Source organism: Burkholderia mycopellens, assembly GCF_964265025.1.
In the GTDB taxonomy this organism is placed as follows: Bacteria; Pseudomonadota; Gammaproteobacteria; order Burkholderiales; family Burkholderiaceae; genus Burkholderia.
Genome location: NZ_OZ183804.1, coordinates 1,022,852 through 1,080,522, shown reverse-complemented (window position 1 = coordinate 1,080,522; position 57,671 = coordinate 1,022,852). Strand labels below are relative to the sequence as shown.

General features: G+C 66.5%; 44 protein-coding genes and 2 pseudogenes (2 of these 46 running past the window's edge). 25 read left to right on the top strand and 21 right to left on the bottom strand.

Translation table 11 applies throughout. From position 1 onward, the window contains the following. The 5 genes from ACPTTC_RS38840 to ACPTTC_RS38820 form a co-directional block, all read left to right on the top strand. A protein-coding gene (locus tag ACPTTC_RS38840; RefSeq protein WP_423396517.1) for a nucleoside-specific channel-forming protein Tsx crosses the window boundary here: on the top strand, window positions 1–323 show its final stretch. 637 nt of this gene lie to the left of the window's left edge; the window shows 323 of its 960 coding nt (coding positions 638–960); its start codon lies beyond the left edge, outside the window; the stop codon is at window positions 321–323. A 45-nt stretch (window positions 324–368) separates the two neighbouring features. Further along, a complete protein-coding gene (locus ACPTTC_RS38835; RefSeq protein ID WP_423396516.1) occupies window positions 369–1,415 on the top strand; it encodes a purine-nucleoside phosphorylase in 1,047 nt (348 codons plus the stop codon). Window positions 1,416–1,493: 78 nt separating this feature from the next. Beyond that, window positions 1,494–2,768, top strand: a complete 1,275-nt coding sequence (locus ACPTTC_RS38830; protein ID WP_423396515.1) for a NupC/NupG family nucleoside CNT transporter — start codon at window positions 1,494–1,496, stop codon at window positions 2,766–2,768. Between the two features lie 39 nt (window positions 2,769–2,807). Then, window positions 2,808–4,124 (top strand): thymidine phosphorylase, encoded by a 1,317-nt coding sequence (deoA, locus tag ACPTTC_RS38825; RefSeq protein ID WP_423396514.1) that lies wholly within the window; start codon window positions 2,808–2,810, stop codon window positions 4,122–4,124. 110 nt (window positions 4,125–4,234) lie between these two features. After that, window positions 4,235–4,624 (top strand): cytidine deaminase, encoded by a 390-nt coding sequence (locus tag ACPTTC_RS38820; RefSeq protein WP_175958346.1) that lies wholly within the window; start codon window positions 4,235–4,237, stop codon window positions 4,622–4,624. Window positions 4,625–4,658: 34 nt separating this feature from the next. On the opposite strand, the gene ACPTTC_RS38815 is transcribed toward ACPTTC_RS38820, so the two are convergent. The 4 genes from ACPTTC_RS38815 to msrB form a co-directional block, all read right to left on the bottom strand. After that, window positions 4,659–5,774: an aromatic ring-hydroxylating oxygenase subunit alpha gene (locus tag ACPTTC_RS38815; RefSeq protein ID WP_226199592.1), complete on the bottom strand. Its 1,116-nt coding sequence runs from the start codon at window positions 5,772–5,774 to the stop codon at window positions 4,659–4,661. A 237-nt stretch (window positions 5,775–6,011) separates the two neighbouring features. Continuing rightward, window positions 6,012–6,707, bottom strand: coding sequence for a peptide-methionine (S)-S-oxide reductase MsrA (gene msrA, locus ACPTTC_RS38810; RefSeq protein ID WP_423396589.1), 696 nt, complete (start codon window positions 6,705–6,707; stop codon window positions 6,012–6,014). 133 nt (window positions 6,708–6,840) lie between these two features. Further along, window positions 6,841–8,703, bottom strand: a complete 1,863-nt coding sequence (locus tag ACPTTC_RS38805) for a cytochrome c biogenesis protein DipZ (RefSeq protein ID WP_423396513.1) — start codon at window positions 8,701–8,703, stop codon at window positions 6,841–6,843. Window positions 8,704–8,740: 37 nt separating this feature from the next. Next, the gene (msrB, locus tag ACPTTC_RS38800; protein WP_175958349.1) at window positions 8,741–9,271 is read right to left on the bottom strand and encodes a peptide-methionine (R)-S-oxide reductase MsrB; all 531 of its coding nucleotides are present in this window, start codon (window positions 9,269–9,271) and stop codon (window positions 8,741–8,743) included. 601 nt (window positions 9,272–9,872) lie between these two features. Here msrB and ACPTTC_RS38795 point away from each other — a divergent pair. The 4 genes from ACPTTC_RS38795 to ACPTTC_RS38780 all read left to right on the top strand — a co-directional run bounded on the left by ACPTTC_RS38795 (window position 9,873) and on the right by ACPTTC_RS38780 (window position 12,571). Beyond that, window positions 9,873–10,754, top strand: a complete 882-nt coding sequence (locus ACPTTC_RS38795) for an NmrA family NAD(P)-binding protein (RefSeq protein ID WP_423396512.1) — start codon at window positions 9,873–9,875, stop codon at window positions 10,752–10,754. 33 nt (window positions 10,755–10,787) lie between these two features. Next, the gene (locus ACPTTC_RS38790) at window positions 10,788–11,162 is read left to right on the top strand and encodes a hypothetical protein (protein ID WP_423396511.1); all 375 of its coding nucleotides are present in this window, start codon (window positions 10,788–10,790) and stop codon (window positions 11,160–11,162) included. Between the two features lie 73 nt (window positions 11,163–11,235). After that, on the top strand, window positions 11,236–11,949 hold the full coding sequence (locus tag ACPTTC_RS38785; RefSeq protein WP_423396510.1) for an SDR family oxidoreductase: 714 nt from the start codon (window positions 11,236–11,238) through the stop codon (window positions 11,947–11,949). A 160-nt stretch (window positions 11,950–12,109) separates the two neighbouring features. After that, window positions 12,110–12,571 carry a MarR family winged helix-turn-helix transcriptional regulator gene (locus ACPTTC_RS38780; RefSeq protein WP_175958353.1) on the top strand — a complete coding sequence of 154 codons (462 nt, stop codon included), beginning with the start codon at window positions 12,110–12,112 and terminating at the stop codon, window positions 12,569–12,571. A gap of 448 nt (window positions 12,572–13,019) precedes the next feature. Here the strand turns inward: ACPTTC_RS38780 and ACPTTC_RS38775 are convergent, their stop codons facing one another. After that, the gene (locus ACPTTC_RS38775) at window positions 13,020–13,652 is read right to left on the bottom strand and encodes a TetR/AcrR family transcriptional regulator (RefSeq protein ID WP_423396509.1); all 633 of its coding nucleotides are present in this window, start codon (window positions 13,650–13,652) and stop codon (window positions 13,020–13,022) included. A gap of 127 nt (window positions 13,653–13,779) precedes the next feature. Here ACPTTC_RS38775 and ACPTTC_RS38770 point away from each other — a divergent pair, with 127 nt between their 5' ends. Further along, the gene (locus ACPTTC_RS38770) at window positions 13,780–14,754 is read left to right on the top strand and encodes an SDR family NAD(P)-dependent oxidoreductase (protein ID WP_423396508.1); all 975 of its coding nucleotides are present in this window, start codon (window positions 13,780–13,782) and stop codon (window positions 14,752–14,754) included. Between the two features lie 38 nt (window positions 14,755–14,792). Continuing rightward, window positions 14,793–14,993, top strand: coding sequence for a hypothetical protein (locus ACPTTC_RS38765; protein ID WP_423396507.1), 201 nt, complete (start codon window positions 14,793–14,795; stop codon window positions 14,991–14,993). 175 nt (window positions 14,994–15,168) lie between these two features. On the opposite strand, the gene pstS is transcribed toward ACPTTC_RS38765, so the two are convergent. The 3 genes from pstS to ACPTTC_RS38750 form a co-directional block, all read right to left on the bottom strand. Continuing rightward, window positions 15,169–16,194, bottom strand: a complete 1,026-nt coding sequence (gene pstS / locus ACPTTC_RS38760) for a phosphate ABC transporter substrate-binding protein PstS (protein ID WP_423396506.1) — start codon at window positions 16,192–16,194, stop codon at window positions 15,169–15,171. Between the two features lie 837 nt (window positions 16,195–17,031). Then, window positions 17,032–17,655 carry an ABC transporter ATP-binding protein gene (locus tag ACPTTC_RS38755; RefSeq protein WP_423396505.1) on the bottom strand — a complete coding sequence of 208 codons (624 nt, stop codon included), beginning with the start codon at window positions 17,653–17,655 and terminating at the stop codon, window positions 17,032–17,034. Between the two features lie 11 nt (window positions 17,656–17,666). Beyond that, a complete protein-coding gene (locus ACPTTC_RS38750) occupies window positions 17,667–18,869 on the bottom strand; it encodes a hypothetical protein (RefSeq protein WP_423396504.1) in 1,203 nt (400 codons plus the stop codon). A 57-nt stretch (window positions 18,870–18,926) separates the two neighbouring features. Between ACPTTC_RS38750 and ACPTTC_RS38745 the strand changes: the two genes are divergently transcribed. Together ACPTTC_RS38745 and ACPTTC_RS38740 are read left to right on the top strand one after the other, a co-directional pair. Further along, window positions 18,927–19,211, top strand: coding sequence for a hypothetical protein (locus ACPTTC_RS38745; RefSeq protein WP_423396503.1), 285 nt, complete (start codon window positions 18,927–18,929; stop codon window positions 19,209–19,211). A 103-nt stretch (window positions 19,212–19,314) separates the two neighbouring features. After that, window positions 19,315–19,554, top strand: a pseudogene (locus tag ACPTTC_RS38740) (transposase); the annotation flags it as partial. A gap of 235 nt (window positions 19,555–19,789) precedes the next feature. Here ACPTTC_RS38740 and ACPTTC_RS38735 read toward each other — a convergent pair. Then, a complete protein-coding gene (locus ACPTTC_RS38735; protein ID WP_423396502.1) occupies window positions 19,790–21,241 on the bottom strand; it encodes an IS1182 family transposase in 1,452 nt (483 codons plus the stop codon). 409 nt (window positions 21,242–21,650) lie between these two features. Between ACPTTC_RS38735 and ACPTTC_RS38730 the strand changes: the two genes are divergently transcribed. After that, window positions 21,651–22,127, top strand: coding sequence for a GNAT family N-acetyltransferase (locus ACPTTC_RS38730; RefSeq protein WP_423396501.1), 477 nt, complete (start codon window positions 21,651–21,653; stop codon window positions 22,125–22,127). 390 nt (window positions 22,128–22,517) lie between these two features. On the opposite strand, the gene ACPTTC_RS38725 is transcribed toward ACPTTC_RS38730, so the two are convergent. Together ACPTTC_RS38725 and ACPTTC_RS38720 are read right to left on the bottom strand one after the other, a co-directional pair. Then, window positions 22,518–25,010 (bottom strand): molybdopterin cofactor-binding domain-containing protein, encoded by a 2,493-nt coding sequence (locus tag ACPTTC_RS38725; protein WP_423396500.1) that lies wholly within the window; start codon window positions 25,008–25,010, stop codon window positions 22,518–22,520. A gap of 21 nt (window positions 25,011–25,031) precedes the next feature. Next, window positions 25,032–25,490 (bottom strand): (2Fe-2S)-binding protein, encoded by a 459-nt coding sequence (locus tag ACPTTC_RS38720; protein WP_423396499.1) that lies wholly within the window; start codon window positions 25,488–25,490, stop codon window positions 25,032–25,034. A gap of 724 nt (window positions 25,491–26,214) precedes the next feature. Here ACPTTC_RS38720 and ACPTTC_RS38715 point away from each other — a divergent pair. Next, the gene (locus tag ACPTTC_RS38715; protein WP_423396498.1) at window positions 26,215–38,928 is read left to right on the top strand and encodes an autotransporter-associated beta strand repeat-containing protein; all 12,714 of its coding nucleotides are present in this window, start codon (window positions 26,215–26,217) and stop codon (window positions 38,926–38,928) included. Between the two features lie 372 nt (window positions 38,929–39,300). On the opposite strand, the gene ACPTTC_RS38710 is transcribed toward ACPTTC_RS38715, so the two are convergent. The 6 genes from ACPTTC_RS38710 to ACPTTC_RS38685 form a co-directional block, all read right to left on the bottom strand. Further along, window positions 39,301–39,960, bottom strand: coding sequence for a carbonic anhydrase (locus ACPTTC_RS38710; RefSeq protein WP_226199722.1), 660 nt, complete (start codon window positions 39,958–39,960; stop codon window positions 39,301–39,303). Continuing rightward, complete coding sequence (locus tag ACPTTC_RS38705) at window positions 39,902–40,168, bottom strand: hypothetical protein (RefSeq protein ID WP_423396497.1); 267 nt, start codon at window positions 40,166–40,168, stop codon at window positions 39,902–39,904. The genes ACPTTC_RS38710 and ACPTTC_RS38705 overlap by 59 nt, the downstream gene beginning before the upstream one ends. Before the next feature lie 119 nt (window positions 40,169–40,287). After that, complete coding sequence (locus tag ACPTTC_RS38700; RefSeq protein WP_423396496.1) at window positions 40,288–40,713, bottom strand: hypothetical protein; 426 nt, start codon at window positions 40,711–40,713, stop codon at window positions 40,288–40,290. A 12-nt stretch (window positions 40,714–40,725) separates the two neighbouring features. After that, window positions 40,726–40,980, bottom strand: coding sequence for a hypothetical protein (locus ACPTTC_RS38695; RefSeq protein WP_226199728.1), 255 nt, complete (start codon window positions 40,978–40,980; stop codon window positions 40,726–40,728). Between the two features lie 109 nt (window positions 40,981–41,089). Then, window positions 41,090–42,712 carry a chaperonin GroEL gene (gene groL / locus ACPTTC_RS38690; RefSeq protein ID WP_423396495.1) on the bottom strand — a complete coding sequence of 541 codons (1,623 nt, stop codon included), beginning with the start codon at window positions 42,710–42,712 and terminating at the stop codon, window positions 41,090–41,092. A 77-nt stretch (window positions 42,713–42,789) separates the two neighbouring features. Continuing rightward, complete coding sequence (locus tag ACPTTC_RS38685) at window positions 42,790–43,107, bottom strand: co-chaperone GroES (protein WP_175951842.1); 318 nt, start codon at window positions 43,105–43,107, stop codon at window positions 42,790–42,792. Window positions 43,108–43,617: 510 nt separating this feature from the next. On the opposite strand from ACPTTC_RS38685, the gene ACPTTC_RS38680 reads away from it, so the two are divergent. The 4 genes and pseudogenes from ACPTTC_RS38680 to ACPTTC_RS38665 all read left to right on the top strand — a co-directional run bounded on the left by ACPTTC_RS38680 (window position 43,618) and on the right by ACPTTC_RS38665 (window position 46,214). After that, window positions 43,618–44,058, top strand: a complete 441-nt coding sequence (locus ACPTTC_RS38680; RefSeq protein WP_113194430.1) for an Hsp20/alpha crystallin family protein — start codon at window positions 43,618–43,620, stop codon at window positions 44,056–44,058. Window positions 44,059–44,093: 35 nt separating this feature from the next. Beyond that, window positions 44,094–44,507, top strand: coding sequence for an Hsp20/alpha crystallin family protein (locus ACPTTC_RS38675; RefSeq protein WP_175951843.1), 414 nt, complete (start codon window positions 44,094–44,096; stop codon window positions 44,505–44,507). A 176-nt stretch (window positions 44,508–44,683) separates the two neighbouring features. Continuing rightward, window positions 44,684–44,913, top strand: a pseudogene (locus ACPTTC_RS38670) (hypothetical protein). Window positions 44,914–45,587: 674 nt separating this feature from the next. Then, a complete protein-coding gene (locus ACPTTC_RS38665; protein WP_423396494.1) occupies window positions 45,588–46,214 on the top strand; it encodes a hypothetical protein in 627 nt (208 codons plus the stop codon). 304 nt (window positions 46,215–46,518) lie between these two features. On the opposite strand, the gene ACPTTC_RS38660 is transcribed toward ACPTTC_RS38665, so the two are convergent. Together ACPTTC_RS38660 and ACPTTC_RS38655 are read right to left on the bottom strand one after the other, a co-directional pair. Then, entirely contained in the window at window positions 46,519–47,121 is a 603-nt protein-coding gene (locus ACPTTC_RS38660; protein WP_423396493.1) for a LysE family translocator, read from the bottom strand. After that, the gene (locus ACPTTC_RS38655) at window positions 47,115–47,453 is read right to left on the bottom strand and encodes a hypothetical protein (RefSeq protein WP_423396492.1); all 339 of its coding nucleotides are present in this window, start codon (window positions 47,451–47,453) and stop codon (window positions 47,115–47,117) included. The genes ACPTTC_RS38660 and ACPTTC_RS38655 overlap by 7 nt, the downstream gene beginning before the upstream one ends. 390 nt (window positions 47,454–47,843) lie before the next feature. On the opposite strand from ACPTTC_RS38655, the gene ACPTTC_RS38650 reads away from it, so the two are divergent. The 4 genes from ACPTTC_RS38650 (at window position 47,844) to ACPTTC_RS38635 (ending at window position 53,456) form a co-directional block, all read left to right on the top strand. Then, window positions 47,844–49,460 carry a tryptophan halogenase family protein gene (locus ACPTTC_RS38650; RefSeq protein ID WP_423396491.1) on the top strand — a complete coding sequence of 539 codons (1,617 nt, stop codon included), beginning with the start codon at window positions 47,844–47,846 and terminating at the stop codon, window positions 49,458–49,460. Further along, on the top strand, window positions 49,460–50,545 hold the full coding sequence (locus ACPTTC_RS38645) for a monodechloroaminopyrrolnitrin synthase PrnB family protein (RefSeq protein ID WP_423396490.1): 1,086 nt from the start codon (window positions 49,460–49,462) through the stop codon (window positions 50,543–50,545). The genes ACPTTC_RS38650 and ACPTTC_RS38645 overlap by 1 nt, the downstream gene beginning before the upstream one ends. Before the next feature lie 65 nt (window positions 50,546–50,610). Further along, window positions 50,611–52,311, top strand: coding sequence for an NAD(P)/FAD-dependent oxidoreductase (locus ACPTTC_RS38640; protein ID WP_423396588.1), 1,701 nt, complete (start codon window positions 50,611–50,613; stop codon window positions 52,309–52,311). Between the two features lie 23 nt (window positions 52,312–52,334). After that, window positions 52,335–53,456, top strand: coding sequence for a Rieske 2Fe-2S domain-containing protein (locus tag ACPTTC_RS38635; protein ID WP_423396489.1), 1,122 nt, complete (start codon window positions 52,335–52,337; stop codon window positions 53,454–53,456). 50 nt (window positions 53,457–53,506) lie between these two features. On the opposite strand, the gene ACPTTC_RS38630 is transcribed toward ACPTTC_RS38635, so the two are convergent. After that, window positions 53,507–54,595 (bottom strand): aldose epimerase family protein, encoded by a 1,089-nt coding sequence (locus ACPTTC_RS38630; RefSeq protein ID WP_423396488.1) that lies wholly within the window; start codon window positions 54,593–54,595, stop codon window positions 53,507–53,509. Between the two features lie 26 nt (window positions 54,596–54,621). Further along, window positions 54,622–55,815 carry a XylR family transcriptional regulator gene (locus ACPTTC_RS38625; protein ID WP_226199736.1) on the bottom strand — a complete coding sequence of 398 codons (1,194 nt, stop codon included), beginning with the start codon at window positions 55,813–55,815 and terminating at the stop codon, window positions 54,622–54,624. A 268-nt stretch (window positions 55,816–56,083) separates the two neighbouring features. On the opposite strand from ACPTTC_RS38625, the gene xylA reads away from it, so the two are divergent. After that, window positions 56,084–57,406: a xylose isomerase gene (xylA, locus tag ACPTTC_RS38620; RefSeq protein WP_423396487.1), complete on the top strand. Its 1,323-nt coding sequence runs from the start codon at window positions 56,084–56,086 to the stop codon at window positions 57,404–57,406. 4 nt (window positions 57,407–57,410) lie between these two features. Beyond that, window positions 57,411–57,671: the start of a xylulokinase gene (xylB, locus tag ACPTTC_RS38615; protein ID WP_423396486.1), read on the top strand. 1,218 nt of this gene lie beyond the right edge of the window; only the first 261 of its 1,479 coding nucleotides appear in the window; it begins with the start codon at window positions 57,411–57,413; its stop codon lies off the right edge, out of view.

Sequence of the window (57,671 nt, the reverse complement as noted above, 5' to 3'; positions counted from 1 at the left end):
GGGACGGCTATCGCGCGCAGATGAAATACATCTACCCGATCGGCACGTTTCACGGCGGCAACCTGACCTACGTCGGGTTCTTCAACTACGACTTCGGTTCGAAACTGCGCGAGGAGACGGGCGGCAATGCGCGCACCGACACCGCGTTCGTGTCGACCAACGTGCTGATCTATTCGTTCAAGCACTGGCGTTTCTGGACCGCGGCCCGCTATTTCCACAACGGCGGCCAGTGGGGCGGCACCGAGCTGAACTTCGGCGACGGGCCGTTCCAGAACCGGTCGACCGGCTGGGGCTATTACGCGAGCGTCGGCTATCAGTTCTGACAGGCTCGCGACACGATCATGAATCTCACACGAACGAGGCAAGCAATGTGGAAGGGGAAAGTAGCGAAATGGGCGGCCGTCGTCGCGCTGGCCGCGACGATGACGGGCGGCGCACACGCGGCCGGCGAACGCGCGCATCGGCCGCGCGCGATCAAGGTGCTGATCGTCACGATGTTCGGGCCGGAAGGCAAGGCATGGCTCGACCGGATCGGCCCGGTGCGGAAGATCGCGGTGCCGGGCCTGTCGCCCGACTACCCGGCCGTCAGTTGCACGCGCAACGACGTTTGCGTGCTGACGACCGGCATGGGCCACGCGAACGCGGCCGCGTCGATGGCGGCGCTGGTCTATTCGCGCCGGTTCGACCTGCGCAAGACCTACTTCGTCGTGACCGGCATCGCCGGCATCGATCCGGCGCAGGGCACGCTCGGCTCGGCCGCGTGGGCGCGCTACCTGGTCGACTTCGGAATCCAGTGGGAGCTGGATGCGCGCGAGATTCCGGCCGGCTGGAAGTCGGGCTATCTCGGCATCAACACGAAGAACGGGGACGAGAAGCCGCCGCTCGATTACCGCACCGAGGTGTTCCGGTTGAACGAGGCACTCCTCGACAAGGCCGTCGCGCTGTCGCGCGACGTGACGTTGCACGACAGCAAGGAGGCGGCCGCGTATCGCGCGAAGTACCCGGATGCGCCCGCGAACCGGCCGCCGACCGTGATCCAGTGCGATACGCTCGCGGGCGACACGTGGTTCTCGGGCACGAAGCTCGGCGAGCGCGCCAGGGAATGGACGCGCCTGCTGACCGACGGCAAGGGGGTGTACTGCACGACGCAGCAGGAAGACAATGCGACGTTCGAAGTGATCAAGCGGGCGGCCGCGGCAGGGCTGGCCGATACGCAGCGCGTGGCCGTGCTGCGCTCGGGCTCGGATTTCGACCGGCCGCCGCCGGGCGGCTCGGACGTCGATAACCTGCTCGATTACCAGAGCCAGGGCGGGTTCGTACCGGCGCTCGACAATCTGTACCTCGCCGGTTCGCCGCTCGTGAACGCGATCGTGAAGGACTGGGCGCACTGGAAGGACGGCGTACCGGCCGAGTGACGGCCGTCGTCGGCAGGACACGGGCGCGCATCGGGCGCGCCCCGGCAGTTCAATAACATCGAGAGAAAGGAGCACAAGGTGGAAATTCTGCGCAGTCTCCTGGGTATGCTGTTCCTGCTGCTGGTGGCCTATCTGCTGTCGAACAACCGGCGCGCGGTGAGCGGCCGGACCATGATCGCCGCGCTGCTCACGCAGCTGGCGATCGGCGCGCTGGTGCTGTTCGTGCCGTCGGGCCGCACGGCGCTGGCGGCGGCCGCGAACGGCGTCAATCGCGTGCTCGACATGGGCAATCACGGCATCGCGTTCGTGTTTGGCGGGCTGGTCGACAGCCGGATGTTCCAGTTGTTCGGCGACGGCGGGTTCGTGTTCGGCCTGCGCGTACTGCCGATGATCATCTTCGTGACCGCGCTGATCGCGGTGCTGTACTACATCGGCGTGATGAAGTGGATCGTCGCGATCCTCGGCGCGGCGCTGGCGAAAGTGCTCGGCGTGAGCCGCATCGAGGCGTGCTCGGCGGTGGCGACGATTTTTCTCGGGCAGAGCGAAATGCCCGCGCTCGTGAAGCCGTTCGTGCGGAACATGACGAGCGCCGAGATCTTCGCGGTGATGGCGAGCGGCATGGCGTCGGTCGCGGGTTCGGTGCTGGTCGGCTACGCCGGCCTTGGCGTGAGGATGGAATACCTGCTCGCCGCGTCGTTCATGGCGGTGCCGGGCGGGCTGCTGTTCGGCAAGCTGCTGTACCCGACGGTCGAGCCGAGCCGCGTCGTGGTCGACGGGCTCGACTTCGACGACAAGCGGGCCGCCAACGTGATCGAGGCGGCGGCGTCCGGCGCGTCGGTCGGGCTGCGAATCGCGATCAACGTCGGCGCGATGCTGATCGCGTTCGTGGGGCTCATCGCGCTGATGAACCTGATCGTGGCCGGCGTGGCCGCGTTCGCGGGCTTTCCGCAGATCACGCTGGTGGGTATCATCGGCCACCTGTTCGCGCCGCTCGCGTGGATGATCGGCGTGCCGTGGCACGACGCGGCGCTGGCCGGCAACTTCATCGGCGAGAAACTGATCTTCAACGAGTTCGTCGCGTATGGCGACCTGTCGCCGTACCTGAAGGGCGGCGCGCACGTCGCGGCGGCCGGCCTGCAGGTGCTCGACCCGAAGACGCTTGCGATCGTGTCGTTCGCGCTGTGCGGTTTCGCGAATTTCTCGTCGATTGCGATTCTCGCGGGCGGCTTCAGCGCGGTCGCGCCGGAACGCCGCTCGGAAGTCGCGCGGCACGGCCTGCGCGCATTGACGGCCGCGACGCTGTCGAACCTGATGAGCGCGGCGATTGCCGGCCTGTTCTTCTCGCTGCATTGAACCGGGCAGCGCGCGCCTAACGATCGAGGAGAAGCAACGATGTTCTTACCGCAGGAATTCATTCGCCGCAAGCGCGACCGGCAGCCGCTCGATCGCGACGAGATTGCCGCGTTCGTGCGCGGCGTGACCGACGGCAGCGTGACCGAGGGCCAGGTGGCCGCGTTCGCGATGGCCGTGTTCTTCAACGACCTGAGCGTCGACGAGCGCGTCGCGCTGACGCTCGCGCAGCGCGACTCGGGCGACGTGCTCGACTGGCGCGCGCTCGATCTCGGCGGCCCCGTGATCGACAAGCATTCGACCGGCGGAGTCGGCGATGTCGTGTCGCTGATGCTCGGGCCGATGGTGGCCGCGTGCGGTGGCTACGTGCCGATGATCTCGGGTCGCGGGCTCGGCCATACCGGCGGCACGCTCGACAAGCTGAGCGCGATTCCCGGCTACGACGTGACGCCCGATACGGACGCGTTTCGCCGCACGGTGCGCGACGTCGGCGTCGCGATCATCGGACAGACCGCGCGGCTGGCGCCGGCCGACATGCGCATCTATGCGATTCGCGACGTGACGGCGACCGTCGAGTCGGTCGCGATGATCACCGCGTCGATCCTGTCGAAGAAGCTCGCGGCCGGACTCGACGGGCTCGTGATGGACGTCAAGGTCGGCTCGGGCGCATTCATGCCGACCGCCGAGCAGTCGGCGGAACTGGCCCGCAGCATCGTCGACGTCGGCAACGGCGCCGGCATGAAGACGACGGCGATCCTCACCGACATGAACCAGTCGCTCGCGCCGTGCGCAGGCAATGCACTCGAGGTGGCGTGCGCGATCGACTACCTGACGGGCAAGTCGCGTCCGGTGCGCCTGCATGACGTCACGATGGCGCTTTCGGCGGAGCTGCTGGTCACCGGTGGGCTGGCGCGCGACGTCGCGGACGCGCGCGCGAAGTTGCAGCACGCGCTCGATACGGGTGCGGCGGCGGAACGCTTCGCGAGGATGGTCACGGCGCTCGGTGGCCCTGCGGACCTGATCGACGCGCCCGCACGTCATCTCGCGCGGGCCGAGGTGATCGTGCCGGTGCCGTCGCGCACGAGCGGCGTGGTGCAGCGGGTCGATTGCCGCGCGCTCGGGCTGGCGGTTGTCGCGCTCGGCGGCGGTCGCACGCGCGCGGCGGATGCGATCGACTACAGTGTCGGCCTGACGGCGCTCGCGGAAATCGGGCAGCGTGTCGAAGCCGGCCAGCCGCTCGGTTACGTGCATGCCCGCGACGCTGCCGCCGCGGCGCACGCGGTGGACACGATCCAGCGCAGCTACGTGCTGGGCGAGACGGGCGACGCGCCGCCGACCATGTATCAGCGGATCGACTGACCGATCGCACGGTGCGGACAACAGCGGCCCGCTTCACGTCACGCGAGTATCGCGATGGCTGGGTGCGGCCGCGCTCATACATCCCGGCACACAATCGGAGGCACGACGAGATGGAACGACACGAACTGATCGAAGCGGCGAAGGCGGCGCGCGAACGCGCGTATGCGCCGTATTCGCGCTTCAAGGTCGGCGCGGCGCTACAGGCGCGCGACGGGACGGTTTTTCACGGCTGCAATGTCGAGAACGCATCCTACGGGCTCTGCAATTGCGCGGAACGCACGGCGATGTTTTCTGCCATCGCCGCCGGTTATCGTCCGGGGGATTTTGCGCGGCTCGCGGTCGTCGGCGACACGGATGGCCCGATCGCGCCGTGCGGCGCGTGCCGCCAGGTGATCATCGAGATCGGCACGCCGGACATCGAAGTGATCCTGGCCAACCTGAAAGGGGCCGTCGAGGTTACGACGGCCCACGCATTGCTGCCGGGCGCATTCAGGTTGTAACGGCGCGCGCGATTCACGTCACGCGCCACTCGCGTCACGCGCCGTCGCGTGCGTCGCGGATCGGGATCACCGTGCGTGCGCCGCACTGGCGCAGCAGGTCGCGCAACTCGTTGATGACCGGAAACACCTCGTGGTTCCAGTCGGCGCCCTGGCGGTCGTGCGCTTCCTGCTCGCGCTCGACGATCCAGCGATCCTCGCGGAAGATCCGCTCGGTGAACCAGACGAGCAGCGGCCACGCGAGATCGAGCGCGAACGGGATGCCGGGCTTGTGGATCGACAGCACTCCGAACGTGCGGTTGGTGCGCTGCTCGGCGTCGAGCGGCACATAGACGATCCACAGATCCATCACGAGCGTGCCTTCGCTCGAGCGGATCTGCAGCGTCTGGTACGGATAGCCGGTGCGCACCGTCATCACGCTCTTGTCGGACTGGTCGGCCGGCTTCTTGCTGGCGCCGAACACGAGCGCCTCGCCGACCGGCTGCTTGCCTTCCATCCGCGCGAACGTGTAATCGACCTCGACCCAGTCGTCGCCGCGCCGCCGGCCCACCGAGCGCGCGCGCATCTGCCCCATCTGCTTGCGGTGCAGGAACTGATGGTTCATGTCCATCAGGTTCTCGTGCATGAACGAGTAGTGGCACTTGACCTCGCGGCCGAAACGGCGCGTCTTGTATGCGCGGTCGTCCGCCGATTCGAGCGCGGGGAACGGCCGCGTGTCGGCGAGCGTCGCATCGCCCGGGAACACGAAGATCAGCCCGTGCGCTTCGCGGCACGGATACGCGCGCACGCCGTTGGGCAGGCGCTCGCGGCCGAGATACGGCACGTCGACGCAGCGGCCGCTGTCGCACGCGTAGGTCCAGCCGTGATAGCAGCAGCGCAGCGTCTCGCCGCTCACGACGCCCGCGTGCAGCGGCACCTGGCGGTGCGCGCAACGATCCTCGAGCGCGTACACGGCGCCGGATTCGGTGCGCACGAGCACGATCGGTTCGCCGGCGAAGCGCACGCCGAGCGTCTTGCCGCGTTTCAGCTCGCGCGACCACGCGAGCGGGTACCAGTGATCGGGATGAATCGGCACGCGGCGCAGGTCGCGCACGGCCGCGCCGGAAGAGGGTTCTCCAAGGGTGCCGCTGTCAGGGAAGGGCACTGCGCGCATGCGTGACGTCTCCAGGCTGGACTGGGATTCCGGGCGCCGCACGACGCGGCGGGGATCTGGAGAAGTCTACGCGAAGTTGCCTGTCTCGGCGGCCGCGATGCGGGTTTGCCCCGTCACGGCGGCCGCGGTTTCGTTGATGCAGCGCAAACCGGCTCGAAGGCGGCTGCGCCGGCCGTGCGTGGCTGCAAGGGCCCCGGCCGCGCGGCGGGTATCACCCGTCACGCGGCCGCTTGCGGGTCACGAGCCCGCATCGCGCCACAGTACCGGGTCGGTGCGGTACAGCGCCGGGAAGTGCTGCTTCAGCCCGGTGATCTTCGGCATGTCGTTGTACGCGATGTACGGCGCGTCGGGATGCAGTTCGAGGTAGTTCTGGTGATAGGCCTCGGCCGGGTAGAACCCCTTGTAGTCCTCGACGCGCGTGACGACGGGCGCCGGAAACACGTGCGCGGTGCCGAGCTGCGCGATGTACGCGGTCGCGACCGCGCGTTGCTGCGCGGTGGTCGGGAAGATCGCCGACCGGTATTGCGACCCTTCGTCGGGGCCCTGCCGGTTGAGCTCGGTCGGATCGTGCGCGACCGAGAAGAACACCTGCAGCAGCCGGCCGTACGTGACCCGGGTCGGGTCGTAGACGATGCGAACCGATTCCGCGTGCCCGGTCAGCCCCGAGCCGACGAGCGCGTAGTGCGCGGTTTCGGATGCGCCGCCCGCATAGCCGGCCGTGACCTGCTTCACGCCCTTCACGTGCTCGAACACGCCCTGCACGCCCCAGAAGCAGCCGCCGGCGAGCACGGCCGTCTCGTCGTGCGATGAGCCGGGCGTTTCGTCGAGCGCCGGTGCGGGCACGGTGCGCATCGGCTCGGCGGACTGGACGATGCGCTGGTAGCCGAACACGGCGGCGGCCGCGACGGCGATGGCGCCGATGCGGCGCAGCATCGTCGTGCGTCGTTGCGGCGCGGGACCGCGGGGGGAGATGGTGTTCACGGTGTGCTCCTTCGGAAGACGGTATGGAAATCGGGTAGCCCGGAGGCGGCACCGGTGCGCCGCGTCCAGCCGGGATCAGCCTGGGTTAGCCGAACGTGAACGCATACGCATTCACGCCGGGATCGAGAAACTCGACCGCGAACGTGCGGTCGGCGATCGCGCCGGGCTGCCGGACCAGCTGGTACAGGCGCTGCCCGGTCACGGTGCCGTAGCCTTGCGCATCGACGTCGGTGCCATGTGCGGCGCCGGGCGCCGTGCCGTCGATCGTCACGCGAAAGCGCACGGGTTGGCCGTTCGCGCCCGGGCCGAGCACGAGGTGCAGGTCGCGGGCGTGGAAGCGGTAGACGATCCGTCCCGACGGCGCGTCGAGCGACGCGCGTTCCGCGCCGACCCGCCACGTGCCGGCGAGGCCCCAGTCGTTGAGGTCGGGGTGCGCGGGCGCGTCGTAGCGGTGCGCCGCATCGCGCACGACGCCGCCCGGCGACGTGAAGCTCTCCGCACGTGCATAGCCGACATAGGTTTCGGGCGAACGGACGTCCGCGGCATCGGCTGCCGCGAGCACACCATTCGTGGGTGCGGCGGCGAGCCCAAGCGGCACGTTCAGCGCTTCCGGATGGCCGGCCTCGGCGAGCAGCGACTGGATCGCGCGCTCCGATTGCGCGTATTCGCCTTCGCCGAAGTGGTGATGGCGGATCCGGCCTTGCGCGTCGATGAAATAGTGCGCGGGCCAGTATTCGTTGCCGAACGCGCGCCAGATCGAGTAGCCGTTGTCGATCGCGACCGGGTAGTCGATACCGAGGTCATGCACGGCCTTCTTCACGTTGCCGATGTCGCGCTCGAACGCGAACTCCGGCGCGTGCACGCCGATCACGACGAGCCCGTACGGCGCGTACTTGCGTGCCCATGCGGCCGTGTATGGCAGCGTGCGCAGGCAGTTGATGCACGAGTAGGTCCAGAAATCGACCAGCACGACCTTGCCGCGCAGGCCGGCCGCCGTCAGCGGCGGCGAGTTCAGCCACTGCACCGCGCCGTCGAGCGAGGGCAGCGTGCCTTCGACGGGCAGCGCGGCAGGCGTCGCGGCGGCCGTGCGCAGCATCGCGCCGCCGGCCATTGCGCCGCCGCCGGCCTGCGCGCCGTCGGCAGCCGCGGCCATCATCGCGCCGCCGCTTGCGTGGCCGGCGGCATCGCCCGTCGCGGGCATCGCCGCGGGTGCGCCGTTCGAACGCCCGCCGAGCCGGTCGACGAGCTTCGTCTCGAGCCCGCCCGTGGTCACGGTCGACAACTGGGCGAGCGCGCCCGTATCGAGGCCGAGCGCGATCGCGCCGACGCCGGCCAGCAGCGCCACGCCGATCCCGCGCTTGATCCATTCGCCGGCGCCGAGCGAGCGCTTCATCGCAGCGAACACCTTGCCGCCGATCACGAGTGCGACGCCGAGCGACGTCGCCGCGCCGGCCGCGTACGCGACCAGCAGCAGCGTCGTGCCGACACTCGCGCCTCGCAGCGCGGCGCCGGTCAGCACGAGCCCGAGGATCGGGCCTGCGCACGGCGCCCACAGCAGGCCGGTCGCGACGCCGAGCAGCAGCGACGATGCGGGGCCGGCCGGGCGGCCATCGCGTTGCGCGAAGCCGGTGAGACGGTTGCCGGCGGCGACGAGCGGGCGGGTCAGGTGCTCCGCGAGGCGCGGCATCAGCAGGGTCAGGCCGAATAACGCGAGCAGCACGATGGCGACCCAGCGTCCGGCCTGGTTCGCCTGCGCGACCCAGCCGCCGCCGACGGCGGCGAGCGTCGCGACGACGGCGAACGTGAGCGCCATTCCGGCGAGCAGCGGCAGGCCGGTGCGGACGAACGGCTGGTCGGCGCGCGCGAACACGAACGGCAGCACGGGCAGGATGCACGGGCTCAGGATCGTGAGCACGCCGCCGAGGTAGGCAAGGACGATGAGCAGCATGGTGCGTTCTCCAGTCGGTCGGGAGTTCGGGGCCGGATCAGGCGGCGGCAGGGTGGAAGGTGAGCGCGAGGCCGTTCATGCAGTAGCGCAGGCCGGTCGGTTGCGGACCGTCGTCGAACACGTGGCCGAGATGGCCGCCGCAGCGGCGGCAGTGCACTTCGGTGCGGATCATCCCGAACGACGTGTCGGTGTGGGTGGCGACCGCGTGGTCGAGCGGCTTCCAGAAGCTCGGCCAGCCCGTATGGCTGTCGAACTTGGTGGCCGACGAGAACAGCGCGAGGTTGCAGCCGGCGCACGCGAACGTGCCTTGCCGGTGCTCGTCGTTCAGCGGGCTGGTGTACGGCCGCTCGGTGCCGGCTTCGCGCAGGATCGTGTACTGGGCGGGTGTGAGCCGGCGATGCCATTCGGCGTCGCTGAGGGTGACTTCAAAAGGGGCGGCCGTCTGCGGGGTGACCGGCGGCGCGGCGAACGCGCGGCCGACCAGCGCGCGGCGACCGGCGGACGACAGGGTCGCGAGCACGGCGAGGCCGGTAGCGCCGGCGAACAGCAGATGTCTGCGGGTGGGCATGATGGGCTCCTGGCAGCAGGTCCTGAAAACATGCGCCTATCGTAGTCAGCGGCCGGTGTCGAAGTCCTCACGGAAAGTTAAATGAATTGTGAAGGTTGGGGTGTGCTGTCGAGGTGCGTCGGAATCCGTCGAAGCGCCGACCGGCAAGGGGCTTCAAACGGGTGAGCCGCGGATTTCTACCGAGTACCTGTTCCCAGCGCGATTTGTGGTGTTCGTCGGGTGGCGCGGCGAATCCGGATTTTGGGTTGCCGATCAAATGCGGTGACGTGGGACAGCCGGGGGCGACTTCAGCCGACGGCTCCCGGCCATTTCAGTCGTTCGCTCTCGCCCGCGGATGGACGCTCAAATGTCCGCGCCAGGCGTGGCTGCGGCCCCTCATACATCTGGCTGATCAGCCGCAAGTAAGCAGGGACGATATCGACGCCCGCAGGCGGGCACCTGCGCGGCAGCCCGGCGATGCGTGGCTCGCAATGCCGCCGCCGGCTCCGGCGTGACTTTTCTCGAGGTACTGGCGAACCAGAAAAACTTGACAATGAGAGCATATGCTCCTAACCTTCGTGTCAAGGGAGCATATGCTCTCATTTTTGAAAGGAGCGAAGCGATGAACGAGCCTGAAATTCTTGTGAGCGGTGCAACCGGACGCACCGGAGGTATTGCCATTGACGAACTGCTCAAGATGCACAAGCGCGTGCGGGCCTATGTGCGCACGGATGATGATCGGGCGGCGGCCCTGAGGCAGCGCGGTGTCGATGTCGCGGTCGGGGACTTCACCGACATCGACGCCATCCGGGCAGCGATGGAAGGCATCCGATCGGCGTATTTCCTTCATCCGATCGCGCCGGGGATCATCGGGGCCGCGGCCTATTTCGCGCAGGCAGCAAAGGAAGCGGGTGTCACGGCGATCGTCAACATGTCGCAGATTTCCGCGCGCCGGGCGTCGCTGAGCCACGCGGCACAGGATCACTGGGTCTCCGAGCAGGTCTTCGATTGGTCGGGTGTCGCGACGACGCATTTGCGTCCGACCTTCTTTGCCGATTGGCTCGTCTATCCGCATTTTGCGCGGGAGATATGGGCCACGAAGAAGATCGAATTTCCGTTTGGCGACGGCCGTCACGCGCCCATCGCCAGCGACGATCAGGGGCGCGTGATCGCCCGCATCCTCGCCAACCCCGAAGGCCACGAGGGCAAGACCTACACGCTCCACGGTCCCGTCGAGATGAACCACGTCGAGATCGCAGACGCGATGAGCGAGGTGCTCGGCGCCCGGATCGAATATGCGCCGACTTCCATCGAGGAATTCCGAATCAAGATGGAAACCCTTTACAAGTTTCCGCCGTTCCTCACGCAGCATCTGGTCGAAGTCGCGCAGAACTACCGCGACGGCATCTTCTCGGGCACCAACGATGCCGTCGAGAAGATCACCGGAACGCCGGCGCTGTCGGTCCAGCAGTTCGTCGAGAAATATCGGGCCGCGTTCGTGTGAACACGTCGTTGAAACGAACCGGGAGGTTTGAAAATGTCATCCATCCAATCCGATCGTCATCCGTTTCTCGATGATCTGACGGCCGACGCCGAGCTGGTCAGCTCGGTGTTGCGCACGCCCGTCATCGGGCGCGACGAAATCCGGCTCGCCGTCGACGCCGTCGGGACTTTTTATGTCTCGCAGACGCCTACGTTTGTTCAAGCTGTCGGCACGCGGCTTTTTCTCGAATATGAGGCCGTTCTGACGAGCGGCGAAACGTTGAGCGCGGTCGTGGTCGTCGATCGCAATGCCGACGGCTCGGTGCCGCGCGTCAGCGTGCGGATGAGCCCGCTTGGCGCCGTACTGACTCTCGCGACCCATCTGCGGGAGTCGCTTTCGAAGCAGTTGCCGGAACACGTCTTTCTTTGAGCCAGGCACCCGCGCGCTCGTGGATGGCGTCGACACCGCCCCCGGCACGCGGCTTTTGAAAAAGGAGCTTGTCATGGATATCAAGAACGCCACCGTCTTCATCACCGGTGCCAATCGCGGCCTGGGACTCGCTTTTGCACGCGAGGCGCTTCGGCGCGGGGCGGCGAAAGTGTACGCGGGTATGCGCAACACGAGCGGTTTCGACGAGCCGGGCCTCGTGCCGGTCAGGATCGATGTCACGGATCCGGCGTCGATCGCCGAGGCCGCGAAGCTGGCGGCCGACACGACGCTGCTGATCAACAACGCAGGCATTGCCGCGCTGATCGACGGGCCCCTCGCGGCCGACGTCGAAGCGCAATCCACCCGCATGTTCGATACCAACTACTACGGCGTGGTGCGCGTCACACAGGCCTTCGAACAGATATTGGCGGCCCAGCGGCACGCCGCCATCATCAACGTGCTTTCCGACATCGTGTGGCTTCCGAGGCCCATTCTGACGCCCTACGCCGCGTCGAAAGCCGCCGCCTGGAGCTACACGAACCAGCTTCGCTTTCACCTGCGCGAGCGTGGCATCCAGGTTCTCGGCCTGCACGTCGGGTTCGTCGATACCGATCTGACCAACGGCATCGACGTGCCTAAAGCCAGTCCCGTGGACGTCGTGCGACAGACCTACGACGCGCTCGCCGCCGGCAAGAGCGAGGTCATGGCCGACGAGGGGACAGCGGTGCTGAAGCGCACGCTCGCGGCCGAGATACCCGGCTACATCACACCGCCGGCAGGGCTTTGAACACCGCAGTCGACACGGGCCGGATTCGGCGGCGCGCCACGCGGTGCGCAGGTCGTACGCCGGCCCTGTCGCTCCCGGCTATCATTGACAGCTACCACCGAACCTCCGCGCGACACGCGCGTAGCGTTCGCGCAATGAACCGAAATCAGGAGTGCAACCGATGTTGCCCGTTAACCAGCCGCTCGGAATCGATCAATGCAACTGCTTCACCGTCAGGAAGGCGAGCAGGCAGATCACCCGACTCTACGATAGCCATCTCGAGCCCTCGGGGCTGCGCATCACGCAATTCCTTACCCTGGCCGCCCTGCGCGAAGTGGGAAGTACCCCGGTCAATGCCCTTGCGGAACGGCTCGATATCGAACGAACGGCGATGGGGAAGATGGTCGGCTTCCTGGAGCGCGACGGCTTCGTCACGATCAAGCCGTCGCCCACCGACGGCCGAAGCCGCCTTGTCGAACTCACCGAGGAGGGGCGGCGCCTGTACGAACGGGCGGCCGCTCTCTGGGAGGAAGCGCAACGGGCGTTCGAGCAACTGAACGGTGTAGACAACGTGACGGCGTTGCGGAAGGGGTTGAAAGGCGTGGTCGTCGGCGACGTGCCGATGGGTTCGTCGGTCGACTAAGCCATCGGATGCATGGCGACAACAACATGATGCGTGACACCGGTCCTCCTTCGAGGAAGGGCTACGCTTCACGACCTGGAGTTCTTCTCAGCTGTCCGAGCGGTAGGGATGCAGGACCGTAGTGCGGTACGACGCGGGAGTCGTTCTGCAGTCCGACCCGCAACATCTTGAGGTCGGATTCGGGGGGCTCACAGACAAGCCGCCCGATGCCGCGGGGTTTCCGGTTGCCGAGAATGCGCGAGACGATTTTGGGAGCCTGGTCCACTCATGCTGGCGCGAATCGCCACCCGAGAGGGAGCGCGCTCGAGGTTGACTGGCTCTCGGGCTTCGACTTCGAAATCAAGGTGATCCCTCCCGTCCCAAACGGGAAACGATTGATCGGGTTTGACGGCGCGCTGATCGGCAACGATCAAAGCCTACTGCCCCACAGCGCCGCTCAACGCCAGCGTCAACTTTCCGGCCCCGCGTTTCCACGCCGCGGCAGGAGCACCAGGTCGGCTGCTTCCTCGGCATCCCTGAAGAGCGTCTTGCGCGGCGTGCCTAGCTGCGCACGCATGGTCAGCCCACGCGCCAAATCCGTGACTTGGGTGGCGCGCGCGGCTACGGGAAAGTCGGAGGGTATTTCTCCCGCGCTGATCGCGTCCCGGAAGCGACTTTCCACCAGCGCGGTGCCACCGGCGGCCGCGTTTTGCAGGAACTGCCGAACCTCGGGGTCGTCCACAAGCGGTGCGACGCATACCAGCAGGCAGCCCCGGGCGGACCCTTTCTCGGTCGCGCTTTCGACGGCGTACCTCAGAAAGCCCGTGATCGAGTCGCGAAGACTCGTTGGCGAGAGGAGTGCCTTCGCGGCCGATGCGCCTTTCCGTTCTGCGTACCCCCTGAGGACGCGCAGGAATATCGCCCGCTTGTCCCCAAAGACGGCATACAGGCTCGGCCGTCCGACACCCATCCCGGCGACGAGATCGTCAATCGTCACTCCGTCATAGCCTTTCGACCAGAACACCTGAGTGGCCTTTTCCAGTGCCCCCGTCTCGTCGAAGCTGCGCGGTCGCCCCCTCGGTCTACTCGTATTTTGAATCATTTGGTTCAAAATTCCTTGACGATTTGCATTGCGCAAATATATAACCAAATAGTTCTAAATTGGCAAGTCGTCCGTGGCCTCGCGGGGCCTCACGACTCGGCCTTCGCCCCTCACCACGGAGACACCCATGGAACATTCGATCGCGCTCGTCACCGGCGCCACCTCCGGGCTTGGCCATGCGGCCGCCCGCCTGCTCGCCAAAGAGGGCTGGCACGAGATCATCGTCACCGGGCGCAGCCTGGCTCGGGCCCAGGAAGCGGCCGCCCAGCTCGCGGCGGAAACCGGAAGGCAGGTCTTCACGCCGCTGGAACTGGAGTTGGACACGCCGTCCAGCGTTCAGTCGGCCCTCGCCGAACTCGTCAAGCGAGGTCGGCCGATCGATTTCCTGCTGCTCAATGCCGGCATGGTCCCAGGCAAGCAGCGCGTGATCACCGCAGCGGGCATCGAGGCTTCTCAGGCCCCGTTGATCGGCCATCATCAACTGACTGTCGGGTTGCTCCGCGCCAACCTGTTGAGCCCCGACTCGCGGATTGTCATCGCTGGCGCGGAACCTGCCCGAGGGGGCGTACCGCTGTTCCGCTACACCGACGTGGACGCACTCGCTGCCCAATATCACCAGGGCGACCTGACCGCTGCCATGGAAGCCCTGCTGCGCAACGGGCCGAACGTGAAGTACGTGCCGAACAATGCGTATGCCGACGCGAAGCTCATCATCGCCTGGTGGACCGCGGCGCTGGCTCGCCGGCTGCCTTCAGGCATGGCCGTGTACGCGGTCTCGCCCGGTGCGGCGACCGACACCAGGGTGGTGCGAAACGCTGGCCCTGCGTTGAAGTATCTGTTTATCCCGATCACGAACCTCATTCCCGGCATGAATCAGACGCCGGAGACCGCGGCCCGTCGATACCTCCAGGCATCGGAGTTCGGAACCGACGTCTCGGGGCAATTCTTTGCCTCGGCCAAAGGGAAGTTCACCGGCCCAATTGAGGCGCAGCGCCACCCGCACCTCCACGATGGCGCCAATCAAGAAGCCGCGTGGCAGGCCGTCGTCAATGTCTCCGGCGTCAATTGGTCGTACGCGGAATCCTTGAGCGCGGCGTCCTGAATCAGAAGCGCGACCCGAATCTCTCAAGGAGAAACCATATGAACCGGTACCAGGATAAAAAGGGGGTGATGATCGGCGGCACGAGCGGCATGGGGTTCGCGACGGCGAAGATGCTCCTCGACGGAGGCGCGCGCGTTCTGGTGACCGGCCGCTCGCAGGCCGGCCTCTTCCTCGCGTTCGACGCGACCGTCACGAACGGCGCCGAACTGCCGGTCGACGGAGGGTGGTCGCAGCTATGAACGCGGTACAGACCGCACGCATCGCCAGACGCGAGCTTCGCGACGAATAGGCTGGCGACCGTCCGCGGCGTGACCGGATGAGCGTCCGCCTCCGGGCGCTCGGTGCGGCCAGGCCGATGGCGGCTTCGGGGCGCCCAGGGACGTATGCGGTCGATATCGCGTCCACCCAGCGCGCTCAGTCCACCAGCGCTTTACCGGTGACGTCCTTGATTTTCGCCTTCCATTGCTTGCGAATTTCGGACACGACCGGATCGGGAAGCGAGATGTAGTCGAGATCCGTGGCAGCCTGGTTGCCATTGCGGAATGCCCAGTCGAAGAACTTCAGCGTTTCCTTGCCTTGTTCCGGTTTGTCCTGCTTCGCGTACAGCAGCACGAACGTCGCGCCGACGATCGGCCACGCGTCCTTGCCCGGCTCGTTGGTCAGGATCTGGTAGAACGACTTCGACCAGTTCGCGCCGGCAGCAGCGGCCTTGAATGTTTCCGTCTTCGGCTCGACCACGGTGCCCGTCGAATTCTTCAGGGCCGTGTAGACCATGCCGTTCTTCTTCGCGTACGCCCACTCGACGTAGCCGATCGCGCCCGGCAGGCGCTGCACGAAAGCCGCGACACCGTCGTTGCCCTTGCCGCCCGTGCCCGTCGGCCAGTTGACCGTCGTGCCTTCGCCGACCTTCGACTTCCATTCGCCGTTGACCTTCGACAGGTAGTTCGTCCAGATGAAGCTCGTGCCCGAGCCGTCAGCACGGCGAACCACGGCGATGTCCGCATCCGGCAGCTTGACCTTCGGGTTCAGCGCGACGATCGCCGGGTCGTTCCACTTCTTGATCTTGCCGAGGTAGATGTCGCCGAGCACCGGGCCAGACAGCGTCAGTTCGCCTGACTTCACACCGGGCACGTTGACGACCGGCACCACGCCGCCCACGACCGTCGGGAACTGGAACAGGCCGTCCTTTGCGAGCTCGTCATCCTTCAGCGGCGCGTCCGAACCGGCAAAATCGACCGTCTTCGCGTTGATCTGCTTCAGGCCACCGGACGAACCGATGCCTTGATAGTTGACCTTGCCGCCGCCCGACTTCTTGTACGCGTCCGCCCATTTTGCGTAAATCGGGGCGGCAAACGTGCTGCCTGCGCCGGTGATATCGGCAGCGTGAGCGGAGATGGCAACGAGGGCCAGGGTGCAGGGAACCAGGATCCGGATGTTCATGTAACGCCTCCTGTCTACTTCTACTGTCGGTATGCCGGCCCACCCGCGGGTGCTGATCTAGAAGTCTGATGTGTCGAGCAGGATGTGCCGGTCGTCGTTCGGCAATGTATGTCGGTAGGCCGCAACCGCGATCTCCTCGAGATTGCTTTCAAATGCGGTGAGCAATTGTTCGGGTGTCGCCGAGTTTGCGCCGAGCGTTTCCCGAATGACGTCGACCGGGAGCTAGATTGCGACGTACCCCCAACGGTGCCGTAGGCAGAGAACGACAGGCTCGGATCATCGCAAACGACCGGGGAGGTCGGACAAGTGGCGGAGTCCGTCATGGCGCGGGGCGAATGGTCTCGCATCGATGGCTGATAGGAGTATTGCATCTGGATATGAAAACTCAAGGAGCGTGCAACTGCCGGAAATGCCGGGTTCAGTTACCGTCACTTGCCACTCTGGAGGCCAACGTTTGGTCGCCATATCGCGTTGGGCCGTGTCTTCAGCGGAATGGCCAGCGCGAAATGGTGGATGCGGCTGTCAGCCATCTTCACGATCAAAACGAAGCCTTCGCGATGTCAGGCGTGGTTGATCGCGCGGGACATTCGCAGGACGCCTGTCTGGCCAACGTTGCCAGGCGGGCGGCGGGTGCGGCCTGGAAGCGGTCGTTGCGGTAGAGGGCGCCTGAACGGTTGTTGAGGGTCGGCTGCAGCCGACCGCGTCGGGCGGCAGCCGGCCACAATCCGTCATCGGCGAGTTGCTTCTCATTGCCCGCGTGCCCACGAGCAAATGGACAATAGCGACATCGAAGCCATCAGATATCGGGATGACTAACTGAATAGCTGAACCAGCGCGCTATCCAACCGTACGAAGATCGGCAAAATGGATGGTTCTTGCACCGCAGCCCTCTGTAAGCCATGGATCATGACTCGAGAAGAACACAACGCGATCTTTTGCCAGCGTTCGGAAGAGGTCCAAGAGGACGCCGCGTGCGGCGTCGTCGAGCCCGTTGCCAGGCTCGTCCGCAATGACGACCGAGGCGTCCCCGAGTGTGACGGCGCTCAAGAAAATCTTCTTGCGAGTGCCGAGCGACATCTGCTCAAAGCGCTTATCCAGGTGCGGCGCCAACCCGAAACGATGAGCCAGATCGAGCGTGCGACGATCGACGACCGTTTTTTTAGTCGAGGCGACGAGTTCGAGGAACTCACGTCCGGTCTGGAACGGATACGCGATGCAGTCGTCGGGCACATATGCGAGCGACGACTTCGCCTTGAGCGGCGCTTCACGCAGCGAATGACCATTGATCCAGACATCGCCGTCATCGGCATCGATGGTCCCGGCGAGGATGCCAAGCAAGGTCGACTTGCCGCTGCCGTTCTCGTCACAAAGCGCCACGCACCCCGCCCCGAAGCTGTGACGTAGCCCCTGGAATATGATGCGCTCGCCATAACGCTTGTGGAGGTTGTCGATTCGAAGCATCGTGAAATCCGTCAGACGAAGATTTGCCACGCGGCGGCGATCCAGATCACGGCGAGTATTGCGCCGAGCAACACGGATTCTCCCGGCGCATAGCGTTGTGGCAAACGCAGCAGCGCAAGCAGTGGCGCCCCGGCCAAGACGATGGCTGCCGCGACGTGGGCCGCCAGGACGCCGTGCACGACCAGCAGTAGTGGCGCGGCAGCCGAGAATGGCAGTGCCAGCGTGGCGACGGTCAGTACATCCGCACGAACCTGCACGATCGAGGCAAGCGGGAGTGAGCGCACAAAATGGGCCGCGCGAACATGACTCGCGTGCAAATCGCGATAGGTCGTCGCCGCGATCAACGCGATCACAGCCTGCGCGATCAGCGTCAATGGCACGACGCGTGCGTCGAAACCCCAAAGGTCAGCCACGTAACAAGTGGCAGCGGCGACCGCGCCCATGACGACGCAGCGGCTAACGGTTCCTGCGAGGTGAAACCCGACGATACCGAGCTGAAGTTTGACCAACGCTGGAAGCCGGCGTGATGCATTGACGGAAATGTGATCGGTGAATCGACGCCACGATGTACCGAACTGCCCCGCACGCGCAGAGGATGTCGCAGGCGCATGGATCAACGCGAACGCAGCAACGATCGACGCCGCCGCCAGCAGCGTCGTCTGCAGCGCGTGACCCGTCTGCAGCGCGCCGATCAGCATGAAATTGGCAACCACCAACGGCACTCCGTTACTGATATTGCGCGACAACGCGACCAATTGCCATCCAAGCGTAATCATCGTCAAATCGATCACGTACAGATAGTTCGAGGCCTTGTGCGGCAAGTAAGCGAACGCGATCGCAGCAGCAACGACGGGCAGCAGCAGCGGCGTACTCGCGATCAGCGCGATGGTTGCATCGAGGGCGCGGCGACGCCGATTGGAAACAGGCAACGACTTGACGAAGACGGCGAAGGGGCCGCCGCTGATGGCCGTACGTTGAATCAGCACCCAGAGCATGCCGATGGCTTCGAGCATGTGCATCCAGACGAACCGCCATTCGAAGCCATGCTCCGGAGCCAAAGGTGCGAGGACGGGCGCGCCCAAGAGGCGGGACTGTGCGAACAAGGGCATTGCGGGTACCAACAGCAGGACAGCAAGTAATAGAGCCTGCCAGTGCTTGTGCAGCGTCCGGGCCGTCGCCAGCACGTACCAACGCAATCGCCACGACAGCATCATTTTTTAATCCCTGTAACGCACACCACGCGCCCCGCATGATCGAAGCGATATCCTGCCATGGCGGCCGACAGGGTACAACTCGCACGCCGCTTCGTCGTGACCGATCCGTTCATGAGCGCCCTGACGATGACGGGTACGGTCCTGGCGGCGATCACGGCGGAACTTCACGCGGCCGGCACGGCTGCGGGTAGTCGAAGGGGGCTGGCTGTCGAGAAGGGGGCGCTCTCGGAACGAGCCGCAGTGAGTGTGTTGCAGACGCTCGGCCTGACGCGTGCCGAGGCGGAGGATGTCGCGAATCGACCGCTACCGCCGGGCGACTTCACCGTGCTGAAAGGCAACTGACTCCGGCCTCGACATTGAAAGCGGTTTCAAAAACCCCCGTGGGGCTGTCAACTTTCGCGGCACGCTCTTAACCCCAGGCATCGGAATAACCGAGGCCGAGAAGATGGGCAAACCGATCATCGGCGACGAACTGTCGATATCGATCGAGCCGTTACTACCGCCGCTCAAGCCACGGCGCGAGAAGAATCGAGGCCGCTTGCCAGTTTCGAATCGCGCCGCGCTGACCGGCATCCTGTTCGTTCTCGAGACGGGACTGCGCTGGCGCAACCCGCCCGCCGAGATGGGCTGCGGCTCGGGCGTGACGTGCTGGCGACGGCTACGCGATTGGCAGGCTGCGGGCGTAGTGGCCCGCGAAATGGATGGATTCAACAGGGTGTTGCAACTCATTTGATCTGTGTAAGGCTGGACTAGACCAAACAGACGGCGTCAGATCGTCTGACTCAGTTCGGCCGAGGGTGTGTAAAAACGTACAGAACGGCCGACAGGTAAAGCTCCGTTTGTAGTGCAGTTGCGTTCCGCCCCGACCCAGACGGCTGACCTGATCATGCGGTGCCGACGAACAGCATCGGCACGCGAATTCACGCGCCGGCCAGCTTCATCGCCTGCATCGCCTTTTCGAATCCGAGAATCCTGATCAAGCGCTTGAGGTTGTACGCCAGCACATGCAAGCTCATTTCGGCCGCGACGTGGCCAAGTCCGCGTGTCTGGAAGTGGGTCGAACCCATCCAGTGCTTGAGTGTGCCGAACACGTGCTCGACGGTCCGGCGTCGTATCGTCATGGCGTTGAACTGGCGATCCAGCCTTGACTGCATTGCCTCAAGCACCGCTTCGTGCTCCCATCGCCGGATACGCCGGTAATCAGACGGCGTGCATTGACTCTTGAGCGGGCAATTCGGGCAGGCGCTACTCCAGTAGGTACGCAGGGTCATCGGATTGTCGCGCTCAACCGAACTAAAACGGTAAATCGCCCGTTGCCCCGCCGGACACCGATACTGATCATCCTCGGCGATATAAACAAAGTCGGCCCGGTCGAATCGACCGTCTGCCCTCGCACTGGATGTCATCGATTTCGGCACCATGGCAGCAATGCCAGCGTCATCACACGCCTTGATCTCCGGGGCACTGAAGTACCCACGATCGGCCAGTGCCTTGATCCTCTTCTTGCCCATGGCATCGCGCGCAGCCTTGGCCATTGGACTCAACTGCGTGCGGTCGTTGTCTACGTTCGTAACGTCATGGGTCACGATGAGGTGATGCTTCGTGTCGACAGCTACCTGGACGTTGTAGCCAACCACGCCCGTACCTTTGGCTTGCGAGATCATCGAGCGTGAGTCGGGGTCGGTGAGCGACACCTGCTTTTCAGGCAGATTTCGCAGAAGTTCTGCAGCACGATCCAGATCGCGCACCTGCTCGCGAAGCGTCTCGATCTTTTCCCGCAGCCGCTCGGTCTTCGCTTCTACTTCGGCAGGTTGAGTGCGATCTGCTGTTTCCAGCGCATCCAGGTAGCGCTGGATGCTTTGCTCGATCTGCTCCTGACGCTTCTCGATCTTGTTGGGTGTGAAGTTGTTATCGCGGCTGTTGACCGCCTTGAACTTGCTGCCGTCGATGGCCACGATCGCTTGCGTAAAGAGCTTCAGGTCGCGACATATCTTCACGAAGCGGCGGCATACGTTGCGGATGCCGGCGCCATTGCTGCGCCTGAACTCGGCAATCGTCTTGAAGTCTGGCGCGAGGCGGCCAGTCAGCCACATCAGTTCAACATTACGCCGGCATTCACGCTCCAGCCGTCGGCTTGACTGCACTCGATTGAGATAGCCGTAGATGTAGATCTTGAGAAGCACGGCCGGATGGTAGGACGGTCGGCCGGTGGTCGCTGGCGTGGCTCCTTCGAATCCCAGAGAGCCCAGCTCAAGTTCATCCACAAATGCATCGACGATGCGGATCGGGTTGTCTTCGGTGATGAAGTCTTCGAGACATTCCGGCAGCAGCGTTGACTGATTGCGGTCCGCACCTTCGACAAATCGCCCCATCTTCGCCTCTCGCCCCAACAGGTTGATTCAGTCTAGGCGATCAGGCGAGTTTTGACACACCCTCGGCCAGTTTGAGACACTCGCCCTGCTCGCTGACATCGTTGAAAATCGCCGGAGCCCATTGACGGTAATGGTTTGGAGAGGCAATATGGCTCCATGAACTCGGATGCGCGCACAACCATGATGTGCACCATGACCGCCAATGGCGAGTCGTGGGAATCGTGACGTTCATACATCACATATAGAATTCCTCAACGGCCCCGCCAGTCATGACGGGGCCGTGTCTTTTCAGTCGCTCCGAATGCATTGGCGCAGACAGGAGTGATTGCATGCGTTACAGAGTACGTGTTTTCGTCCCTCGGGACGCTGCCGGTGTGTCGACCTGGTCGCTCGGGCCGAGGAGCGTGGCATGCTGACGATACGAAAAGCGAATTGCCATGATGTCTTCGACGCATGGGAAATCCGTAATACCTCGGTGCATGCAGCGTGCGCTGGGTACTATCCCGAATCAGCCCTTTCTGGGTGGGTCGATGGCACGCCTTCCGACAAATGGTCCAGCGTTGTCGAGCGTGACTTCTACGTTGCCGTCGATGAGGGGCTGGTTGTCGGTACAGGCATGCTTACAGTCGCCAGGGGGCAAGTGGACGCAATCTTCGTCCGGCCGTCTCACATGGGGCGCGGCATTGGGTCCAGGATGCTGCAGTTTCTCGAAGCGTTGGCCGGCGATCACGGCCTGGTCGAAATGCGTCTCGATGCAACGCTGAACGCGGCGCCATTCTATCGTCGTTGCGGCTGGACGGGCGACTTGGTTTCAACGTACCGGACTTCGCGTGGATTTGAATTGGCTTGTGTGCCGATGACCAAGTGCCTCGCAGTGGACGTATAGATTGCCGTCGGGCCGAAGTCTGCCATCCGCATTCGGCAACAGTCGGTCGTGACTCGCACCCCGACGCCGAACGACCGTAATAGGGAATATTGTCGGTCCGCAACGGGTCGATCACGGCCCGTGGTGAAGTGACGGCGAAGCAGTCCCAGACCTGATCTGACGCTGACTGAGAGTTCAGGTCTTGACTTACGCATTTGATCGATGCGGTGCCCACATCGCGACACCGGATCCGTCCACGCGCTCATATGCGAGGTCGAGCGCAAGCAGGCTGACCGCGTGCGCGGCCGATATCCGGCCCGCGCCAGCCGGCAGCGTTCCGATCGAGCTCCGGATTCGCTCGACTTGCAATCGTTGTCGCAAGAAACCCGCGCGATCCCTCCCGATTGCCGCTTACGTCATCGTCCCTTTCTTCAGCTCGTCGATGCATGGGATGCCGGCGCGCCGCTTCGGCCGCAGGAATTTCGGCACCGTGCTTGCCTGGCCGACACCTGCGTGGCTTTGATCGGTCCTGGGCTTCAACGCGGCCGGCTTGACCTTGCGCGGCATCCGGCAGCCGCCGGCCGGCAGGTCGCCGTACGGTTCCTCGTCGACGGCCGCCGCGGGGGCCGCCGGCACTCCGGGGGCCGCCGATGCGACCAGCATCGGGCCGAACGGCAGCGCGTGCAGTCGCTCGCCGGTCAGCACGAACGCACCGTTGGCCACGGCTGGCGCAATCGGCGGCACGCCGGCGTCGCTCAGCCCGGTCGGGTGTGCGTCCGACGGAACGAAGAAGACATCCACCGGCGGCGCTTCCTGCATGCGCACGGGCGGATAGTCGGCGAAACCGGCGTTGCGGACCGCGCCATGGTCAATGTCGATCGCGAATCCCGGCTTCGTCATCGCGAGGCCGAACAGCGCACCGCCCTGGATCTGCGCTTCCGCGCCGGTCGGGTTGACGATGCGGCCCGCATACACGCCCGCCGTCACGCGATGCACGCGCGGCTGCTGCGCTTCGATCGACACTTCCGTGACGTACGCGACGACCGAGCCGGCCGTTTCGTGCATCGCGACGCCCCATGCATGCCCGGCCGGCAGCGTGCGTGTGCCGTAGCCGGATTTGTCGACGGCCAGCGCGAGCGCCTGGCGATGGGGCGTATGCTCGGGGCCGGCCAGCCGCGCCTGCCGGTAAGCGACTGGATCCTGTCGCGCCGCGTGCGCGAGTTCGTCGACCAGCGTTTCCATCACGAACGCCGTATGCGTATGGCCGCCCGAACGCCACGACTGGACCGGCACGTCGACGTCGGTTTGATGGACCGATACCTGCATCGGGAAACCGTACGGGCTGTTCGCCACGCCTTCGGTCAGGTCGGGATCGGTGCCGCTTTTGCGAATGGTCGTGCGTTCGAGCGGCGACCCCTTCAGCACCGACTGGCCGACGACGACGTGCTGCCAGTCCCGCACCGCGCCGCTGCCATCGACACCGATGTCCACGCGATGCAGCACCATCGGGCGGTAATAGCCGCCGCGCAGATCGTCCTCGCGTGTCCAGATCGTCTTGACCGGGCCCAGGTGGCCGGCCGCCAGGTATGCGGCGGACACGCGGGCGGCTTCGACCACGTAGTCCGACGTCGGCGTCGAGCGCCGGCCGTAGTCGCCGCCCGTCGCCATCGTGAAGATCTGGACTTTCTCCGGCGCGACGCCGAGTGCCTTCGCGACCGCCGCGCGGTCGGTCATCTGCAGCGACGAGCCGCCCCAGATCTTGATCCCGCACGCGCAGCTCGGCGGCCCGACGTCGACCGTGCAGCTGAGCGGCTCCATCGCCGCGTGCGCGAGATACGGAAATTCGTAGTCCTTCTGGATCCGCGTTGTCGCCGGCGGCGCGCTGCCGGCATCGGCCGTGCGTACCACGGTCCCCGGCGTATCGGCGAGCTGCTTGTACGCCTGCATCTGTTCGGCGGACGTGACGGTCGAGCCGGCGTCCTGCCACGTGACCTTCAGCGCATCTCGGCCGAGCTTGGCCGGCCAGTAGCCGTTCGCGATCACGGCCACGCCGGTGCCGCCGCGATCGGTCGGAATCTCGACGACCTCGACCACGCCCCTGACTGCCCGGGCCGCCGCCGCGTCGTAGCTCGCGACCTTGCCGCCGAAGCGCGGCGGGCGCGCGATCACGGCCACCATCGTGTCCGGCAGACGCCAGTCCATCCCGTACTTGAGCGTGCCGTCGAGCATCGCGCGCGAATCGACGCGCGGAGTCGGTTTGCCGATGATGCGGAACTGGTCCGGCGACTTCAGCGGCACGTGTTGCGGCACCTGCATCGCCATTGCGTCGGGCGCGAGTTCGCCGTAGGTCGCGCGATGGTTGCCGGAGGTCACGACGCCATTCGCGGTGCGGCACGTGGCGGGATCGACGTTCCAGCGCCGGGCGGCCGCGGCGACGAGCATCGCGCGCGCGGATGCGCCGAGTTCGCGGTATTGCGTAAACGAATGGTTGACCGAGGTCGAGCCGCCGGTCATCTGGATGCCGGTCACCGGATCCCGGTACGGTTCGCCGGCGGGCGCGAGCGCGGTGCGCACATTGCGCCAGTCGGCATCCAGTTCGTCGGCCAGCGCCATCGGCAGCGCGGTGCTGACGCCCTGGCCGGACTCGGTCCGGTTGACGGCAACCGTCACCGTGTTGTCCGGCGCGATGATGACGAACGCCTGGGGTGGCGAGGTTCGGGGGCTGGTGTCGGTCGCGGCCGCGGTACGCAGCGGCGGGATGCCCAGCGCGAGACAGCCGCCCGCGGCCATCGTGAGTTTCAGAAAGCCGCGTCGGCCCGGGTTCGGCGAACCGGTCGAGGCGGGCGCGGCGTGGAGGTGTTGAGCGTCGGTGCTCGCCGAGCCGCCGACAGTGCGGATTCGCATGGTGACAGTCTCCCGACAGGCTTATGCAAGCGCACCGGCCGCATCGTGAATCGCGGCGCGGATGCGCTGGTAGGTCGCACAACGGCACAGGTTGCCGGCCATCGCGGTATCGATGTCGGCGTCGGTCGGCGCCTTGTTGCTGCGCAGCAGGCCGACCGCGCTCATCATCTGGCCGCTCTGGCAGTAGCCGCATTGCGCGACGTCGTGCCGGACCCACGCGTCGAGCACGGCCTTGCCGATCGCATCGTCGGCGAGGTGTTCGGACGTCGTGATACGGGCGTGGCCCACCGCCGACAGCGCGAGCGTGCAGCTATGCGTGGGCCGTCCGTCGACATGGACGGTACAGGCGCCGCAGTCGCCGGTGTCGCACCCGAACTTGGTGCCGGTCAGGCCAAGGTTGTCGCGCAGCACCCAGAGCACCGGCGTCGACGGGGCGGCGTCGACCTCCGCCAGCCGGTTGTTGATATTCAACGTCACCATCGTGATGTTCTCCCTCGGGCATCTCGTTATCGCGCGCATCACGAAACCGCAATGCGGCGGATGTGAATCAATTAAAGCAGACTCGAGAATAAATCAGCACCCCGGGATTCAGCGTTTTTCCTTTCTTAATAATTCACGTGATTTATTTAAAGCTGAAATATTACATCTCTCATACGAATCATCAAATCGGCACGAAAGATTGTTGAGTTTTGACAAAAATTTCCCCGACTCATGGAAAACGTTTGCGAGTCGAGCATATATTTGACTCGCGATCACGCCAGGAGGCTTAGAGGTCGAACGACGGGCACCATCAGGTCGATATGCGGAAAATCGAATTCCGGCTGTCAGGAAGATCGATGTTCAGCGTTCTTTTAATCGGCGGAAGGTGTACTGCGAGCGCGGCTTGGACGCTCGACACGTTTGACCTGGATGGATAGGCGCGCCATAAGCGCCGACCGCCGGGCAATATGTTCGATTCGCCAAATACAAAAGTTTTATTGGGTGGAAGAATTACCGAGCAAGGGGGCGCAAGCAAAAAATGCCGAATCCATGATCATCCCAGATTAATTCCCGCCAGTTGTCAATCATGCCATTCGCTTCGGCTTGGCGACGGGAAGGTATTTATTCAGAAACTGTATGGCGCATTCCTGAGTTTCTCTTCGGCATTTTAAGAATGCCGAAGCGATGCTTGTCGTCGTCGATTTTATAACCGGAAGGTGTGATTATGCGTATGCGCATGGGTTCGAATAAAAAGCGCGCGGAAGCACGTTCGAAACTCCTGGTTCCGACCGGCATGCTGGTCGCGCTGGTCGGCGCCGGGGTCATTCCAGCCGACGCACTGGCCGCCTGCACCGGAACGACGACCGTCAGTTGTACCGGAGCCAGCACGTCCTATTCGAACGGCACGAACAATCTCAACCTGACCGTCGCATCCGGCGCGACCGTCAGCGTGGTGCCGTTGTTCGGCGGCACGGCGCTGTCGCTGACGGGCAGCGGCGTCACGCTGACCAACAACGGGACGATCGACCCCGCGTTGTCCGGGTTGAGCCTCGTGTCGAACGGCACGGTGGTCGGCAATAGCGCGTCCGCAAGCACCGTCAACGTCACGAACACCAGCTCGGGCGTGATGATGGGTTCGACGAGCTCGCTGCTCAACGGGCCGGCGTTGACGGTATACAACGGCACGGGCGGCACGACGAACATCACCAATGCCGGCACGATCGGTACGACCGGCCTGGGCTTCAGCCCGGGGCCGACCGCGCAGGTCGTGACCACGTCGGGCGGCGCGCAAGTCAACTTCACCAATGCGAGCGGCGGCACCATCAACGGTTCGGTGGCGCTCGCGCCCAGCGCGACACCGGGCGCCGGGAACACGTTCACCAACGCCGGCACCGTCGCGGGCAACGTGTCGCTGGGCGCAGCCCTCGGCACGTCGAACACGTTCAATGCGCTGACCGGATCGTCGGTCGGGCTCGGCGTCGATGCGGGCCTGGGCGGCAACAACACGCTCAACCTGCAACTGAACACGGCCGCGGGGGGCGCGACGAACGGCACCATCGCGGTCGATACGTACGGCAATTTCAACAACCTCGCCGTGCAGGGCGGCACGTGGGACATCACCGGCGCATCGACCGCGACGAACGCGTCGCTGACCGGCGGCACCGCGATCGTTCACGGCGCCGGTGCGCTGGGCACCGGCACGATCGTCGCCGGCGGCGGCACGCTCGAGGCCGGCGCGGCCGGTGTGAACCTGCTCAACAACGTGACGCTGAGCGGCGGCCTGACGGTCGACGGCGCGACCGGGCTCGCGTTGTCGGGCTCGATCGGCGGCGGCGGCGCGCTGACCGCGAGCGGTACCGGGACGCTGACGCTGAACGGCGCCAATTCGTTCACCGGCGGAACGAATCTGACGGGCGGCGGCGGGCTGGTGGTCGGCACGGGCACGGCGCTCGGCGGCGGCGCGCTGAACGTGACGGGCGCGGGCGGCTCGCTGGGTACGAGCGTCGGCGGCACGGTGCTCGGCAATGCGGTGAATATCGACGCGGGCGTCACCCTGGGCCTGAACGGTTCGGCCAACCTCGGTCTGGGCGGCACGATCGCAGGCAGCGGCGGTCTCGCGCAAACCGGCACGGGGACGACGACGCTGTTCGGCGCGAACACGTTCACCGGCGGCACGGCGCTGAGCGGCGGCGGGCTGATCGCCGGCAACGGCGCGGCGCTCGGAACCGGCGCGCTGCACGTGACCGGTGCGGGCGGCTCGCTGGCGACGAATGTGGGCGGCACGTTGCTCGGCAATGCGGTGAATCTCGATGCAGGGGCCACGCTGGGCCTGAACGGTGCGGCGGGCCTGAGCCTCGGAGGCACGATCGCCGGTAGCGGCAGCCTCGTGCAAAGCGGCGCGGGCACGACGACGCTGCTCGGCGTCAACACGTTCTCGGGCGGCACCGCACTGAGCGGCGGCGGGCTGATCGCCGGCAACGGCGCGGCGCTCGGCACGGGAGCGTTGAACGTGTCCGGCACGGGCGGCTCGCTGGCGACGAGCGTCGGCGGCACGCTGCTCGGCAATGCAGTCAACCTCGGCGCGGGCGCCACGCTCGGCCTGAACGGCGCGGCCGACCTGAGCCTTGGCGGAGCGATCGGCGGGAGCGGCAGTCTCGCGCAGACCGGCACGGGTACGACGACGCTGCTCGGCACGAACACGTTCACGGGCGGCACGACGCTCGGCGGCGGTGGGCTGATCGCCGGCAACGGCGCGGCTTTGGGCACCGGTGCGCTGAACGTGGTCGGCGCGGGCGGCTCGCTCGCGACGAACGTCGGCGGTACGGTGCTCGGCAATGCGGTCAACCTCGGCGCGGGCGCGACGCTCGGCCTGAACGGTGCAGCCGATCTCGGCCTGAGCGGTGCGATCTCGGGTGCAGGCGGCTTGGCGCTCGGCGGCACCGGCGCCACGACGCTGTCCGGCGCGAATACGTTCACGGGCGGCGCGAGCCTGACGGGCGGCGGCAGCCTGATCGTCGGCGGCAGCACGGCGCTCGGCGTGGGCGGCGCGTTGAACGTCAGCGGTCTCGGCGGTTCGTTGAGCGCGGATCTGGCCGCCGGCGCGGCACTCGCGAACGGCATCAACCTGAACGGCGCATCGTTGACGCTGAACGGCGCGAACGACCTCGGCCTGAGCGGCGCGATCGGCGGCACCGGCGGCCTCGTGCTGAGCGGCACGGGGACGACGACGCTGTCGGGCGCGAACACCTTCGGCGGCGGTACGACGTTGAGCGCCGGCACGGTGCTGGCGGGCAACGACCTGGCGCTGGGTACCGGTGCGCTGAACGTCGCCGGCTCGGGCGGTGCGCTCGGCGCAAACGTGAACGGCATCGCGCTGGGCAACGCGGTGAACCTCGGCGCGGGCGCGACGCTCGCGTTGACCGGCGCGAACGATCTGGGCCTGAACGGCACGATCGCCGGCAACGGCGGTCTCGCGCAAATCGGCTCGGGCATCACGACGTTGACCGGCGCGAACACGTTCTCGGGCGGCACGACGCTGAGCGGCGGCGGAATCCTCGCCGGCAACGGCGCCGCGCTGGGCACGGGTGCGCTGAACGTGACCGGCGCGGGCGGTTCGCTCGGCACGACCGTCGGCGGCACGGTGCTCGGCAACGCGATCCAGCTCGGCGCGGGCGCGGCACTGACGGTCGGCGGTGCGAACGATCTCGGGCTGGGCGGGATCATTTCCGGTGCCGGCGGCCTGTCCGTGGCCGGCCCGGGCACGACGACGCTCACCGCGGCCGAGACGTTCACCGGCGGCACCACGATCGGCGGCGGCACGCTGGCGATCGGTGCAGGCGGCAGCCTCGCCGCGTCGAGCCCCGTCAACCTCACCGGTGCCGGCGCGCAGTTCAACATCGCCGGCGCGACCACGCCGCAGTCGATCGGCACGCTTTCGGGTGTCGCGGGTTCGACGATCGATCTCGGTTCGAACCACCTGACGCTGGCAGGCAGCGGCAGCGGCGTCTTCGCGGGCAACATCGGCGGTGCGGGCGGCCTGACACTTTCCGGCACCGGTTCGCAGGCGCTCACCGGCAACAACACGTACGCGGGCGGCACGGCGCTGACGGGCGGCAGCCTGGTCGTCGGCAGCGGCGCGGCGCTCGGCCTCGGCGCACTCGACGTCAACGGTTCGGCTTCGCTCGGTGCGAGCGTGCCGGGCGTGACGATCGGCAACGCGGTCAATCTCGGCGGCGGCGTCACGCTGGGGTTGAACGGCGCGAACGATCTCGCCCTGGGCGGCACGATCGCCGGCAACGGCAGCCTCGCGCAAACCGGCACGGGCACGACGACGCTCACAGGCACGAACACGTACACGGGTGGCACGACGCTCAGCGCCGGCGGGTTGATCGCCGGCAACGGCGCGGCGCTTGGCACCGGCGCGCTGAATGTGAGCGGTGCGGGCGGCACGCTCGCCACGAACGTCGCCGGCACCGTGCTCGGCAATGCGGTGAACCTCGGCGCCGGCGCGACGCTGGGGCTGAACGGTTCGGCGGACCTGAGCCTCGGCGGCGTGCTGTCGGGCGACGGCAGCCTCGCGCAAACCGGCACCGGCACGACGACGCTGCTGGGTGCGAACACGTTCACGGGTGGCACGACGCTCAGCGGCGGCGGGCTCATCGCCGGCAACGGCAGCGCACTCGGCACCGGCGCGCTGAACGTGACGGGCGCGGGCGGCTCGCTCGGCACGAGCGTCGGCGGCACCGTGCTCGGCAATGCGGTGAATCTGGGCACGGGCGCGACGCTGACGGTTGGCGGTGCGAACAATCTCGGCCTCGGCGGCGCGATTTCGGGCGGCGGCAATCTGTCGGTGACCGGCCCGTCGATCACGACGCTCACGGGAGCGGGCAGCTACACCGGCAACACGACGATCGGCAACGGCAGCACGCTGGCGGTCGGCGCGGGCGGCAGCCTGTCGGGCGGCAGTCTGTTCGACCTGGCCGGCGCGGGCGCGACGCTCGACCTGAGCGCGGCGACGTCGCCGCAGACGACGGGCGGGCTCGTCGGCACGGCCGGCTCGGCCGTGAATCTCGGCGGCAATACGCTGACGCTCGGCGGTTCCGGTAACGGCACGTTCGGCGGCACGATCGGCGGGGCGGGCGGGCTGACGCTGTCCGGCACCGGCACGGAGACGCTGACCGGCACGAATACGTACACGGGCGGCACGACGATCAACAGCGGCACGCTGGCAATCGGCGCGGGCGGCAGCCTGGCGGCGGGCGGCGCAGTCAATCTGGGTGGGGCCGGCGCAACGTTCGACCTGAGCGGCGCGGCGCTGCCGCAGGCGATCGGCACGCTGTCGGGGGTGGCCGGTTCGACGGTGAATCTCGGCGGCAACGGCCTGACGCTGGGCGGTTCGGGCAGCGGCACGTTCGGCGGCACGATCGCTGGGGCAGGCGGCAGCCTGACGCTGTCGGGCACGGGCACCGAAACGCTGAATGGTGCGAACAGCTACACGGGCGGCACGAACCTCACCGGCGGCGGCACGCTGCTCGCCGGCAACGGTTCGGCGCTCGGCACGGGCGCGTTGAACATCGCCGGCGCAGGCGGCACGCTGGCCACGAGCGTCGCCGGCACGACGCTGACCAACGCGATCAATCTCGGCACCGGTTCGGCACTGACGCTCGGCGGCACGAACGACCTGGGCCTCGGCGGCATCATCGCCGGCAGCGGCAGTCTCGCGCAAACCGGCACCGGAACGACCGCGCTCACCGGCGCGAACACCTACACCGGCGGCACGACGCTGAGTGCTGGCGGCCTGTCGGTCGGCAGCAATACGGCGCTCGGCACGGGTGCGCTCAACGTCACCGGCAGCGGCGGCGCACTCAGCGCGAGCACGGCGAACCTGCTGCTGGCGAACGCCGTCGATCTGGGCGCCGGCTCGGCGCTGAATCTCGGCGGCGCGTTCGACCTCGGCCTGAATGGCATGATTTCCGGTGCAGGCGGCGTGGTGCAGTCCGGCACGGGCACGACCACGCTTGGCGGCGCGAACACCTACAGCGGCGGGACGACGTTGAGCAGCGGCGGATTGAGCGTGGGCAGCAATACGGCGCTCGGTTCCGGCGCATTGAACGTGACCGGCAACGGCACGCTGAGCGCGAGCGTGAGCGGTACGACGCTCGGCAACGCGGTTACGCTTGGCGCGGGCGCGACGCTCGGGCTGAGCGGGGCGAACGATCTGGGCCTGAGCGGCACGATTTCCGGCAGCGGCGCCCTGGCGCAGACCGGCACGGGAACCACGACGCTCACCGGCACGAACACCTACGACGGCGGCACCACGTTGAGCGGCGGCGGGCTCATCGCCGGCAACGGCAGCGCACTCGGTTCCGGCGCGCTGAACGTGACGGGCGTGGGCGGCTCGCTCGGCACGAGCGTCGGCGGCACGGTGCTCGGCAATACGGTGAATCTCGGCGCAGGATCGACGCTGACGGTTGGGGGTGCGAACGATATCGGGCTGGGCGGCGGGATCTCGGGCAGCGGCGGTCTGTCGGTCAGCGGCCCGTCGACGACCACGCTCACGGGCGTGAACACCTATACCGGCAACACGACGATCGGCGGCGGCAGCACGCTGGCGGTCGGTGCGGGCGGCAGCCTGTCGTCGGGCAGCGCGCTCGATCTCGCCGGCACGGGCGCGACGCTCGACATCAGCGCGGCGACCACGCCGCAGACGAGCGGCATGCTGTCCGGCGTAGCGGGCACGAACGTGAACCTCGGCGGCAACACGCTGACGCTCGCCGGTACCGGCAACGGCAACTATGCCGGCACGATTGGCGGCACGGGCGGGCTGACGATGTCCGGCACGGGGACGGAAACGCTGACCGGCGCGAACACGTACACCGGCGCGACGACGATCAACAGCGGCACGCTCGCGATCGGCGCAGGCGGCAGCCTGTCGGCGAGCAGCCCGGTGAATCTGGCCGGTGCGGGCGCCACCTTCGACGTCAGCGGCGCGACCACGCCGCAGACGACGGGCACGCTGTCGGGCGTGGCCGGTTCGACGGTGAACCTGGGCGGCAACAACCTGACGCTGGGTGGTTCGGGCAGCGGCACGTACGGCGGCACGATTGCCGGCGCGGGCGGCAGCCTCACGCTGGCGGGTACGGGCACCGAAACGCTCACCGGCAACAACACGTACACGGGTGGCACGACCCTGAGCGGCGGCGGCACGCTGATCGCGGGAAGTGGTTCGGCGCTCGGCACGGGTGCGCTGAACACGAGCGGCGCAGGCGGCACGCTCGGCACGAGCGTGGCCGGCACGACGCTGACCAACGCGATCAATCTCGGCGCGGGCTCGACGCTGACGGTTGGCGGTGCGAACAATATGGGCCTCGGCGGCGGGATCTCGGGCAGCGGCAACCTCGCGGTGACCGGCCCGTCGACGACGACGCTCACGGGGGCCAGCTCGTACACCGGCAACACGACGATCGGCGGCGGCAGCACCCTGGCGGTTGGCGCGGGCGGCAGCCTGTCGGGCGGCAGCGCGATCAACCTGGCCGGCGCGGGCTCGACGCTGGACGTCAGCGCGGCCACGTCGCCGCAGACGACCGGCACGCTATCGGGCGCGGCGGGTTCGGCGGTGAACCTCGGCAGCAATACGCTGACGCTCGGCGGGTCGGGCAACGGCACGTTCGGCGGTACGGTCGGCGGCACGGGCGGGCTGACGCTGTCGGGTACCGGCACCGAAACGCTGACGGGCAACAACACGTACACCGGCGCGACGACGATCAACAGCGGCACGCTGGCGATCGGCGCGGGCGGCAGCCTGTCGGCGAGCAGCCCGGTGAACCTGGCCGGTGCGGGCGCGACCTTCGACGTCAGCGGCGCGACGACGCCGCAGACGACGGGCACGCTTTCGGGCGTGGCCGGTTCGACGGTGAACCTGGGCGGCAACAACCTGACGCTCGGCGGCACGGGCAACGGCACGTACGGCGGCACGATCGCCGGCGCGGGCGGCAGTCTCACGTTGTCGGGCACCGGCACCGAAACGCTCACCGGCAACAACACGTACACGGGCGGCACGAGCCTGACGGGTGGCGGCACGCTGATCGCGGGCAACGGCTCGGCGCTCGGCACCGGCACGTTGAACACGAGCGGCGCAGGCGGCACGCTGGCCGCGAGCGCGCCGGGCACGACGCTCGGCAACGCGGTGAATCTCGGCGCGGGTTCGACGCTGACGGTGGGCGGCGCGAACGATCTGGGCCTCGGCGGCGGGATCTCGGGTAGCGGCAACCTCGCGGTGAACGGCCCGTCGACGACGACGCTCACGGGGGCCAACTCGTACACCGGCAGCACGACGATCGGCGGCGGCAGCACGCTGGCGGTCGGCGCGGGCGGCAGCCTGTCGGGCGGCAGCGCGATCGACCTCGCCGGCACCGGCGCCACGCTCGACCTGAGCGGGGCCACCTCCGCACAGACGACGGGCGCGCTGTCCGGCGGCGCGGGCACGAACGTCAACCTCGGCGGCAATACGCTCACGCTCGGCGGCGCAGGCAGCGGCACGTACGGCGGCGTGATCGGCGGCACGGGCGGCCTGACGCTGTCGGGCACCGGCACCGAAACGCTGACGGGCAACAACACGTACACCGGCGCGACGACGATCAACAGCGGCACGCTCGCGATCAGCGGCAACGGCAGCCTGTCGTCGAGCAGCCCGGTCAGCCTGACGGCGTCCGGCGCGACGCTCGACCTGAGCGGTGCGTCGTCGCCGCAATCGACGGGCGCGATCTCGGGCGTGGCCGGCTCGACGGTGAACCTGGGCAACAACAACCTGACGCTCGGCGGCACGAGCAGCGGCACCTATGCGGGCAACATCGCCGGCACCGGTGGCGTGACGATGAACGGCACCGGAACCGAAACGCTGACGGGCGCGAATTCTTACACGGGGGCGACCACGATCAACAGCGGCACGCTGGCGATCGGCGCGGGCGGCAGCCTGTCGGGCACGACGCCGGTGAGCCTGACGGGTGCGGGCGCAACCTTCGACCTGAGCGGCGCGACCACGCCGCAGACGACGGGCACGCTGTCGGGCGTCGCGGGTTCGACGGTGAACCTCGGCGGCAACAACCTGACGCTCGGCGGCACGGGCAGCGGCACGTATGACGGCACGATCGCGGGCACGGGCGGCAGCCTGACGCTGGCCGGGACGGGCACCGAAACGCTGAACGGGACCAACACGTACACGGGCGGCACGAGCCTGACCGGTGGCGGCACGTTGATCGCGGGCAACGGTTCGGCGCTCGGCACGGGTGCGCTGAACACGAGCGGCGCGGGCGGCACGCTCGGCACCAGCGTGGCCGGCACGACGCTCGGCAACGCGGTGAATCTCGGCGCGGGTTCGACGCTGACGGTTGGCGGTGCGAACAATCTCGGGCTTGGCGGTGCGATCTCGGGCGGCGGCAACCTCGCGGTGAATGGTCCGTCGACGACGACGCTCACCGGCGCGAGCTCGTACACCGGCAACACGACGATCGGCAACGGCAGCACGCTGGCGGTCGGCGCGGGCGGCAGCCTGTCGGGCGGCAGTGCGGTCGATCTGGCCGGTGCAGGGGCGACGCTCGACCTGAACGCGGCCACGACGCCGCAGTCGACCGGCGCGTTGTCGGGCGTGTCGGGTTCGACGGTGAACCTCGGCGGCAATGCGCTGACGCTCGGCGGTTCCGGCAGCGGCACGTACGGCGGCACGATCGCCGGCACGGGCGGCAGCCTCACGCTGGCGGGCACGGGTACCGAAACGCTGAACGGGACGAACACGTACACGGGCGGCACGACCCTCACCGGCGGCGGCACGCTGCTCGCCGGCAACGGCTCGGCGCTCGGCACCGGTGGGTTGAACACCAGCGGCGCGGGCGGCACGCTCGGCACCAGCGTGGCCGGCACGACGCTGACCAACGCGATCAATCTCGGCGCGGGGTCGACGCTGACGGTTGGCGGTGCGAACAATCTGGGCCTGGGCGGCGCGATCGGCGGCAGCGGCAACCTCGCGGTGAACGGTCCGTCGACGACGACGCTCACGGGGGCCGGCTCGTACACCGGCAGCACGACGATCGGCAACGGCAGCACGCTGGCGGTCGGCGCGGGCGGCAGCCTGTCGGCGGGCAGCTCGGTCGATCTGTCGGGTACGGGGGCCACGCTGGACCTGAGTGCCGCGACGACGCCGCAGACCACGGGCGCAGTGTCGGGCGTGTCGGGTTCGACCGTGAATCTGGGCAGCAACACGCTGACGCTGGGCGGCTCCGGTAACGGCACGTACGGCGGCACCGTCGCCGGCACGGGCGGGTTGACGCTGTCGGGCACCGGTACCGAAACGCTGACGGGCAACAACACGTACACCGGTGCGACGACGATCAACAGCGGCACGCTGGCGATCGGCGCGGGCGGCAGCCTCTCCGGCAGCAGTCCGCTGAACCTGACCGGTGCGGGCGCAACCTTCGACGTCAGCGGCGCGACCACGCCGCAGACGACGACCGCGCTGTCGGGCGTGGCCGGTTCGACGGTGAACCTGGGCGGCAACAACCTGACGCTCGGCGGCACGGGCAACGGCACGTTCGGCGGCACGATCGCCGGCACGGGCGGCAGCCTCACGCTGGCCGGCACGGGCACCGAAACGCTGACCGGTCCGAACACATACACGGGCGGCACGAACCTGACGGGCGGCGGCACGCTGGTCGCGGGCAGCAACACGGCGCTTGGCACGGGCGCGCTCAACACCGGCGGCGCAGGCGGGACGCTGGCCGCGGGCACGCCGGGCACGACGCTGACCAATGCGGTGAACCTCGGGACGGGTTCGACGCTGACGGTGGGCGGCACCAACAGCCTCGGCCTGAGCGGCCCGATCTCGGGCAGCGGCGCGCTCGCGCTCGGCGGCCCCGCGCCGACGACGCTTTCCGGTGCCAACACGTACACCGGCGGCACCAGCGTCACCGGCGGCGGCACGCTCGTCGCCGGCACGCCGACCGCGCTCGGCAGCGGCACGCTGAGTGTCGGCGGCAACGGCGGCACGCTCGGGACCAGCGTTCCCGGCACGACGCTCGGCAACGCCGTGAACCTCGGCACGGGTTCGACGCTGACGGTGGGCGGCGCCAACAACCTCGGCCTGAGCGGCCCGATCTCGGGCGGCGGCAACCTGGCGGTGAGCGGCCCGTCGACGACGACCCTCAGCGGCGCGAACGCATACACGGGCAGCACGACGATCGGCAACGGCAGCACGCTGGCGGTCGGCGCGGGCGGCAGCCTGTCGGCGGGCAGCGCACTGACGCTGGCCGGCAACGGCGCGACGCTCGATGTCAGCGCGGCCAGGACGCCGCAGACGACGAGCGCGCTGTCCGGCGCCGCCGGTTCGACCGTGAATCTCGGCGGCAACACGCTGACCGTGGCGGGCCCGGCGGGTGGTTCGTTCGGCGGCACGATCGCGGGCACCGGCGGCTTCGCGGTGCAGGGCGGCGGCACGCAGACGCTGACCGGCGCCAACACGTACACCGGCAGCACGACGATCGGCAGCGGCAGCATGCTCGCGCTCGCCGGCGCAGGCAGCCTTGCGCCGACGAGCCCGGTGATGCTCGCGGGCAGCGGCGCGACGCTGAATCTCGCGGGTTCGGCCGCACCGCAGTCGATCGGCACGCTGTCGGGCACGACGGGTTCGAACGTGAATCTCGGCGCGACGCCGCTGACGGTCAATACCGCGGGCACCAGCTCGTTCGCGGGCACGCTGTCGGGTACCGGCCCGCTGACACTGGCCGGCACGGGCGCACAGGTGCTGAGTGGGACGAACACGCTGTCCGGGCCGACGACCGTGACCGGCGGCACGCTCGCGGTCACCGGTTCGCTGGCCAGCTCGCCGGTGACTGTCGGCAGCGGCGCGACCGTCACCGGGACGGGCACGATCGGCGGCCTGGTCGTGTCGGGCGGCGGCACCGCATCGGTCCTCCAGTATGGGCAGCCGCTGAAGGTCGCGGGCAACGCCACCTTCCAGCCGGGCTCGACGCTGCAGGTCGGCGCCACGCCGCAACAGAGCGGGGGCCTCGACGTGACCGGCTCCGCCACGCTCAACGGTGGGTCGGTACAGGTCGTCGCGGCGACCGGGCAATACCAGCCGGGCAAGCTCTACACCATTGTGAATGCCGGCGCGGGCGTGCAAGGGCAGTTCAGCGCGGTGAACTCGACGTATGCGTTCCTCACGCCGACGCTCACGTACAACCCGGCGCAGGTGCTGATGTCGCTGGCACCGAACGGCACGCCGTTCTCGTCGGTTGCGACGACGCCCGACGGGCAAGCGGTGGCGGGCGCGGTCGGCACGCTCGGCGCCGGCAACCCGCTGTTCGATACGGTGCTGACGTCGGATGCGCCGACCGCGAACCGCGCATTCACGCAACTGGCCGGCGATCTGTATCCGAGTACGCGAAGCGTGCTGCTGTCGGATAGCCGCTACGTGCGCGACGCGGTGCTCGATCGTGCGCGGCTCGGTTCGCAGCCGGGCGGGGCGCTGTGCGGATGCGAGGCGCCGGTGTCGGCGGACGATCACGCGGCGGCGCTCGACCGGCGCATGGCCGCGGAGAACGGCTGCACGCCGGCCAAGTCGTTCAAGCCCGCGGTGTGGGGCCGGCTGTACGGCTCGCATAGCCGGTTCGACGGCGACGGCGTTACGGCGGTCGACCGCAATCTGTACGGCTTCGTCGTCGGGACGGACGCGGAGGTCAGCAGCCACTGGCGTGTGGGTATCGCGGGCGGCGCGTCGCGCAGCCTGCTCAATACCGACCAGAACGAGTCGGCGAAGGTCAACGGCGAGACGATCGCACTGTATGCGAGCGGCCGGTACAACGCGTGGAACGTGCGCGGTGGCGTGTCGCAGTCGTGGTACCGCGTGCATAGCGAGCGCAATCCGTCGTTCGGCAGCTTCTCCGATCACGATACCGCCAGCTACGACGCGAACGCGACGCAGGTGTTCACCGAGATCGGCTACTCGACGGCCATCCGCAACGTCGCACTCGAGCCGTTCGTCGGGCTTGCGTATGCGAGCCTGCACACCGGCGGCTTCAAGGAGAGCGGCGGCGCGGCGGCGCTTCAGGGCGATTCCGACACGACGGGCCTCGGCTTCTCGACGCTCGGCGTGCGGGCCTCGACCGACGTCGCGGTCACGACGAAGGGCAAGGTCACGACCTTCGGCACGATCGGCTGGCGGCATGCGTTCGGCAACACGCAACCGGGTTCGACACTGTCGTTCGCGAGCGGAGGAGCGCCGTTCAGCGTGGTCGGCGTGCCAATTGCGCGCGATGCGGCCGTGCTCGAGGTCGGTGTCGATGCGGCCGTGACGAAGAACCTGTCGCTCGGCCTGTCGTATAGCGGTCAGCTCGGCGGCCACATCAGCGATCACGCGCTGTACGGCAATCTGTTGTGGAAGTTCTGAAGGGCGGGGCGGCGGCCGCTCGCGGTGGAGTCGTCGTGAGCGGGCGATCGATTTCCAAAGCAGTTGCGTTCGGCGGCGCATTAGGGCGACCGCACGCAGCACGCGTGCGCGGCGCCATCGGGCCCGGCGCAACGCCGAACCCCGCATATGCGTGGAGCCGTGGCCGATGGCGACGGCGAAAGGCGGGATAACGCCGATGGAGCCGGCGTGATGGTGTCGATGCCCGTCAGCGTGGTGCGGCGTCCGCATTGACGCCGCAAGACGCGCGCGTGGGGTGGGGCGATACGAACCGGCGCGCGTTCCCGCTCTCGCTCCGTTTGGCGGATCGTCGTGCACGCCCGATGCCGGGCATCGGGCGCGAACAACGGCGGGCTAGATCTGGGCGCGGTCGCGCGAATTCACGGCGACCACCGTGGGCGATTCGGCCAGCGGGACGAAACGTCGGGAGGTGCCGTCCAGCGCGTCGATGCCGCCCGTCTCGATGTCGTAGACCCATCCGTGCAGGTTCAGGCGTCCTTGCTCCAGTGCAAGCGCGACTGACGGGTGGGTGCGCAGGTTCGCCAGCTGCGCGATCACGTTTTCGCGCACGAGCCCGTCGAGTTTCGCGCGCGGCGTGTCGTATTCATGCGCGGCGTTGATGACGCGTGCGGAATCGGCATGACGCAGCCAGTTCGCGACGGCCGGCAGATGATCGAGGCAGGTGCAGCGCGAAATCGCGCCCATCGCGCCGCAATCGGAGTGGCCGCAGATCACGATATCCCGAACGCCGAGAACGGCGACCGCGTATTCCACGGTGGCGGACACGCCGCCGGGTTCCGGGCCGTACGACGGCACGATATTGCCCGCATTGCGGATCACGAACAGTTCGCCCGGCTCGCGCTGAGTGAGCAGCTCAGGGACGACACGGCTGTCGGAGCACGTGACGAACAGCGCCTTGGGGTTTTGTGACGTGGCGAGTTGCTTGAAAAGCGCCTCACGTTGCGGATAGATGTCGCGTTGAAAACGCAAAAAGCCATCGATGATGTCTCGCATGCTCGCTCCAGAACTTCAGACGTATGATCAGCGCAGCAGTAGCAGGTACGCCTGCGCGGCGAGCATCATAATGCAGATATCCGTCGTGCGCAGGTGTGGCGAGCGGCATCGCCCGGTACCCGCCCCAGGATGCCGCGTCGAATGTCGATTCGTTTTTTGCATAAGTATCGCTAACAATTTCGGGGGATGGGGTGATCTGCATTTCCATGCAGTTTTCCTGTCAGGGCGATCCTGGCCGTATATCGTCCAGCGGAAGTCCCCACTAAACAGCCTCGTCAAATCAGATGGTTGCTGTCCGGGTAGGCAGTCAGGGATTCCCATGGCGATTCAGGTGCGACCTGCGGCGTCGGCCTTCCGGCCCGGCACGATCTCGCAGAAAAATTCCTGGTGACGCGCACCGAGCCGGCGGGCCGCCTCGTAGCGATGAAAGTGACTGGCGAGCCAGAACCTGCAGCCGTCGAAGAACACTTTCATTGCCGGCCGTGCCGCGCGCATCGAATTCGAGCGGATGGACGCGACGGCGTCGTCCAGCGCATCGATGTCGAACGAAGTGTCGAACAGCATCGCATCGTCGACCGAAAGCTGTAAAAACTTGAGGTAATCGATTCCGAGCACGCCGACCGGCAGCCGGGTCGGAGCCGGAATCGGCGAACGAAAATTGCCGGACATGGTGACAGGGGATTCCGCAGCGCGGTGAGCCGTTTCGAGGTCGCGTCGACGCAGGCGCCGCCGCCGCCGGGCGAGGAACGCCACGGCGATGCAGCGTCAATCGTTTGCCATGAGATGACTGATGATCAGCGCCGGATCCGCGATGTCCAGGATCAGCCGACGGAAGATGCGCTTTCGCATATGGTCTTCGTCGAGCATCCAGGGTTCGCCCTTTTTACCAAGGTACTGTGCGAGCGCATCCTGGTTGGCGGCGCCGCCGGGAAGCTCGAGGCGGGCGGCCAGCAACCCTGCCAGGACATCGTCGATCTCGATGTCGAGCGGTTTCGAATCAATGTGAAGCACGAGTTTCATGTCGATTCCGGGCAAAAAGCGGCGCCGCAACCCGCATCGCGCGTGCGGCGCCGAACGCGTTGCGCCGGCCGCGACTGTTCAGCCGGCGCAGACACGAACCGCTACCAGGTCAATACTCGAGCGCCGGTGTCGCGTGCGGCGCCGCCTTCTCGTCCTTGGGTGCGTCGGCAACCGATGCGTCGGTCGTGAGGATCAGGCCGGCGATCGACGCGGCATTTTGCAATGCCGTGCGCGTCACCTTGGTGGGATCGACGACACCGGCTTCGACGAGGTCGACGAACTCGCCGGTGGCCGCGTTGTAGCCGAAGTTGCCCGTGCCTTCCAGTACCTTCGCGATGACGACCGACGGCTCGTTCCCAGCATTCGAAGCGATGACGCGCAGCGGTGCTTCGAGCGCGCGCAGCACGATGTGGATCCCCGCGTCCTGGTCGCTGTTGGCGCCTGTCAGGCCCGTGACCGTCGAACGCGCGCGCAGCAGCGCCACGCCGCCGCCCGGCACGATCCCTTCTTCGACCGCCGCGCGCGTGGCGTGCAGCGCGTCGTCCACGCGGTCTTTCTTCTCCTTCATCTCGACTTCGGTTGCCGCTCCGACCTTGATGACGGCTACGCCGCCCGCGAGCTTCGCGACGCGCTCCTGGAGCTTCTCGCGATCGTAGTCGCTGGTGGCTTCCTCGATCTGCGTGCGGATGGACTTCACGCGCGCATCGATGCGCTGCTCGTCGCCCGCGCCGTCGATGATGATCGTGTCGTCCTTGCGCACCTCGACGCGCTTTGCCTGCCCCAGATCCTCGAGGGTTGCCTTTTGCAGCTGCTTGCCGGTCTCTTCCGAGATGACGGTTGCGCCGGTCAGGATGGCGATATCCTCCAGTGTCGCCTTGCGACGGTCGCCGAACCCGGGCGCCTTGACGGCCGCGACTTTCAGGATGCCTCGCATCGCGTTCACCACGAGCGTGGCCAGGGCTTCGCCTTCGATGTCTTCCGCCACGATCAGCAGGGGCTTGCCTGCCTTCGAGGTCGCCTCGAGGACGGGCAGCAGATCCCGGACGTTCGAGATCTTCTTGTCGTGCAGCAGGATCAGCGCGTCGTCCAGGTAGGCTGCCTGCTTGTCGGGATCGTTGATGAAGTAGGGGCTGACGTAGCCGCGGTCGAACTGCATCCCCTCGACGACATCGAGTTCGTTGTCGAGGGACTTGCCGTCCTCGACCGTGATGACCCCTTCCTTGCCGACCTTCTCCATTGCGTCGGCGATTATCTTGCCGATCGCCTCGTCGGCGTTCGCCGAGATCGAGCCGACCTGCGCGATTTCCTTGCTCGTGGAAATCGGCTTCGACAGGTCGCGAAGCGCGTCGAGCACGGCGGCCACCGCCTTGTCGATGCCGCGCTTCAGGTCCATCGGGTTCACACCGGCGGCGACGTGCTTCATGCCTTCCTGCACGATCGCCTGCGCGAGCACGGTGGCCGTGGTGGTGCCGTCGCCGGCCACATCCGCGGTCTTCGATGCGACCTGCTTGACGATCTGCGCCCCCATGTTTTCGAAGCGCTCCTTCAGCTCGATTTCCTTCGCGACCGACACGCCGTCCTTCGTGATGACGGGCGCGCCGAAGCCGCGCTCGATCAGCACGTTGCGGCCCTTCGGCCCGAGCGTGACCTTCACGGCGTCGGCGAGCACGTTCACGCCCTTGACGATGCGGCCGCGGGCACTGTCGTGGAATTTGACGTCTTTTGCACTCATGTTTGGACTCCGGATCATAGTCGTTGACTCGACGCGTCGCGAACCACCGCTCGGGTGTTCGCGACCGGTTCAGGTTTTCAGGCGGCCTTGCGGGCGGTGCCGGCGTCAGCCTCGAGGACGCCCATGACGTCCTCCTCGCGCATGACGAGGAGTTCCTCGCCATCGACCTTGACGGTCTGCCCCGCGTATTTGCCGAAGAGCACCTGATCACCGACTTTCAACTGGAGCGCACGCAGCGTTCCATCCTGGAGCAGCCGGCCGCTGCCGACCGCGATGACTTCGCCTTGTTCGGGCTTTTCCGCGGCCGAGTCGGGAATCACGATGCCCGACGCCGTCGTCCGCTGCGTCTCGATTCGCTTGACGATAACCCGGTCGTAGAGGGGGCGAATCTGCATTCTCATCTCCTGAGCGATTGAACGTTCACGAAAAGGGAATCCGGCTGCCGGCCGTCGCGACTCGTGCGTCGCCGCCGGGCAGCCGCGCCACTGTCTGGCGGGAACCGAAATAGAGGCGCCCGCCGCACGCTTCAAGAGGGCGCCAAAATGCCTGTTTGTAACAATTTGTTTCAGTCTGGCGTCGGGGGACGAAGGCCCTTTCCGAGGCGATGAGGCGTGTGGCGTATTGCCTGCGCAGCGGCCGTGACCGTGCCGGGATGGGCGGCATGCGCACCCGCTCGGCCGGTTCCCGAAGCCTGTCGGCGAGGCCCGTGAAGCGTCGCGGGACGGGCTGTCGAACCGCCTCTTGAAATTTCCGCTTCTTGCGCTATGTTACGGATCGCCAAGGCAGTCGCGCTAAGCGCTGCGTGTTTCGATTTGTTTGTCTGCGGGGTTTCCCACGGGCAGGCGAACTGGAGCGCGTGGTTCCGTTCGCCTCTCGTGAAGGGCCCCCGATTCAAGGAGCCAGTCATGAGCGATCTTCTCTTCGGCACCGATCTGCTGGGCGAATTCGACCGCCTGCAACGGCAGATGGCCAGCCTCTTCGCGGGGTATCCCGCCAGCCTGCGCGCGACGCGCAGCGAAACCTTCCCTGCGGTGAACATCGGCAGCACCGACGACAGCATCGAGATCGTCGCATTCGCGCCGGGGCTCGATCCGGCCGCGATCGACGTCTCGATCGACAAGGGGCTGCTGACGATCAGCGGCGAGCGCAAGCCGCCCGAGTCGAATGAGGACGCCGAAACGCGCGTCTATGCGCGGGAGCGCTTCATGGGCGCGTTCCGGCGGGTCATCGAGTTGCCGCAGCACGCCGATCCGGACAAGGTCGATGCGCGCTATGTGAACGGTTGCCTGACCATCAGCGTCGGGCGCTCCGAGGCCTCGAAGCCGCGCGCCATTGCCGTCCAGTGAGGATTGATCCAGATACCTAACGAACGGAGGACATCATGAACGACAGCAACGAACTGACGACGCGCGGGGCCGGCACCGATGTTGCCGGCCCGGCCGGCGAGGCGCCGGCGAAGCCGCTCACCCGTGTCGCGCCCGCCGTCGACGTCTTCGAGGACAACCGCGGCATCACGCTGTACGCGGACCTGCCGGGCGTGCCCCGCGAAAAGCTCGACGTGCAGGTGCGGGACGGCAACCTGACCGTCGAGGCCGAAGCCGTCATCCCGACGCCGGCCGGACTGCGGCTGCAGCACGGCGAAGTGCGTCATCCGCGCTTCTGGCGGGCGTTCACCATCAGCCCTGACTTCGACGTCTCGCGCATCGATGCGCAACTGCGCGACGGGGTGCTCAAGCTGACCATTCCGCGCCGCGAGGAGGCGAAACCGCGACGCATCCAGGTGAGCGTCGGATAGGCCGGCGTATTGGCAGCACGGACCGGCGCAGCACGGTGCGCGGTGCTGCGCCGGCGGACACGGCCGCACGCCGGCGGTCGGCCGTGCGATGCCGCGGGCGGGGGCAGGCCTGCACCCCGCGGTTGGCTTTCGCGCCCCGCCGCGATTCGCGATTCCATCGTTGACAGGAAATGGACATGCTCAGCCCACACGAATTTGCGACCCTGATGCTGGTCCGCGAGGCGCCGGACCAGATCGACCTGCACCGAACCGGGCTCGACGCGCTGCTCGAGCGCCAGCTGGTCATGCTTTCCTGACGCGCAAGGGGCGCCGGTTTCTCGACGCGCTTCACCCGGGCAGCACGCCGGGGCCCGCGCATGCCGGCATCCTCGGGCGGCCGGTTTCCGGCATGCATCCCGACGCATGACGATGCCGGCCTGACGCGCGCCGAGCCGCGAAGCGGTCGGGCCCGACGCGCGTCCCGTCATGGATGATTGTCGGCATGCAGGCCGACGGGTAGGTGTCCAGCGGCGCCTGCGGCGCGGCGCGAGCTGCCCGGCAGAAGCGGCAGAAGCGGCAGAAGCGGCAGCGAAGGCGAAGCCCCGCATCGAATGCCTCCGCTCGAGCGCAGCTGACGTCATGTTCGGTGAAGTCCTTCAAAACTGCTAATCAAGTCATTTCGACGCCGTGCAGCGCGCGATGAGTCGCTATCGAGAGACGAGCATGTTCAAGTGCTACCGCCAATTGTGCTGGTGGAATCAACGGACACGATTGGCGCTTTAGCGGACACCGTTGGCAGAATCTACGAACTTCGACACCTGTTGCCGATGCCCGGTGCCGAATCGACGTCTTTGCTTCGCAAACGATAACGATTTTATTTCGGTTTTCGTTTCGCCAATTCGATCCGCCGCATCACAATTCAACACGGCAAGAATCGCAAATGGTTTCGAAAAAATAAACGGACGACGCCAAAATATCAAAAAATGATCTTGATATTGAGCGGCATGTCGATCCGAGCTGGCGAAATTTGGGAAAGACACTATCATCCAACATGCGTAGCCGTACCGTTCCATCAACCCAATCCGGAGTGAGAGGAAAAACATGGCCCAGGCATATGCTGTCGTGTACGACACCTCGAAGAATTTCTTTATTGCCGTCAAGAATGAAGTGGCGTTCTTTTTTCATACCGACAACAACGGCAACGGCGTTATCTATCCACCGGACGGCACCCCGATCAAGAACGGCCCTGGAGAGCCCGCACTTCCCGGCGGAGGGGTCGCAGGGAAAGCTGATCCGGCGATCGGCGCGGCAAACGAATTTCAGGAGGAGACCGGCGTCGAGCTTCGCGAATTCGACCTGGAGTTGAAGCCGAAAGAGTGGCATGAAAAAACGAATAAGTACGAGTATTACGGCGTCTACTACCGGTTCTCGAGAGCTGTATTCAACGATGTCAGCAGAAAGGCAATTGCCAACATAAATACGGGCGCCCAAGCAGCTGCCGCCATTGGCAATGGAAGAATCAGAACCTACAGGGATATTTTCAAAACATATCCAAATTGCCCGAAAGACAATGAACTTGCGGCCGGCTTGATCTGGAATCTCGACCGGGACTGGAGCAGGATTCAAGCATTGAACAACAGCACGAGCACCAACTGGTTCTACATTATTCTCAAAAATCTCAAAGAGAACTTTGATAAAGCCGATTTCCCGGCTGTAACGGGCGAGTAAGTCGCATCGGGACGACATACTCCGCATGTCGCCCCGATGTGCGGCGTCCACCTCATGGTAGGTGCACTGTACGGTCGGAATCGGCGCGTATTCACGCGGCGTCGTCGCGAATGCCTATCACGCACACGGCGTCGGACGCCGCCCTCCATCGAATTGACGCTTTCCGGCAGGTTCGCTTGATTGATGAGGTTGTCGAGCAGGAAATCCGATCCGTTTCATATCGTCAAGCACGTGTTCCACCCTCGCAAGGTGCGCGACAAGAATTCGTCAAGAACCTACGGAGGAGAGGCGCGCCACGGCCGCCTCATCGATTGAGCACCGAACTGGCCAGCGTTACTGCGAACGTCAGCAACACCAGCGAGGAGCACCGTAACACGATGGAAGCCAATCGACCCTCCGCACGATTCATGAGCAGCAGCCGCCCCGAACGAGACCATATCAGTCCGATCGGAATCAGGGTGATCAGAAATACGCCTGTCGACAACAAGAAAATCTCGAGCGATCTGAATGCGGATTCCGGGAAAATTGCGCTTGAAAATAGCAATGCCTTGGGATTCATCAGGGTTGCAAAGAAAAGCCCCCGAAACCCCAGGGGTGCCGAGTCGGTAGCATCAAAGTCGGCGCCTTTAAGCCACATGTTCACCGCGAGGTAGAGGATGAACATGGAACTGATCAGCTTGACGCAACTGACAATCCATGGGTATTGTGCCGCCAAAGACCAGAGAAAAAATCCCCATGCCGCAATGCCTATCACATAGCCTGACGCCTCCGCCGCGACCAGCCGGCACGCACCACGCAGATTCAGCTTGAGCCCGGCAGAAAGCAGCAGCGTGTTTGTCGGCCCGGGTACCAGCAGCACAATGGCGACGTAGAACGACATTTTTAGCATGGGACTCAATGTCAACATGGACTCACCTCGTCTTTCCAGCGATTTGCTTCGTGAAGCGACTGGTTGCGCCATGGCTGCGAGTGGCGAAGCGTAAATCTGTATGAGTTGCCGGCATCTCGACTCACGATCGACGGTGCGGCGCCGAGGGCACTGGGGAATCGCGCCGGCAAGGCGATGGTGCCGATCCCCATAATTGTCAGGCCATCATAGGTGGTAGGGAACCGCGCTGACAACTTTTCTTCCTCGCGCTCGAGATCATGAAATACCGCGCGTGCTTGCTTTATCCGCTCATCGTGGTATGCGAATTTGGGATTTGACTTCTCCGGAACCCGATTTGGATCGATGAACATGCAGTAGTAATTGCCATTGGTCGGGGAATTTTAAAGTTCCAGGTCGGAATTACCGTAATCGGCCGATTTGTATTTCTTCATCGTGCAATGTTGCGCTGCCGCGTTCGGTAATGCGGTGGCGCCAGCTTATACGCCTGGCAAGGGTGTGAAATAGGGATCGTTTAATAATCGCGCACTAACCATCAAATTAAACCAAATTTCGAGGTTATTTATTTTCGGTGCGTATGGTGTTCCGCGTTGGGATGGAGTAGTGTGATTTTGTGAAAAACAAATAAAAATCCTGTTAAAGATATCAGTGTGATTTAAATAATTGCTGGATTACTCTGAATGCGGATCAATTGGCCACCTCGCGGAAGTCCATTCGGGTTTCAATCCTATGGGAAGCGTTTCATGAGCAATCCGATCAAGAATATCGTCATCGTGGGCGGCGGCACCGCGGGCTGGATGTCCGCCTCGTACCTCGTCCGGGCGCTCCAGCAGCAGGCGAACATCACGCTCGTCGAGTCCGAGGCGATCCCGCGGATCGGCGTGGGCGAGGCGACCATCCCGAATTTGCAGAAGGTGTTCTTCGACTTCCTCGGGATACCGGAGCGGGAGTGGATGCCCCAGGTGAACGGTGCGTTCAAGGCCGCCATCAAGTTCGTGAACTGGAGGCAGTCCCCCGACCGCTCGCGCGACGATTACTTCTACCATTTGTTCGGCAGCGTGCCGAACTGCGACGGCGTGCCGCTTACCCACTACTGGCTGCGCAAGCGCGAACAGGGCTTCCGGCAGCCGATGGCGTACGCCTGCTACCCGCAGCCCGAGGCGCTCGACGGCAAGCTGGCGCCGTGCCTGCCCGACGGCACCCGCCAGATGCCCCACGCGTGGCACTTCGACGCGCACCTGGTGGCCGATTTCCTGAAGCGCTGGGCCGTCGAGCGCGGGGTGAAACGCGTGGTCGACGAGGTCGTGGAGGTTCACCTGGACGAGCGCGGCTACCTCTCCAGCCTGTCCACCAAGGAAGGTCGGACGCTGGAGGCGGACCTGTTCATCGACTGCTCCGGCATGCGGGGGCTCTTGATCAACCAGGCCCTGAAGGAGCCCTTCATCGACATGTCCGACTACCTGCTGTGCGACAGCGCGGTCGCCAGCGCCGTGCCCAACGACGACGCGCGCGTGGGGATCGAACCGTACACCTCCGCGATCGCCATGAACTCGGGGTGGACCTGGAAGATTCCGATGCTGGGCCGGTTCGGCAGCGGCTACGTCTTCTCGAGCAAGTTCACCTCGCGCGACCAGGCCACCGCCGACTTCCTCAATCTGTGGGGCCTCTCGGACAAGCAGCCGCTCAACCAGATCAAGTTCCGGGTCGGGCGCAACGGGCGGGCGTGGGTCAACAACTGCGTCGCGATCGGGCTGTCGTCGTGCTTCCTGGAGCCGCTGGAATCGACGGGGATCTACTTCATCTACGCGGCGCTTTACCAGCTTGTGAAGCACTTCCCCGACACCGCGTTCGATCCGCGGCTGAGAGACGCGTTCAACGCCGAGATCGTCTACATGTTCGACGACTGCCGGGATTTCGTCCAGGCGCACTATTTCACCACGTCGCGCGAAGACACACCGTTCTGGCGTGCGAACCGGCACGACCTGCGGCTCTCGGACGCCATCCAGGAGAAGGTCGAACGTTACAAGGCGGGGCTGCCGCTGACCACCACATCGTTCGACGACGCCACGTACTACGAAACGTTCGACTACGAATTCAAGAACTTCTGGTTGAACGGAAACTACTACTGCATCTTTGCCGGCTTGGGGCTACTGCCTGACCGTTCGCTGCCGCTCTTGCGGCACCGGCCGGAGTCGATCGACAAGGCCGAGGCGATGTTCGCCCGCATCCGGCGCGAGGCCGAGCGTCTGCGCACGAGCCTGCCGACGAACCACGACTACCTGCGATCGCTGCGTGAGCGCGGCGCGGGGCGGTCTCGCAGCCAGCCCGGGCCGGCGGTCGCGGCGCCGGAGATCCTGTAGTGGAGCGCGCCCTCGGCCGGGTATGCGCATTCGCGGCCACGCACGCCGCGGTGGCGGCCTGCGATCCGCTGCACGCACGCTCGCTCGTCCTGCAACTGCCGGGCCTGAATCGCAAGAAGGACGTGCCCGGCATCGTCGGCCTGTTGCAGGCGTTCCTCCCGGCGGGCGGCGTGCCTTCCGGCTGGGGCTTCGTCGAAGCGGCCGCCGCGATGCGGGACATCGGGTTCTTCCTGGGGTCGCTCAAGCGGCACGGGCACGAGCCCGTGGACGCGGTGCCCGGGCTCGAGCCGCTGCTGCTCGACCTGGCGCGTGTGACCGACCTGCCGCCGCGCGAGACGCTCCTGCACGTGACGGTCTGGAACCCCGCGGCGGCCGACGCGCAACGGAGCTACACCGGGCTGCGCGACGAAACGCACCTGCTCGAGAGCGTGCGCATCTCGATGGCGTCCCTCGAGGCGGCCATCGCGTTGACCGTCGAGCTGACCGACGTGCCCCTGCGGTCGCCCGCGTTCGAGCATGGGTGCGTCGAGCTGGCGGCCTGTCTTCAGAAAATGGTCGAATCGATCGTTTACGCCTACCGCTTCATCTCGCCGCAAGTGTTCTACGACGAACTCCGCCCTTACTACGAACCGATTCGAGTCGGGGGACAGAGCTACCTCGGCCCCGGCGCCGTGGAAATGCCCCTCTTCGTGCTGGAGCACGTCCTGTGGGGCTCGCAATCGGACCACCCGGCGTATCGGGAATTCAAGGAGACGTACCTGCCCTATGTGCTTCCCGCGTTCAGGGCGGTCTACGCCCGGTTCGCCGGCGGGCCGGCGCTCGTCGACCGCGCGCTCGACGAGGCGCAAGCGGCCCGCGTGCGGGGCGAGCCGGTCGGCGCCGGGCTGGCGGCGCTCGAGCGGGTCATCGAGGTCCTGCTGCACTTCCGGGCGCCGCACCTCAAGCTGGCGGAGCGGACGTACGAAGCCGGGCGAAGCGGCCCGACGATCGGCAGCGGGGGATACGCGCCCAGCATGCTCGGCGATCTCCTCACGCTCACGCGGGCCGCGCGGTCCCGCCTGCGCGCCGCGCTCGACGCGCCCTGACACCTGACACCTGACGCCTGACGCGCGCGGCCATGTGTTCCATCCCACAAGGAGAGCTTGCCCCCATGACTCAGATGCGCACCGCGAACGAGCGCGATAGCAACCACTTCGACGTGATCATCCTCGGTTCGGGCATGTCCGGCACCCAGATGGGGGCCATCCTGGCCAAACAGAAGTTTCGTGTCCTGATCGTCGAGGAGTCGTCGCACCCACGGTTCACGATCGGCGAATCGTCGATTCCCGAGACGTCCCTGATGAACCGCATCATCGCCGATCGCTACGGCATTCCGGAGCTGGACCACATCACGTCGTTCTATGCGACGCAGCGTTACGTCGCGTCGAGCACGGGCATCAAGCGCAACTTCGGCTTCGTGTTCCACAAGCCCGGCCAGGAGCACGATCCGAAGGAGTTCACGCAGTGCGTCATTCCCGAGCTGCCGTGGGGTCCGGAGAGCCATTATTACCGGCAAGACGTCGACGCCTACCTGTTGCAAGCCGCCATCAAATACGGCTGCACGGTCCGCCAGAAGACGAACGTGACCGAATACCACGCCGACAAGGACGGCGTCGCGGTGGCCACTGCCCGGGGCGAACGGTTCACCGGCCGGTACATGATCGACTGCGGCGGACCCCGCGCGCCGCTCGCGACCCAATTCAAGCTCCGCGAAGAGCCGTGTCGCTTCAAGACGCACTCGCGCAGCCTCTACACGCATATGCTCGGGGTCAGGCCGTTCGACGACATCTTCAAGGTCAAGGGGCAGCGCTGGCGCTGGCACGAGGGGACCTTGCACCACATGTTCGAGGGCGGCTGGCTGTGGGTGATTCCGTTCAACAATCACGCGAGGTCGACCAACAACCTGGTGAGTGTCGGCCTGCAGCTCGACCCGCGTGTCTACCCGAAAACGGACATCCCTGCGCAGCAGGAATTCGACGAGTTCCTCGCGCGGTTCCCGAGCATCGCGGCGCAGTTCCGGGACGCCGTGCCGGTGCGCGACTGGGTCAAGACCGACCGCCTGCAATTCTCGTCGAGCGCCTGCGTCGGCGACCGCTACTGCCTGATGCTGCACGCGAACGGGTTCATCGACCCGCTTTTCTCCCGGGGGCTCGAGAACACCGCGGTGACCATCCACGCGCTCGCGGCGCGCCTCATCAAGGCGCTGCGCGACGACGACTTCTCCCCAGAGCGCTTCGAGTATATCGAGCGCCTGCAGCAGAAGCTCCTGGACCACAACGACGACTTCGTCAGCTGCTGCTACACGGCGTTCTCGGACTTCCGGCTGTGGGACGCGTTCCACCGGCTGTGGGCGGTCGGCACGATCCTCGGGCAGTTCCGGCTCGTGCAGGCCCACGCGAGATTCCGGGCGTCGCGCAACGAGCGTGACCTCGATCACCTCGACGACAACGCCCCGTACCTCGGGTTCCTGTGCGCGGATCTGGAGGGGTATTACCAGTTGTTCAACGACGCCAAGGCCGAGGTCGAGGCCGTGAGCGCCGGGCGCAAGACGGCCGGGGAGGCCGCGGCGCGGATTCACGTCCTCATCAACGAACGGGAATTCGCGAGGCCGATGTTCGGCTTCGGGTACTGCATCACCGGGGCCAAACCGCAGCTCAACAACTCGAAGTACAGCCTGCTGCCGGCGATGAAGCTGCTGCACTGGACGCAGACCAGCGCGCCGGCGGAGGTGAAGAAGTACTTCGACTACAACCCGATGTTCGCGCTGCTCAGGGCGTACGTCACGACCCGAATCGGCCTGGCGCTGAAGTAGTCGGCCGACACTGCCACGAAGACATGGACGACGTTCAATTTGAATTGCATCAGGCGGGCGCCAGCGCGTATCCGTCGGGGGCGTACGACGCGACCACGCGCCTCGCCGCGAGCTGGTACGTCGCGATGCGCTCGGACGACCTCAAGGACAAGCCGACGGCGCTGATGCTCTTCGGCCGGCCGTGCGTGGCGTGGCGCGGCGCGACGGGGCGGGCCGTGGTGATGGACCGCCACTGTTCGCATCTGGGCGCGAACCTGGCCGACGGGCGGGTCAAGGACGGGTGCATCCAGTGCCCGTTTCACCACTGGCGGTACGACGAGCAGGGTCAGTGCGTTCACATTCCCGGCCACAGCGCGGAGGTGCGCCGGCTGGAGCCCGTGCCGCGCGGGGCGCGCCAGCCGACGTTGGTCACCACCGAGCGCTACGGCTACGTGTGGGTCTGGTACGGCTCCCCGCAGCCGCAGCACCCGCTGCCCGAAATCGCCGCGGCCGACGTCGACAACGGCGACTTCATGCACCTCCATTTCGCATTCGAAACGACAACGGCGGTCTTGCGGATCGTCGAGAACTTCTACGACGCGCAGCACGCGAACCCCGTCCACGCGCTCCCGATCTCGGCCTTCGAGCTCAAGCTCTTCGACGACTGGCGCCCGTGGCCGGAGGTCGAGCCGCTGGCCCGGGCGGGCGCGTGGTTCGGCGCCGGGATCGACTTCACCGTGAACCGGTACTTCGGGCCCCTCGGCATGCTGTCGCGCGCGCTCGGCCTGAACATGTCGCAGATGAACCTGCACTTCGACGGCTACCCCGGCGGGTGCGTCATGACCGTCGCGCTGGACGGAGACGCCAAATACAAGCTGCTCCAGTGTGTGACGCCGGTGAGCGACGGCAAGAACGTCATGCACATGCTCATCTCGATCAAGAAGGTGGGCGGCGCCCTGCGCCGCGCGACCGACTTCGTGCTGTTCGGACTCCAGACCAGGCAGGCCGCGGGGTACGACGTCAAAATCTGGAACGGGATGAAGCCGGACGGCGGCGGCGCGTACAGCAGGTACGACAAGCTCGTGCTCAAGTACCGCGCGTTCTACCGGGGCTGGGTCGACCGCGTCGACGCACGTGAGCGGCAAGGCGCGAGTCGGCAGCGCTAGTCGAGCCGGCGCGGCCGCGGCCGGGGTGCCGGCGACACTGGCCGCGCACACTATGCACGAACGGCTACCCGATACCGGGTGGTCTGTCGATAGACGGCGCCCGGATAAAGGATCACGTCGTCGCGCAGGCCGGCCATGTTGACCTGGTCCGGAAAGCCGCCCGCCTCCACGCACAGCGCCGCGTGTCGCGCGCAAAGCGTGCCGCCGCTTACGCGCACGCCATCGAGATAGTTTCCCGTATAGAGCTGCAGGCCCCGCTGGTCGGTCGACACGATCAGTTCGCGGCCGCTTTCCGGATCGTAGATGCGCGCGACGGGCCGGACCTCGTGCGCGCCGCCGCTCAGGACGAAGCAGTGGTCGAAGCCGCGCGCACGGGCCAGTTGCGCATTCGGCCAGTCGAGGCGCGCACCGATCGGCGCGCTTTGACGGAAATCGAACGCGGTGCCCGTCACGTCGGCCGTGCCGGTCGGGATCAGCGCGTCGTCCACCTCGAGGAACGCGTCGGCGTCGATGTGCAGCAAATGGCCGCGCACATCGCTGCCCGGGCGCCCGCTCAGGTTGAAGTAGCTGTGATTCGTCAGGTTCAGCGGCGTCGGTGCATCGGTCCGCCCCACATAGTCGATCGTCAGCGTGCCGTCGTCGTCGAGCGTGTAGCGGACCTGCACGCACACGTTGCCGGGGAATCCCGCGTCGCCTTCCGGCGAATCGAGCCGCAGCGTCAGCCCGCCGCAGTCGTCGATCACGTCCCAGCGCGCGCGATGAAAGCCGTTCGCACCGCCGTGCAGCAGGTTGCCGTTCTCGTTACGGTCGAGCGGGTAGTCGACGCCGTCGAGCTCGAAGCGCGCACCGGCGATCCGGTTCGCCCATCGGCCGATCGTCGCGCCGAGGTAGGCGCCGGATTCGAGGTACTCGGCCGGCGTGTCGTGTGCGAGCACGATGTCGGCAAGGCGCCCCGTGCGGTCGGGGGCGAGCCACGACACGACGGTCGCGCCGAGATCGCTGATGCCGACACGCATCCCGTGCGCGTTGCGCAGCGTGTAGCGTCGCACGGGTTCGCCGTCGGGCAACGCGCCCCACGGTTCGGACTGCACGCGGGCCACGCCGGGCGTCAGGTGGGAAGAAGCGGTATCGATATGCATGGGTGGAGTCAGATTGGCGGCGGGCGTCAGCATGGGGCGCCCGCGCGTTCCTGGAATTCGCGCGGCGTGCAGCCCAGCTCGCGCCTGAACACTGCGTACATGTACTGCAGCGACGTGAACCCGCAACGGATCGCAACTTCCGCGCTCGACGCCTGCCGGCCGGCGAGCAGCGCCTGCGCGGCCTCGAGCTTGTGACGCAGGATCTCCTGGTGCACGGTGCGCTGCAGTTCGCGCCGAAAATGCTCTTCGAGCAGCGAGCGCGATACGCCGACATAGTCGGCGACCTGTTCGGTCTTGATCCCCTGGCACGCGTACTGGCGAATGAAATGCCGTGCACGCATCACGTGCGGGCTCGCCAGCGGCTGGTGGCGGGTCGACTCGAGCACGTTGATGCCGACCGGCGGCACGAGAATGCGCTGCCCCGGAAAGCGCGCGCCGCGCAGCATCCGGTGCAGCAGGTGCGCGGCGGTGCGGCCCATTTCCTCGGTGCCCTGGATCACCGACGACAACGGAATGCGCGTCAGCGTGCGCGTGAGCGGATCGTTGTCGATGCCGATGATCGCGACCTGTTCCGGCACCGCGATGCCCGCGATCAGGCAGGCTTGCAGCAGGTGCCGCGCGCGCGCATCGGTGACCGCGATCACGCCGACGGGTTTCGGCAGCGCATGCAGCCAGCCGATCAGCTGCTCGATGGCGTGATTCCAGCCCGAGGCGCTCGTCGACAGCCCGCGGTAGATCGGGGCGTCCAGCCCGTCGGCGCGCGCGAGCCGGTCGAACGCGAGCTCGCGCTGTTGCGCCCAGCGGTTCTCCTGCGCGACCGGCAGGCTGTACATCGCGAAATGCGCGAGCCCCGCGCCGATCAGGTGCGTGTAGGCGAGCGACACGAGCTTCGGGTTGTCGGTCGCGATATAGGGGACATCGTCCGGATACTGCGCGAGATCCTCGTACGACGAGCCGACCGCGACGATCGGCAGCGGCGAGCCGGCGAGCGCGTCGGCGACGGCGGGATCGTCGAAGTCCGCGATGATGCCGTCGCCGTCGAAGCGCTCGATGCCGGTGAGCCGGCAGCGGAAGTCGTCTTCGAGAAACAGGTCCCACACGACGCGCGTCGTGTGCAGGTACTGGCCGATGCCGCTGATGATCTCGCGGTCGTAGACCTTGTTCGCGTTGAACAGCAGCGCGATGCGATGCGGTGTCTGGGCGGAAGGGGCGCGTGTCATCTCGATCTCGGGGCGCGCGCGTCGGGGCGACGCCGTGCCGTTGTCTCCGGGGCGCGCCCGGGGCGGCGGCGCGCGATGGTCTGGTGTTCGGCGATTGTAGGACGGAACGTGCGCCGCACGCAGCGCCTGGCAAGAAACATTAAGCGTGCTGCGCAATTTCGCAATTGCCGGCCGGCAGGCGCACAGGCACGATCCAGCCAACCGAATTCGGCCGCGTGCGTCGCCGCGACGCGCGTTGCGCTGCAACAAGACCGTACACGGAGACGCCATGTCGCATTTCGAACACATTCCCGCGATTCGCTATGAAGGCCCGCAGTCGGACAATCCGCTGGCCTATCGCCATTACGACCCCGAGAAGCGCGTGCTGGGCAAGACGCTCGCCGAGCATCTGCGGATCGCGGTCTGCTACTGGCACACGTTCGTATGGCCCGGGAACGACATGTTCGGGCAAGGCACGTTCCGGCGGCCGTGGCAGCAGCCGGGCGATGCGCTCGAGCGGGCGCGGCAGAAGGCGGACGCGGCGTTCGAATTCTTCACGAAGCTCGGCACGCCGTTCTATACGTTCCATGACACCGACGTCGCACCGGAAGGCGACAGCCTGCGGGAATATGCGGCCAATTTCGCGCGGATGGCCGACTATCTCGGCGAGCGTCAGGAGGCAAGCGGCGTGCGGCTGCTGTGGGGCACCGCGAACCTGTTCTCGCACCCGCGCTTCGCGGCCGGCGCCGCGACGAACCCGAACCCCGACGTGTTCGCGTGGGCCGCGACCCAGGTGTGCCACGCGCTCGACGCGACCCACCGGCTCGGCGGCGCAAACTATGTGCTGTGGGGCGGGCGGGAAGGGTACGAGACGCTGCTCAATACCGACCTGAAGCGCGAACGCGAGCAGTTTGCCCGCTTCCTGTCGATGGTCGTCGAGCACAAGCACCGGATCGGCTTCAAGGGCGCGCTGCTGATCGAGCCGAAGCCGCAGGAGCCGACCAAGCACCAGTACGACTACGATGTCGCGACGGTGCACGGCTTCCTCGTGCAGTACGGATTGCAGAACGAGATTCGCGTGAACATCGAGGCGAACCACGCCACGCTTGCCGGGCACTCGTTCCATCACGAGATCGCGAATGCGTTCGCACTCGGCGTGTTCGGCAGCGTCGACGCGAACCGGGGCGATCCGCAGAACGGCTGGGACACCGACCAGTTCCCGAACAGCGTCGAGGAGCTGACGCTCGCGTTCTACGAAATCCTGCGGCACGGCGGCTTCACGACCGGCGGGATGAACTTCGATGCGAAGGTGCGGCGCCAGAGCGTCGATCCGGAAGACCTGTTCCACGGCCATGTCGGCGCGATCGACGTGCTTGCGCTCGCGCTCGAACGCGCGGCCGTGCTGGTCGAGAACGACCGGCTCGAGGCGCTGCGCCGGCAGCGCTACGCGCAGTGGGACGACGCGTTCGGCCGCAAGATCCTGTCGGGCGGCTATACGCTCGAGTCGCTCGCGGCCGATGCGCTGGCGCGCGGCGTGGCCCCGCGGCATGCGAGCGGCGCGCAGGAACGGCTCGAGAACATCGTGAACCAGGCGATCTACGGGCTGCGCTGACGCCATGTACATCGGACTCGATCTCGGCACGTCGGGCGTGAAGGCGGTGCTGCTCGACCGCGACGGCGCGGTGCGCGCGAGCGCGAGCCGCCCGCTCGCGGTGAGCCGGCCGCGACCGCGCTGGTCCGAGCAGGTGCCGCTCGACTGGTGGGACGCCGCCTGCGGCGTGCTCGCCGCGCTCGTCGCGGATGCGCGCGCCGCGGGCATCGATTCGCGCGACATCGCCGCGCTTGGACTGACCGGCCAGATGCATGGCGCGACGCTG

Excerpts from the sequence above, each read along its gene's own strand:
- ACPTTC_RS38835 (WP_423396516.1), top strand. The coding sequence starts at position 369 with ATGTGGAAGGGGAAAGTAGCGAAATGGGCGGCCGTCGTCGCGCTGGCC.
- deoA (WP_423396514.1), top strand. The coding sequence starts at position 2,808 with ATGTTCTTACCGCAGGAATTCATTCGCCGCAAGCGCGACCGGCAGCCG.
- ACPTTC_RS38820 (WP_175958346.1), top strand. The coding sequence starts at position 4,235 with ATGGAACGACACGAACTGATCGAAGCGGCGAAGGCGGCGCGCGAACGC.
- ACPTTC_RS38815 (WP_226199592.1), bottom strand. The coding sequence starts at position 5,774 with ATGCGCGCAGTGCCCTTCCCTGACAGCGGCACCCTTGGAGAACCCTCT.
- msrA (WP_423396589.1), bottom strand. The coding sequence starts at position 6,707 with ATGCTGCGCCGCATCGGCGCCATCGCCGTCGCGGCCGCCGCCGTGTTC.
- ACPTTC_RS38805 (WP_423396513.1), bottom strand. The coding sequence starts at position 8,703 with ATGCTGCTCATCGTCCTTGCCTACCTCGGCGGCGTGCTCACGATCCTG.
- msrB (WP_175958349.1), bottom strand. The coding sequence starts at position 9,271 with ATGCCCACCCGCAGACATCTGCTGTTCGCCGGCGCTACCGGCCTCGCC.
- ACPTTC_RS38795 (WP_423396512.1), top strand. The coding sequence starts at position 9,873 with ATGAACGAGCCTGAAATTCTTGTGAGCGGTGCAACCGGACGCACCGGA.
- ACPTTC_RS38790 (WP_423396511.1), top strand. The coding sequence starts at position 10,788 with ATGTCATCCATCCAATCCGATCGTCATCCGTTTCTCGATGATCTGACG.
- ACPTTC_RS38785 (WP_423396510.1), top strand. The coding sequence starts at position 11,236 with ATGGATATCAAGAACGCCACCGTCTTCATCACCGGTGCCAATCGCGGC.
- ACPTTC_RS38780 (WP_175958353.1), top strand. The coding sequence starts at position 12,110 with ATGTTGCCCGTTAACCAGCCGCTCGGAATCGATCAATGCAACTGCTTC.
- ACPTTC_RS38775 (WP_423396509.1), bottom strand. The coding sequence starts at position 13,652 with ATGATTCAAAATACGAGTAGACCGAGGGGGCGACCGCGCAGCTTCGAC.
- ACPTTC_RS38770 (WP_423396508.1), top strand. The coding sequence starts at position 13,780 with ATGGAACATTCGATCGCGCTCGTCACCGGCGCCACCTCCGGGCTTGGC.
- ACPTTC_RS38765 (WP_423396507.1), top strand. The coding sequence starts at position 14,793 with ATGAACCGGTACCAGGATAAAAAGGGGGTGATGATCGGCGGCACGAGC.
- pstS (WP_423396506.1), bottom strand. The coding sequence starts at position 16,194 with ATGAACATCCGGATCCTGGTTCCCTGCACCCTGGCCCTCGTTGCCATC.
- ACPTTC_RS38755 (WP_423396505.1), bottom strand. The coding sequence starts at position 17,655 with ATGCTTCGAATCGACAACCTCCACAAGCGTTATGGCGAGCGCATCATA.
- ACPTTC_RS38750 (WP_423396504.1), bottom strand. The coding sequence starts at position 18,869 with ATGATGCTGTCGTGGCGATTGCGTTGGTACGTGCTGGCGACGGCCCGG.
- ACPTTC_RS38745 (WP_423396503.1), top strand. The coding sequence starts at position 18,927 with ATGGCGGCCGACAGGGTACAACTCGCACGCCGCTTCGTCGTGACCGAT.
- ACPTTC_RS38735 (WP_423396502.1), bottom strand. The coding sequence starts at position 21,241 with ATGGGGCGATTTGTCGAAGGTGCGGACCGCAATCAGTCAACGCTGCTG.
- ACPTTC_RS38730 (WP_423396501.1), top strand. The coding sequence starts at position 21,651 with ATGCTGACGATACGAAAAGCGAATTGCCATGATGTCTTCGACGCATGG.
- ACPTTC_RS38725 (WP_423396500.1), bottom strand. The coding sequence starts at position 25,010 with ATGCGAATCCGCACTGTCGGCGGCTCGGCGAGCACCGACGCTCAACAC.
- ACPTTC_RS38720 (WP_423396499.1), bottom strand. The coding sequence starts at position 25,490 with ATGGTGACGTTGAATATCAACAACCGGCTGGCGGAGGTCGACGCCGCC.
- ACPTTC_RS38715 (WP_423396498.1), top strand. The coding sequence starts at position 26,215 with ATGCGTATGCGCATGGGTTCGAATAAAAAGCGCGCGGAAGCACGTTCG.
- ACPTTC_RS38710 (WP_226199722.1), bottom strand. The coding sequence starts at position 39,960 with ATGCGAGACATCATCGATGGCTTTTTGCGTTTTCAACGCGACATCTAT.
- ACPTTC_RS38705 (WP_423396497.1), bottom strand. The coding sequence starts at position 40,168 with ATGGAAATGCAGATCACCCCATCCCCCGAAATTGTTAGCGATACTTAT.
- ACPTTC_RS38695 (WP_226199728.1), bottom strand. The coding sequence starts at position 40,980 with ATGAAACTCGTGCTTCACATTGATTCGAAACCGCTCGACATCGAGATC.
- groL (WP_423396495.1), bottom strand. The coding sequence starts at position 42,712 with ATGAGTGCAAAAGACGTCAAATTCCACGACAGTGCCCGCGGCCGCATC.
- ACPTTC_RS38685 (WP_175951842.1), bottom strand. The coding sequence starts at position 43,107 with ATGCAGATTCGCCCCCTCTACGACCGGGTTATCGTCAAGCGAATCGAG.
- ACPTTC_RS38680 (WP_113194430.1), top strand. The coding sequence starts at position 43,618 with ATGAGCGATCTTCTCTTCGGCACCGATCTGCTGGGCGAATTCGACCGC.
- ACPTTC_RS38675 (WP_175951843.1), top strand. The coding sequence starts at position 44,094 with ATGAACGACAGCAACGAACTGACGACGCGCGGGGCCGGCACCGATGTT.
- ACPTTC_RS38665 (WP_423396494.1), top strand. The coding sequence starts at position 45,588 with ATGGCCCAGGCATATGCTGTCGTGTACGACACCTCGAAGAATTTCTTT.
- ACPTTC_RS38660 (WP_423396493.1), bottom strand. The coding sequence starts at position 47,121 with ATGTTGACATTGAGTCCCATGCTAAAAATGTCGTTCTACGTCGCCATT.
- ACPTTC_RS38655 (WP_423396492.1), bottom strand. The coding sequence starts at position 47,453 with ATGTTCATCGATCCAAATCGGGTTCCGGAGAAGTCAAATCCCAAATTC.
- ACPTTC_RS38650 (WP_423396491.1), top strand. The coding sequence starts at position 47,844 with ATGAGCAATCCGATCAAGAATATCGTCATCGTGGGCGGCGGCACCGCG.
- ACPTTC_RS38640 (WP_423396588.1), top strand. The coding sequence starts at position 50,611 with ATGACTCAGATGCGCACCGCGAACGAGCGCGATAGCAACCACTTCGAC.
- ACPTTC_RS38635 (WP_423396489.1), top strand. The coding sequence starts at position 52,335 with ATGGACGACGTTCAATTTGAATTGCATCAGGCGGGCGCCAGCGCGTAT.
- ACPTTC_RS38630 (WP_423396488.1), bottom strand. The coding sequence starts at position 54,595 with ATGCATATCGATACCGCTTCTTCCCACCTGACGCCCGGCGTGGCCCGC.
- ACPTTC_RS38625 (WP_226199736.1), bottom strand. The coding sequence starts at position 55,815 with ATGACACGCGCCCCTTCCGCCCAGACACCGCATCGCATCGCGCTGCTG.
- xylA (WP_423396487.1), top strand. The coding sequence starts at position 56,084 with ATGTCGCATTTCGAACACATTCCCGCGATTCGCTATGAAGGCCCGCAG.